A 57,671-nucleotide genomic window follows, 5' to 3' on the forward strand; every position below is an offset into this window, starting at 1 on the left:
GACGGTCAAGGTCGAGGGCGTCGTCACGGCGGATTACCGCACGGGCGGCTACAAGGGCATCGTCATCCAGACGCAGGGCTCGGGCGGCACGAACGACGCGACCCCCGGTGCATCCGACGGCGTGTTCGTGTTCCTCAACGCGCTCGCACCGACGCTCGCGATCGGCGACCTCGTCTCGGTGACGGGCTCGGTCAGCGAGTACTTCGGCCAGACGCAGCTCAACCCCGCCACGGCGACCGACGTCACCGTGGTCACCGCGGGCGTCGGCGTGCCTGCGGTGACGCCGCTGCCCGCCACGGTGCAGGGTGCGGATCGCGAGCAGTACGAGAACATGCTGGTCGCCCCCGAGGGCACCTACCGGCTCGCGTCCAGCCACCAGCTGTTCAACTTCGGCACGCTCTGGCTCAACGCCGGCGACGCGCTGAACGTGAAGAGCACCGAGACCACGCGTCCGGGTGCCGACGCCGCAGCGATCGCCGCGGCGAACCGCGCCAACCGCATCCTGCTGGACGACGGCTGGTCGATCCAGGTCTCCAACAGCGGTCACCCCGGTGAGCAGCCGTACTTCACGAAGGACACGGTCGTCCGAAACGGCGACATCGTCGACTTCAGCGACAACGGCTACGTGCTCCAGTGGGGCTTCGACGACTGGCGTCTGCAGCCGGTCGTGCCCATCGACGACTCCTCGCCCGCGAACCTCAAGGTCGGATTCGAGTCCTCGAACCCGCGGACCGAGAGTGCACCCGAGGTCGGCGGCGACGTGCAGGTCGCGTCCTTCAACGTCTACAACTACTTCACGACGTTGAAGAGCGAGAACGCCGACGCCCGTGGTGCGGCGAACGCGGCGCAGTTCGCGATCCAGAAGTCGAAGATCGTCGCGGCGATCAACGGCCTGGACGCCGACATCGTCTCGCTCATGGAGATCGAGAACTCCGTGAAGCTCGGCAAGCCCATCGACACGGCCCTCAAGGACCTGGTCGCCGGTCTCAACGCCGACGCGGGCAGCGACGTGTGGGGCTACGTGCCCACGCCCGCGGCGCTGAACGATGCGGCCACCACCGACTACATCACCAACGCGATCATCTACAAGAAGGACGCCGTGAAGCGCGTCGGCGACAGCATCACCGTCACCGACGAGACCGTGTGGGGCAACGCCCGTGAGCCGATCGCGCAGGCGTTCGACATCGACGGTCGCGTGGTCACCGTGGTCGCGAACCACCTGAAGTCCAAGTCGCCGCCCACTGGCGCGGGAGCGGAGCCGGCCGACGGCCAGGGCTTCTTCAACGCCGACCGTGTGAAGCAGGCCAACGCGATCCTCGCCTTCACAGACCAGATCGAGGAGACCACCGGAAGCGGCGACATGCTGCTGATCGGCGACTTCAACGCGTACGGCAAGGAAGACCCGATCGACGTGTTCACCTCGAACGGGTGGAGCGACCTCGTCGCCGACAAGGCCTCCGGCCAGTACACGTACACGTTCGACGGCGAGCTCGGCTCGCTCGATCACGTGATCGCGTCGCCGTCGCTCGCCTCGTCGATCACGGGTGCGGCGGTCTGGGGCATCAACTCGCCGGAGTGGAGCGACCGCGGCTACGCGTTCGGCGCCACCGAGCAGGGCACGCCCTACCGTTCCAGCGACCACGACCCGATCATCGTCGGCGTCTCGGCGGAGACCCCGCCGGTCAGCATCGACGTGGTCACGGTCAACGACTTCCACGGTCGGATCGAGGCCGACGGGGCCGCCGCGGGTGCTGCGGTCCTGGCCGGCGCGGTCAAGCAGTTCCGCGACGCGAACCCGAACACGATCTTCGCCGGTGCCGGCGACCTGATCGGTGCGTCGACGTTCACGTCGTTCATCAACGACGACAACCCGACGATCGACGCGCTCAACGCCGCCGGTCTCGATGTCAGCGCCGCCGGCAACCACGAGTTCGACCAGGGCTGGGAGGACCTGCGCGACCGCGTGCAGGACCGCGCGGACTGGGAGTACATCTCGTCGAACGTGTTCGTCACCGAGACGGGTCAGCCGGCACTCGCACCGGCGTGGGTCAAGGAGCTCGACGGTGTGCGAGTCGGATTCGTCGGCGCCGTGACCGAGGATCTCGACTCGCTCGTCTCACCCGAGGGCATCAAGGACCTCGAGGTGCGAAGCATCGTCGACTCCGTGAACGCCGTGGCCGACGACCTGCGCGACGGCGATGAGTCCAACGGCGAGGCGGATGTCGTCATCCTCCTCGTGCACGAGGGCGCATCGAGCGTCGAGCTGTCCAGCATCACCCCGGATTCGCCGCTCGGCGAGATCGTCTACGGGGTCGATGACGATGTCGATGCCATCGTGTCGGCGCACACGCACCTCGCGTACAACCACGTGATCGACGGCCGTCCGGTCGTCTCCGCGGGGCAGTACGGCGAGAACCTGGGTCTGATGAACCTCCAGGTCGACCCGAAGACGAAGGACCTGATCTCGATCACCAACGAGATCAAGCCCCTCACCGCTGCGGGCAAGCCGCTGTACCCGGCTGTTCCGGAGGTCGCCGACATCGTCGCCAAGGCGAAGGCCGAGGCCGACGTGCTGGGGGCGATCAAGGTCGGAGACATCACCGCCGACTTCAACCGGGCGCGGCAGACGAACGGGTCGGAGAACCGCGGTGGCGAGTCGACGATCGGCAACTTCGTCGCCGACGTGCAGAAGTGGTCCACGGGCGCCGATGTGGCGATCATGAACCCGGGTGGCATCCGTGCCAACCTCACGTACGCTTCGGCCGGAGCATCCGACCCCGACGGCAACGTCACCTACCGCGAGGCGGCGACGGTCCAGCCGTTCGCCAACACCTTGGTGACGCTGACGCTCACGGGTGCGCAGCTGAAGGGCGTGCTCGAGGAGCAGTGGCAGCCGGCGGGTTCGGCGCGTCCGTTCCTCAAGCTCGGCGTCTCGAAGGGGCTGGTCTACACGTACGACCCCGCCGCGGCGCAGGGTTCGCGGATCACCTCGCTCACGCTCAACGGCACGGCGATCGATCCGGCCGCGAACTACACGGTCGCCGCCAACTCGTTCCTCGCGGCGGGTGGAGACAACTTCTTCACCTTCAAGGAGGGCACGGGCAAGCGTGACACCGGCAAGATCGACCTGCAGTCGATGGTCGACTGGTTCGATGCGAACAAGACCGCCAGCCCCGACTACGCCCAGCGTGCGGTCGGCGTCAAGGTCAGCCCGGCCGATGCCGACGGTTACAGCGCCGGTGACCAGGTGACCGTGTCGCTCTCCTCGCTGGCGTTCAGCGCGGGCGAGCCGGCTCCGGGGGCGGTGACGCTGTCGCTCGGCGGCACGCAGCTCGCGACCGGCACCGTCGACCCGGCGGTCGTCGACACCACCGACGAGGGCGGGCGCGCCAGCCTGACCTTCACGGTTCCGTCCGGCGTGTTCGGCCCGCAGGTGCTGACGGTCGACGTCCCGGCGACGGGCACGACTGTGCACGTGCCGTTCACGATCGCGGGTGAGGCCGCCTTCGCAGGGACCATCACCCTCGGCTCGTCCAAGGTGACGGCGGGCAAGACGCTCAAGGTCACCGGTGAGGGGTACGTGCCCGGCGAGACGGTGAGCATCGAGCTGCGTCCGAAGAAGGGCAAGCCGGTCCAGGTCGGCACGGTCCAGGTGGGGGCGGACGGCACGTTCAGCACCCAGGTGACGGTGCCCAAGAGCGCGCCCTCCGGCAAGTACACGGTGGCGGCGTCGCAGGCGGATGGGGATGCGGCGACCGCCGTGGTCACCGTGAACCGTGCCGGTGGCATCATCGGCGCGATCCTCGACTGGCTCTGGAACCTCCTGATCGGATGGTTCTGATCCGGTAGCGGACGACACGGGCGAAGGCCGTCGGGAGCGATCCCGGCGGCCTTCGTCGTGCGCTCGCCCTCAGGCGGTGACCGCGACCGGCGCCCAGGCGAAGCCGTCGGGGTCGACCGCCGCACCAAGCACGCCGTTCACGGTGATCCGGTGCGAGCCGGTGCCTTCGGCGGGCACTCCGGCGTCCTTGGCGAGGGATGCGTGTCGGTACAGGCCGAGTCCGATCGAGCTTCCCGTCGTCTCGAACTGCACATAGCTGCGGCCGAAGCTCTTGCCGACCGGGATGCCGCGGTCCGCGTAGAACGTCTTTGAGGCGACCACATCGTCGGCGCCGAGGAGGAGGATGATCTCGTCGACGGCGCGACTCGGGGGAGCGGTGTCCTTCTTCGCAGAGGTGGCGACCTTCCAGATGGCGCCGTCCGGTGCCTGTACGGTGCCGCCGACGCCCCACAACGACTTCGACACCGGCTTGATGACGGTGGCTCCTCCCGCGACGGCCGCGTCGATGAGGGCGTGCACGTTCGCCGGCTGCGAGACGACCAGCGACAGCGTGTAGCCGCGGAAGCCGGACGAGGGGGCGTCCGCGGTGCGGAAGCGCAGGCGATCGCCGAGGTCGAAGGCCTGCGTGTAGAAGGAGCGGGCGGCGTCCGCGTCGGGGACGTCGAGGGTGACGGAATCGATCGTGGTGTTCATGACCACGACGCTACGGAGTGCGCGCGGCGGGTGCTTCTCGATTCCTGACCGATGCCGTCGCGCGAGGAGCTACGGGGTGAGGACCTCGACCTCGGCCTGCGCCAGGGCGCCGGCGAGGGGAGCGGCGGGGAGGACATCGGTGACGAGGTAGTGTGCACGATCCAGCGGGGCGACCTGTGCGAACAGCCGACGGTCGAACTTGGATGAGTCGGCGAGGATCGCGGTGCGCTCCGCCCGGTGGATCATCTCGGACATCATGGCGGCGTCGCCGAGGTTGGAGGTCGAGAAGCCGCCTTCGTCCACGGCACCGACCGCGATGAGGGCGAGATCGCAGCGGATGTCGACCTCGGGCCCGCCCGGGCTCATCGTGAACGCGACCGGGCCCGTCGTCGCCTGGGTGATCGCGCGCACCGCACCGCCGAACACGTAGAGGTCGCGGAAAGCGGAGGGGGCGATCTCGGCCGGGATGCGCAGGTTGTTGGTCGCGATGGTCAGATCCTTGTGATTGCGCAGGGCGCGGGCGAGCGCGAGCGTGGTCGTGCCGGCATTGAGCATCACCACCGCCCCGTCGTCGATGAGCGTCGCCGCGAGCCGGGCGATCTTCTCCTTCTCCTCGGTCTGCATCCGCAGCCGCACATCGAGCGCGCGGTCCTTCGGCTGTCCGCCGGCCGCATTGACGGCGCCTCCGTGCGTGCGGATGACGACGCCCTCGCGGTCGAGCTGGTCGAGGTCGCGGCGGATGGTGTCGATGGACACGCCGAAGTGCTCGGCGAGGTCGCCGACGGTGACCTCGCCCGCCTGCTCGACGTAGGCGGCGAGGTCCGCTTTGCGGCCGGCCGGGAGGCGTCGTCGGTGCGGGGTCTCAGATACAGCCATGCACACATCTTTAGCACAGGACCGGCACAAACCATGCATAGTTCGGCAGGAAACAGCAGAATGCGATCGCGGAAAGCCCGCACTTTGCGCGGTTCTGCTCCCGAAGAGGCGTTCACAGTCGATTCGCCCTCTTGACGCCTTGCAGATCTCTGCATAACATGGCTTAAAACCGCATGAACAAGCATTGAGGCGCGTTCTGCGGCACGATCTCAAAGAGGAGAAGTGATGAGCACAGTGGGACGTGGGCAGCGACGAACCCGAATGATCGTCGGCGCCGGCACCGCGGCGGTTACCCTTCTGGCCTTGGCGGGCTGCGCGCCCGGCACAGGGAGCGGAGACAGCGGCGGAGACGGCGGAGACGTCACGATCGAATTCGCCCAGTGGTGGGAACCGGAGCTGCCCGACGGCGAGTTCCGCGCACTCATCGACGGGTTCGAGAAGGAGAACCCCGGCATCACGGTCAAGCTCGTGAGCGGACCCTACGCATCGACCAAGGAGCAGCTCTTCGCCGGCGCGGCATCCGGAACCATGCCCGACGTGGTCGGCCTCGACGGCGCGTGGGTGAACGACTTCGCCTCGCAGGGAGTCATCGCCGACCTCACCGCGCTCATGAAGGAGTACGACTACGACGACAGCGAGCTGGCCAGCCAGATCCAGGTCGACGGCAGCACCTACATGATCCCGGTGGTCAACTTCGTGTACCCGATGTTCACGAACGACGACCTGCTCGCCCAGGCCGGGGTGACCACGCCTCCGACCAACCGCACCGAGTTCGCCGACGCCGCAGCCAAGGTGTCGGCGCTCGGCGGCGACGTCTCCGGGTGGGTCCTGCCGCTCTCGCTGGAATCGCCGAACGGCGTGCAGAACGACGTGATGTCGTGGGTCTGGGCGTCCGGCGGCTCGATGCTGAAGGACGGCAAGCCCGACCTCACCAACGACGACGTCACCTCTGCCGTCGAGTACATCGGCGGCCTGTGGGACGACGGCGTCATCGCCTCCGGTTCGTTCACGATGAAGGAGCAGGACAAGGTCGAGGAGTTCACCAACGGCCGCGTGGGCATGATGATCGACTCACTCGCGCACATCAACCTGATCCGCGAGACCAACCCCGACCTGAAGTTCTCGATCTCGGCGATCCCCGCCGAGGACGGCTACGACGGCGAGCGCGGCATCCCCTACGCCTCGTGGGGCATCGGCGTCGCGGCGAACTCCGAGCACAAGGAGGCCGCCTTCAAGCTGGTGTCGTACCTGATGAGCGAGCAGACCAACTCCGAGCTCTCGACCATGGCGAAGGCGTTCCCGGGCAACTCGAAGTCGGTCCCCGACTTCGTGGGCGACGACGAGCTGTTCCAGACGGCGTTCGACATCTACCAGGCGGGCTACCCGGCGAACGAGTTCACGGGCCTCCCGGTCGCGGAGGACCTCATGCGGCAGTTCGGCGAACAGCTGCAGGCCGCTCTCGACGGGCAGCAGTCGATCCCGGACGCGCTCAAGAAGGCGCAAGCCTCCTGGGAGGCGGAGTTCTGAGCTCCCGCTTCCCCGACTGAACGGGGTGCCGCACCGCGGTCGCGGTGCGGCACCCGACCAACCAAGGAGCCCGAGTCCTCATGAGTCTCAGAACGTCCGACGACACCGAGGTGATCGTCACCGGAGTCGCACCGTCGCGCCGACGGCGGCAGCTGCGCAAGACCACCGAGTCGTACGCCTTCCTCTCGCCGACGGTCATCCTGCTGTTCGTGCTGATGATCGTCCCCATCGTCATGGTGATGGGCTACTCGTTCCAGGACAACGTGATCCTGAACAAGTCGCCCGAGTTCGTCGGCATCGCCAACTACGTCGAGATCCTGTCCGATCCGCGCTTCTGGAAGGCGACGGGCAACACGATCCTGTTCACGGTCACCAGCGTCGCGGCCCACCTCGTGCTCGGTCTCGCCTTCGCGATGATGCTGAACAGCCCGCTCCTCGGCCGTTTCTCGCGGTCGCTGTTCCGGGCACTGTACGTGCTCCCGTGGCTGTTCACGGTCGCGGTCATCGCGGTGCTGTGGCGCATGCTCCTCGCCCCGAACGGCGTGGTCAACTTCCTGCTCAACACCGACATCGAGTGGCTGGCCTCGCCGCAGCTCGCGTTGGGCACCATCATCTTCATCAACATCTGGGCGGGATACCCGTTCTTCATGGTGAGCCTGCTCGCCGGGCTCCAGGGCGTGCCGGCCGAACTGCACGAGGCGGCGACGGTTGACGGCGCCGGCGCCGTGCAGCGCTTCTGGAACGTGACGATCCCGCAGCTGCGGCCGATCATCATCAGCCTGGTGCTGCTCGACCTCATCTGGACCTCGCAGCAGTTCGCCCTCATCTGGATGACCACGGGCGGTGGCCCGATCGACGTCACCGAGGTGCTCAGCACCTTCACCTACAAGCTGGCGTTCTCCAAGTACGACTTCTCGCTCGCTTCGACGTCCGCCGTCCTCGTGCTGCTGATGTCGATGGTGCTCGCGGTGTTCTATGTCCGCCACCAGAAAGCGAGGGACTGATCGTGGCTCTCTCCACCAGGACCCAGCGCCGCGTCGGCAAGACCGGCCTCATGATCGGCCTCCTCATCGGTGCGGTGTTCGCCGCAGGCCCGGTGCTGTGGATGCTGTCGAGCTCGTTCAAGTCGAACACGCAGATCTTCGAGCTCCCGCCGCGGCTCCTCACCGACACGTTCTCGTTCGACGCGTACGTCGCGATCTTCACGAACCCCGAGACGATGCGGTTCTTCCTGAACAGCTACGTCGTCGCCGGCTCCGTCACGATCCTCACGCTGATCGTCGCGATCCAGGCGGCGTACGCCTTCAGCCGCTTCGAGTTCCGCGGCAAGCGCATCCTCAACGTGGTGATCGTGAGCGTTCAGGCGGTGCCGCCCATCACGCTGCTGATCCCGTACTTCGGCCTCATGGTCGCACTCGGTCTCTACAACTCCTACGCGGGCCTCATCCTCACCTACATGGTGTTCACGCTGCCCTACGCGATCATCATGATGACCGGGTACTTCAACACCCTTCCGAAGGAGCTCGACGAGGCCGTGCGAGTCGACGGCGCGGGCTCCATGACGGCGCTGTGGCGCATCCTGGTGCCGATCTCGGTGCCGGGCATCGTGTCGGTCGGGATCTACACGTTCATGATCGCGTGGAACGAGTACCTGTTCGCGCTGACGCTCACCCGCACGATCGACATGCGCACGGTGCCCATCGGCATCCAGCTGCTCATGGGCCAGCACTCCTACGAGTGGAACCAGATCATGGCCATGAGCGTGCTCGGGTCCATCCCGGTGCTCATCCTCTTCCTCTTCTTCCAGCGCTACTTCATCAGCGGCCTCACGGCCGGCTCCGTGAAGAGCTGACCCGTCCCCGACCCGGGGCATCGACCACCACGAAAACAGGAGAAATCACGTGCTCTACACCGGCAAATCCATCCTCGATGTCGCGAACGCGAACAACTTCGCGATCCCGGCGTTCAACATCAGCGACTGGGCGATGTTCAACGGCGTCATGGATATCAGCGAGGAGAAGGCCGCTCCGGTCATCATCGCCATCCACCCCGACGAGGTCTCGCACATCACGACCGACCTGATCGCCGCGATGCACTCGCGAGCGCACCGCTCGAGCGTGCCCGTCGCGATCCACTGGGACCACGGCGGCAGCTATGAGCAGATGATCACGGCGATCAAGGCGGGCTTCACCTCGGTCATGATCGATGCCTCGCTGCTGCCGTTCGACGAGAACGTCGCCCTCACCCGCAAGGTCGTCGAGGCCGCGCATGCCGTGGGCATCCAGGTCGAGGGCGAGCTCGGCACCATCGGTGCGAACGACAGCTACGGGGAGTCGGGCGCGGCCGAGATCATCTACACGAACCCTGCCGACGCCGTGCGCTTCGTGGCGGAGACCGGGGTGGACAGCCTCGCGATCGCGATCGGCACCTCGCACGGTCTCTACCCGTCCGACAAGAACCCGGAGCTGCGGCACGACCTGCTGCAGGAGATCAAGGCGGCCGTGGGCATCCCGCTGGTGCTGCACGGCGGCTCGGCGAACCCCGACGCGGAACTGCGACGCGCGGTGGAGCTCGGCATCAACAAGATCAACATCTCCAGCGACATCAAGGTCTCGTACCACAACCGCATGCGCGAGATCCTCGGCACGGACGAGCGGCTGCGCGAGCCGAACGCCATCCAGCCGGAGCCGATCGCGGCGCTCAAGGCCACCGCGGCTGAGAAGATCGAGCTGTTCGGCGCCGACGGCAAGGCCGGACTGTACTGATCGGCCGGCAGCATCTCGAGGGTGAGGACGAGCGACGGATGAGTGAAGTCGTGGACAGGCAGCTCGTGCTCGGGCTGGGCGGAACGGTCGGCTACGAACTGCGCTGGGACTCCGCGGTGTTCGACCGGCTCGCGTTCGAGCATCGCGTGCGGCGGCACGAGCTGACCTCGACGGCGCCCATCGTCGACGAGAGGTCGCTTCTGATCGCCGTTCTCGCCCTCGTCGCCGCCGGTGCCGGGGCGGAGCGCTTCGTCGCCTCCTCCGAGGTGGTCGAGGCCTTCGCTGCGCACTTCACCCACGACGTCACCCTGGGTGGCACCGGCGTGCGAGCGGGGCTCGTCCTGGCCAGCCTGGGCATCCCGAGCGTGCAGCACCTGGTGAGCATCGACGACAACGTGCGCCGACTGCTGCCGGCGGGGGTGTCGTACGTCTGCTCGGCGGTGCGGGACACCCTCGATCCGCACCTGATCGTGCAGTACCCGGTCGGCGCACACGTGCGGCTCATGGACGCCGACATCCTCTCGCCCGCCGCGAACCGGCTGATCTTCGCGAACGACCCGCCCAACCGGGAGATGCTGCTGGCGCCGGAGCTGGGCGACGAGCTGGCCACCGCGTCCGCGTTCCTCGTCTCCGGGTTCAACACCATGCAGGACCACGACCTGCTGGAGCGGCGGCTCGACGAGCTGGGACGGGCGATGGATCGGCTTCCCGACGACGCCCTCGTGTTCTACGAGGACGCCGGGTTCTACATGCGCGCCTTCGCCGAGACCGTGCGTCGACGCCTGCTCGACCGCATCGACGTGTACAGCCTGAACGAGGACGAGCTGCAGGAGTATCTGGGGCGGACGGTCGCGCTGCTCGACCCGGCGGATGTCGTGCGCGCACTCGCCGAGATCCGCGCGCTCATCCCGGTCCCCGCCCTCGTGGTGCACACCCGGCACTGGGCGGTCGCGGTCGGACCCGAGGCGGCCCGGCACCGCGATGCGCTGGAGAGCGCGGTGCGGGTGGCCGCGACACGGTTCCGGCTCGGTGACGGCTTCACCGCGGCGCAGGCCGAGGAGACCGCGGACCTGCCGAGGCACGAAGGGGGAGGAGCGCTCGTCGCGGCCACCGAGCAGACGCTGCCGGGTGCGGTCGGCATTCCCGGTTTCCTCCTCGACGTCGCACAGCCCACCACCATCGGTCTCGGCGACACGTTCGTCGGCGGGTTCCTCGCCGCTCATGCCCGCGTCGCCGAGACTGCACCCGACGGAGGACGCCGATGAACCCGATCCCCCTGCCCTCGAACCGTCCGGCCGAGCGCTTCTATCGCGGCGGTGCCCGCATCTCGGCCTTCCGCGGCGAGGGGAATTCCGCTCCGCGCGAGCCCGAGGACTGGATCGGCTCGACCACGACGGTCCGCGGGGAGCAGACGCTCGGGCTCACCACGCTCCCGGACGGTCGCCTGCTGCGCGACGCGATCGCCGCGGACCCCGTTTCCTGGCTCGGTGCCGCCCATGCGGAGCGCTGGGGAGCGGACGCCCGGCTGCTGGTCAAGCTGCTCGACGCCGGGCAACGGCTGCCCGTGCACGCGCATCCACACGACGACTTCGCGCACGCACACCTGGGGCGGGCGCACGGCAAGGCCGAGGCCTGGTACATCCTCGAAGGCGGCACGGTGCATGTCGGGCTGCGGGAGGATGTGTCGATCGACGTGCTGGCCGACCGGGTCGCGCGGCAGGACGTGGAGGCGCTGCTCGCCCTGCTGCGCGAGGTGCCGGTGTCGCCCGGTGATGTGGTGTGGGTGCCGCCGGGGGAGCTGCACGCGATCGGGGCGGGCGTGCTGTTGCTCGAGCTGCAGCAGCCGGAGGACCTGTCGATCCTGCTGGAGTGGGAGGGCTTCGAGATCGACGGCGCGGCGGAGGGGCATCTCGGCCTGGGGTTCGACCTGGCGCTCACCGCGGTGAACACGACGGCGCGGAGCCGCGCGGAGCTCGCAGCCCTCGTACACGCGGCGCCTCCGTCCGGATCGGTGTTCCCCCGTGCGGCCGACCGCTACTTCCGCTTGGAGCGACGCCCGGTCCACGGTGCGGTCGTGGTCGAACCCGGCTTCGCGATCGTGGTCGTGTCCGACGGCGTCGCCGACATCGGCGGACGGGTGCTGCGCGCGGGTGCCACCGTGCTGGTCCCCGCCGCCGCCGGACGCATCGAGGTGAGCGGCGACGCCGAGCTGCTGATCGCCCGACCGCCCGCGCCGTGAGGCCGTCGGCGGCGGATCGAGCGCCGGATGGCGGCGGCTAGACTGGACGCATGCCCGAACCGAAAGTCGCCAGCTTTCCGGCGATCCGCGGTGCGCTGAAGTTCTACCAGATCGCGTCGATCATCACCGGAGTCATGCTGCTCCTGCTGTTGACCGAGATGGTGCTGAAGTACACGCCGATCCACCTCGAGCTCTTCATGGGAGGCTCCGGCGGACCGCTCTGGTTCGCCGGTGTGCTCGCCGGGCCCGACTGCCAGTGGTGGTCGCTCTTCGCCCCGATGACCAACTCCTGCGAGATGACCTCCCTGGGCGACGGGTTCAACCTGTCGCTGTTCATCCTCGTGGCGCACGGCTGGTTCTACGTCGTCTACCTCTTCGCGTGCTTCCGCATGTGGAGCCTCATGCGCTGGCGCTTCCCGCGGTTCATCCTGCTCGCGCTCGGCGGCGTCGTGCCGCTGCTGTCGTTCTTCATGGAGGCGGTCGTCGCCCGTGAAGTCAAGACCTATCTCGCCACCAGAGAGGCCGAAGAGGCCTCCGCCCCCGCCCCGGAAGGTGTCCGTTGACCGAACAGTCCGAGACCCAGCAGCGCCCTGCGCTCGTCGTCGACTTCGGCGCGCAGTACGCGCAGCTGATCGCCCGTCGCGTCCGCGAGGCCGGCGTCTACAGCGAGATCGTGCCCCACACGGCCACGGCCGCCGAGATCGCCGCCAAGAACCCGGTCGCCATCATCCTCTCCGGCGGACCGTCGTCGGTGTACGAGGAGGGCGCTCCCAAGCTCGACCCGGCGGTGTTCGACCTCGGCGTCCCGACGCTCGGCATCTGCTACGGCTTCCAGTACATGGCCCAGACCCTGGGCGGCGAGGTCGCGAACACCGGCCTGCGCGAGTACGGCGCGACGGATGCCGTCATCAGCGGCGACGGCGGCACCCTGCTCGGCGGACAGCCGGCGGAGCAGAACGTGTGGATGAGCCACGGCGACCAGGTCGCCAAGGCTCCCGAGGGCTTCGACGTGCTCGCCACCACCGAGGCCACCAAGGTCGCGGCGTTCGCGAACGAGGAGCGCGGCTTCTACGGCGTGCAGTGGCACCCCGAGGTCAAGCACTCCGACCACGGCCAGCGCGTTCTCGAGAACTTCCTCCACAAGGGCGCGGGTCTCGCGTCCGACTGGAACAGCGGGAACGTGATCGCCGAGCAGATCGAGCGCATCCGCGAGCAGGTGGGCGACGCCCGCGTCATCTCCGCACTGTCCGGCGGCGTCGACTCCGCGGTCTCCACGGCCCTCGTGCACAAGGCGATCGGCGACCAGCTCACCGCGGTCTTCGTCGACCACGGCCTCCTCCGCAAGGGCGAGCGCGAGCAGGTCGAGAAGGACTACGTCGAGTCGACGGGTGTGCGTCTGATCACGGTCGACGCGGCCGACACCTTCCTCGGTCACCTCCAGGGTGTGACCGACCCCGAGGAGAAGCGCAAGATCATCGGACGCGAGTTCATCCGCGCGTTCGAGAAGGTACAGCTCGACCTGGTCGCTGAGGCCAAGGCGTCGGGTGGCGCTCCGGTGAAGTTCCTCGTGCAGGGCACGCTCTACCCCGATGTCGTCGAGTCCGGCGGCGGTGCGGGCACCGCGAACATCAAGTCGCACCACAACGTCGGCGGTCTGCCCGACGACCTCGACTTCGAGCTGATCGAGCCGCTGCGTGCGCTGTTCAAGGACGAGGTGCGGGCGATCGGCCGCGAGCTCGGCATCCCCGAGGCGATCGTCGGACGGCAGCCGTTTCCGGGGCCCGGTCTCGGCATCCGGATCATCGGTGAGGTCACCGCTGACCGTCTCGAGATTCTGCGTGAGGCCGATGCCATCGCCCGCGAGGAGCTGACCAAGGCCGGCCTCGACCAGGAGATCTGGCAGTGCCCGGTCGTGCTGCTCGCCGATGTGCGCTCGGTGGGCGTGCAGGGCGACGGTCGCACGTACGGCCACCCGATCGTGCTGCGTCCGGTGTCGAGCGAGGACGCCATGACCGCCGACTGGACGCGTCTGCCGTACGACGTGCTGTCGAAGATCTCGAACCGCATCACGAACGGTGTCCGCGACGTCAACCGCGTCGTGCTCGACGTCACGTCGAAGCCGCCGGGGACGATCGAGTGGGAGTAGGGGGCGCGATGCCCCCCGTCTCGGCGCCGGTTCTGCCCGACGCCGAGTACCTGGTGCTGTCCAGCCGGTTGATCCCCGGATTGGACGGCGGGTACACGATCGCGACGCTCGCCCGCGCCCGCCAGCTGGCCGGTGCCGGAGTCGCAGGCGGAGCCGGTCCCCAGCTGCTCACGTTCGATCCCGGAACCGCCGCCGATCACGCGGCGCATCGGAGGACCTTCGCAGAGCAGGGAGCGCTCGTCGATCCGTCGCGTCTGCGCAATCTCTTCGATGAGGCGCAGGTGCCGGGTGGGGGAGCGGCAGAGTGGCTGCGCGCCGCCGCCGATCCCGAGGTGACCGCCGACCCCGCCGTGGAGTATCGCGTGCTGACGGATGCCGAGGGGCGCCCGTTCGCCGCGCTGCCGGTGATCCCGGGGAACCCCGACTGGCACCTCACCACGGAGCCCGTCCTCGTCTATGACGCCGCGGGCGATGTCGCCGGTGCGCTGCACGGCTTCCGCGGACTGTACCGGGCATGGCTGGACCACCTGACCGCGCCGCTGGGCGATCGACGGATTATCGTGATCTGCGAGTCCCGTCAGCTGGGTGAGCTCGTCGTCGACTGGGCCGATCCTCGGGTGCGTATCGTGCATCCGATCCACACGATCCATCTGGAGGCCCCGTACACCGCGGACGCGCCGATGAACGCGCTGTGGACGCGCTGGTTCGGCATCGCCGACCGCTTCGACGCCGTGATCTGGCCGACGACCACGCAGCGTGACGACGTGGTGGAGCGCTTCGGGGGAGCGGCCGACCATGTGGTGGTCCCCAACCCGATCGCCCCGGTCGAGCGGCGCGACGATCTGCGCGAAGAGGGCCTCGTGGTGGTGCTCGGGCGTCTCGCTCCCGGGAAGCGCATCGATCACGCGATCCGGGCGTTCCTCGCGGCAGATGTACCCGGCACCCGCATGGAGATCTGGGGCGGAGGGCCGGAGCAGGAACGTCTGCAGGCACTGATCGACGAGCTCGACGCCGGCGACCGCGTGCAGTTGGCCGGTTACACGGACGCGCCGGGCACCGTGCTCGACCGCGCCTCGCTCGTGGTGACGTCGACCGCCTTCGAGGGGCAGCCGCTCGGGATCGTCGAATCGCTCCTGCACGGTACGCCGGTGGTGTCGTACGACGCCCGCTACGGCATCCGCGATGTGCTGCAGCAGGGCGGCGGTGCGCTCGTGCCCAGCGGTGACGTCGATGCGCTGGGAGAAACCCTGCGCCGCGTGCTGGGCGACCCTGAACTTCTCGGTCGACTGCGCGCCGAAGCACCGGAGGTCGCCGCGGCATGGAGCCCGCAGCGCTCGCTCGATGCACTCACGGCCGTGCTCGCCGCGGCCGACGCGCGTCCCTCCCGCCGCAGCTGACGGCACGTCAGAAGTTTTTTCCTGGTCGATGTCGATCCGGGCCGTTCCCGTTCGACGCATCAAGTGAGAGGGTCGAGAGACGGCCCCTTCGACCAAGGAGAACATCATGAAGTTCATGCTCATCATGCGCGCGACCGACGAGGGCGTCGAGGCATACAAGGATCTCCCGTTCGAGCAGGTCATCGAGGCCATGGGCAAGTACAACGAGTCCATGATCAAGGCCGGAGTGCTCGTCGCGGGCGAGGGCCTGAGCGATGCCTCCGAGGGTTTCGTGGTCGACTTCAGCGCCGAGAAGCCGCTCATCACGGATGGCCCCTACGGTGAGACGAAGGAGCTGTTCAACGGGTTCTGGATCGTCGAGGTCTCTTCCCGCGAGGAGGCCGCGGAGTGGGCGAGCCGCGCCCCGCTCGGACCCGGGGCGTTCCTCGAGGTGCGCCGCGTGACCGGTGTCGAGGACTTCCCTGCCGACAACGAGTGGATCCAGAAGGAAGTCGGCTGGCGTGAGGAAGCAGAGCAGCGCGCCCAGCAGTGATGTCCACGTCCTCCGACGACGAGACGGCGCGCTCCGCACCCGCTGAGGGAGCGACGGAGCGCGCCGTCGCCGCGGTGTGGCGCATCGAGTCCGCGCGCATCGTCGGTGCCCTCACCCGCATGGTCGGCGACTTCAGCCTGGCCGAGGATCTCGCGCAGGAAGCCCTCGTCGACGCCCTCCGGCAGTGGCCGGTCGAGGGTGTGCCCCGCAACGCCGGGGCGTGGCTCACAGCGGTCGCGAAGCGCAAGGCCGTGGACCGGTGGCGGCGACGCGAACGGCTCGACGATCGCCTCGCCCTGCTCGCACACGACCTGGAGCGCGAGCAGGCCGACGCGCCGGACCTGCTGTGGGACCCGGATGCGGTCGACGACGATGTGCTGCGCCTGATCTTCATCGCCTGCCACCCCGTGCTGTCGAAGGAGGCGCAGGTCGCGTTGACCCTCCGCGTGGTCGGCGGGCTGTCGAGCGAGGAGATCGCACGGGCGTTCCTGGTGCCCACGGCCACGGTGCAGCAGCGCATCGTACGCGCCAAGAAGACGCTCGCTGCCGCCAACGCCCCGTTCGAGGTGCCCCCGCGTGAGGAGCGTGCGCAGCGGGTCGGGGCGATCCTCGGTGTGCTCTACCTGATCTTCAACGAGGCGCATGCTGCGAGCAGCGGCCCGGAGTGGATGCGGCCCGAGCTGAGCGACGAGGCTATCCGGCTCGGTCGGGTGCTCGCCGCGCTGATGCCGCGCGAGCCCGAGGTGCACGGCCTGCTCGCGCTGATGGAGCTCACGGCGGCCCGGTTCGGCGCCCGCGTCGACCGCAACGGCGACCCCGTGCTGCTCGCCGATCAGGACCGCCGTCGGTGGGATCGGGGCCGTATCACCCGCGGACGCGCGTCGCTGGCGACCGCCGATGCCCTCGGGCGCGGCCGTGGCGCGTACGGCCTGCAGGCCGCGATCGCGGAGTGCCACGCGGTGGCCGCCTCCGTCGACGACACGGACTGGGACCGGATCGTGCTGTTGTACGAGGCGCTCGGGCGGATCGCGCCTTCGCCGGTGGTCGAGCTCAACCGTGCGGCCGCTGTCGCGATGGCTACCGGCCCGGCGTCGGCGCTGCGCATCGTCGATCAGGTCGCCGAGAGCGGGGCATTGCGCGGCTACCATCTGCTGCCGGCCACGCGGGGCGAGCTGTTGCGGCGGCTGGGACGGGAAGACGAGGCGCGCAGTGAGTTCGTCGTCGCCGCGGGCCTCGCCGGCAACGATCGCGAACGCGCGCTGCTGCAGCGCAAGGCGTCCGGCGCGCCGGGCTGATTCCGGGATCCGTCGCCGGGGTACGCGAAGAGGCCCGCCTCCCTGGGGAGACGGGCCTCTTCGCGAAGCTCGCGAGCGGCGGTCAGTTGTTGCCGCGTGCGATGGCGATGATGCGCAGGATCTCGACGTAGAGCCAGACGACCGTGACCATGATGCCGAACGCGCCGAGCCAGCCGTACTTGCGGGGGGCGCCGTTGCGGACGCCCTGCTGGATCTGGTCGAAGTCGAGCACCAGCGAGTAGGCCGCCATGATCACGACGAGCACACCGATGATGAGACCCAGCGGGATGCCGAAGATCTCCTGGCTGAACAGGCCGAACGCGTTGGTGTTCACGCCCGTCCACATGAGGACCAGGTTCAGGAGCGAGAAGACCAGGTACCCGATCATCGCGATCATGAAGATCTTCGTGGCCTTCTTCGACGCGCGGATCTTGCCGCTCGCGAAGAGGGCCAGCGTCACACCGACGACCGAGATGGTGGCGAGCGTCGCCTGGAAGACGATGCCGGGCCAGCGCACCTCGAAGAAGGCCGAGATGCCGCCGATGAAGAGGCCCTCGAACGCCGCGTAGGCGAAGATCAGCGCCGGGCGCACCTTCTTGCGCGACGTGAAGGTGATGACCATGGCGAGCACGAAGCCGCCGAGCGCGCCGATCGCCCACGGCAGCACGTTGACGGCGCCGGGGTTGTACGGGTCGTAGCGGGGGACGTCGAGTCCGCCGAGCGTCAGCACCCAGCCGACGGCGGCTGTGACGAGCAGGATGGCGAACAGGCCGGCGGTCTTCCACACCGTGTCCTCGACCGACATGCGGTCGGTCTCGATGGCACCGGCGGGCGGGGCCGCGTACATGCCCTCGAGCTGTGCGTTGGTGGCGGCGTCCACGGAGGCGTGCTGGAACGAGGCGTTCTGCGCGCCCTGCGGGCTGCCCGGGTACGTCGCGGCATTACGCGGGTCCTGCTGCTGGAAAGCAGGGTTGTTGAAAGCAAAATTGCTCATTGGTGGGCCTCACTCCAAAAGGGGGTCGTGGGTCGCTTTCCTCTACGATACCGGCCCGGCCCGGCCCGCAGGGTGTTCTACGCTGAGAGCGTGCCCAGGAAATCCCCCCTCGTCATCGGGCATCGCGGTGCGCCCGGCTATCGGCCGGAGCACAGCCGCTCCTCCTACGAGCTCGCCCTCGCCATGGGGGTGGACGCCGTGGAGCCGGATGTGGTGGCCACGAAGGACGGAGTTCTCGTGGTCCGCCACGAGAACGAGATCTCCGGGACGACCGACGTCGCCGACCACCCCGAGTTCGCCGACCGCAAGACGACCAAGCGCGTGGACGGGCAGGCTCTGACCGGCTGGTTCACCGAGGACTTCACGTGGTCGGAGCTGTCGACGCTGCGCGGTCGCGAGCGCCTGCCGGAGGTACGGGTGTCGAGCGCGAGCTTCGACGGTGGGCAGGGCATCCTCCGGCTGCGCGATGTGCTCGACATCGTGCGGACGGGGTCGGTGGAGAACGGACGCGAGATCGGCGTCGTGCTCGAGGTCAAGCACGCCACGTACTTCGCGGGCATCGGTCTCGACCTCGCGCCGCTGATCGCGGCGGAACTGCGTGAGGCCGGGTGGGCTGCGGGCGAGCTGCCGCTGGTGATCGAGAGCTTCGAGCCCACCGTGCTCGGGCAGCTCCGCGAGCACGGGATCGCCGCGACCTACATCTACCTCATCGAGGCGAAGGGCCGCCCGTACGATCAGCTGGTGGCACACGGGAAGCACGCGCTCACGTATCCCGCCACCGTGACGCCGCAGGGCCTCGACGGGCTCGTCGGTCGCTTCGACGGGATCAGCGTCGACAAGAAGATGCTCCTCGCACCCGGCAACACGATCGTCGCGGATGCGCATGCACGGGGTCTGCAGGTGTTCACGTGGACGTGTCGACCGGAGAACGCATTCCTCTCCGCCCCCTACCGCGGCGAGGGCGGGCGCGGCGCCTACGGCGATTACGAGGCGGAGTGGTCGGTCATCGCGCGTCAGGGCGTCGACGGGGTCTTCGTCGACCACCCGGATCTGGGCGTCGCCTTCTTCCGCGCCTGAGTCGCGGATTCAGAGGGTGCGGTCGAACGCGCCTCGACGGGTCGACACGATCTCCTTGCCGAGCGGCATGAGCGAGACCGGGACCATCTTGAAGTCGGCGATGCCCATCGGGATGCCGATGATCGTGATGCACAGCAGGATGCCGGAGACGATGTGGCCGATCGCGAGCCACCAGCCGGCGAGGACCACCCACAGCACGTTGCCGAGGAACGAGCCGACGCCCGCCGTGGGCTTGCTGACGACCTCGCGCCCGAACGGCCAGATGGCGTAGGCGGCGATGCGGAAGGACGCGATCGCCCAGGGGATCGTGACGATCGGGATGCACAGCACGATGCCGGCGAGGACGTACCCGACGAACAAGGCCCAGCCGGCCAGGATGACCCAGATGATGTTGAGGATCGTGCGCATGATGCGATCATGTCACCCTCCTGACGCCATGCCTGAGCATCCGCCCCGAGGTCCCGGGCCGGACGGATCCGCGATGCCAGACTGACCGGATGACCGGAATCGTTGTGCAAGACGTCAGTAGAGCGTTCGGGGCGGTGCAGGCCGTGCGATCAGCCACCCTCCGCGCGGAACCCGGCCGGGTCACCGGCCTCGTGGGCCCGAACGGGGCGGGGAAGACCACGCTGTTGCTGATGCTCGCGTCCCTGCTCGCCCCCGACGCCGGGACGATCCGCATCGGCGGCGTCGATCCCGCCGAGGATCCCCTCGCCGCACGACGGGTGCTCGGGTGGATGCCGGATGCGCTCGGCGCCTGGCCCTCGCTCACGGCCCGCGAGACCATCGTGACGACGGCGCGGCTGTACGGGATCGAGAAGCCGGACGCCTCGGCACGCGCCCATCAGCTGCTCGCCCTCGTCGGGCTCACCGAACTGGCCGACTCTCCCGCCAAGGTGCTCTCGCGCGGGCAGAAGCAGAAGCTCGGACTCGCTCGCGCCCTCGTGCACGACCCCCAGGTGCTGCTGCTCGACGAGCCCGCCTCCGGCCTCGACCCGGAGGCGCGGGTGCAGCTGCGCGTGCTCCTGCGTCGTCTCGCCGCCGAGGGGCGCACGGTGCTGATCTCGAGCCACATCCTGTCCGAGCTGGAGGAAGTGGTCGACGATGCGGTGTTCCTCGTCGCGGGCGCCGTGGTCGATGCCGCTCCCGCGCAGGCGGCCGTGCGTGCGTGGCGGGTGCGTCTGGCCGGGGCGACGGCGGAGCGCATGAACGCCGACATCTGGCAGGTGGCGTCGAGCCTCGGTCTGTCGCCCGACGCTCTCGCGCAGGATCGCGGCGCCGTGCTCGTCGGTTTCACGAACGAAGACGCCGCCGCGCACTCGCTGCGGCTCCTGGTCGAAGCGGGCCTCCCGATCGCGGAGTTCGCTCCGGCGCAGAGCGCTCTCGAGCACACCTTCCTGCACCTGCAGCAGCCCTCGGCGCCGGGATCGCCCACACCACCGCCACCTGCGCCACCGGCATCCACCACCGGAACGGGGGCGGGAGCATGAGCATCGCCAACATCGGGATCATCGCCCGCCTCGAACTGACCCAGCGGCTGCGCAGCGTCGGCTGGTATATCCTCCTCGGCGTCTTCGCCCTCGTGCTGCTCGGGATCACCGGGCTCGCCTTCGCCGTGTACTCGTGGGGCGATGCGGTCGGCGCCGGTGTCTACTCGATCGTCGTCAACATCGTGCTGCTGCTCGTGGTGCTGGTCTCGCCGACCCTGAGCGGCAACGCGATCAACGGCGACCGGGAGGCCGCCACGCTCGCCGCGGTCCAGGTCACAGCCGCCTCCACGGGCGACATCATGATCGGCAAGCTGGTCGCCGCCGTCGCGACGGGAGGTGCGTTCCTCGCCGTCGCCCTGCCGTTCCTGGCGCTGTCGCTGCTCGGCGGGGGCGCGGATCCGCTGGTGCTGCTCGTCTCGCTGCTCGTGCTGGCGGCCGAGATCATCATCGTCGCCGCGATCGGCGTGGGGCTCAGCGGCCTCATCGCCCGTCCGCTGTTCTCGGTGGCGGCGACGTACCTCGTGGTCTCCGCGCTCGTGGTCGGCACGCTCATCGTGTTCGGCCTCGGCGGTATGGCGATCCGCAGCGAGGGGACCAGCTACTCGCGTCCGTACGACGTCGACGGCAGTCCGGACTGCACGCGCTGGGAGGTCAACAGCCGGCTCGAGGTGCCCCGCTACGACCTCGTGTGGTGGGTGCTGGCCGCGAACCCCTTCGTCGTGCTCGCGGATGCGACGCCGACGGAGTACTCGCCCGAAGGTTACCCGGTCGACATGTTCGGTCAGATCAAGTTCGGGCTGCGCAGCGCGCAGCAGTCGCCGCTCGAACAGCGCTGGGACGACTGCGGCACCAACGAGTACCGCACGCCCAAGGAAGTGATCGAGTCGTCGGTGCCCAGCTGGTTCGTGGGTCTCGGCGTTCAGGTCGTCATCGCCGGCTCGCTGTTCGCCGGCGCGTGGGCGCGTACCCGGACACCCGCGAAGCGTCTTCCTCCGGGAACACGCATCGCCTGACCCCGGCACCTGGGCACAGGCAGAACCTGACGCAGGAGGGTCGGGGCGGACACGGATCCGCCCCGACCCTCCTTCGCGCGCAACGGCCACCTCCCGTTCACCGTGCGTGCACCGGAGGGTCGCCCTGCGGCAACGCGGCATCGATGGTCTGGGCGGGTACCCGTCTGAGTCACCTCCCGGCGCGCCTATCTGTTCGAGGGCGGCCGGGCCGAGCCCACCCAGGAGTCCCCCATGCCCCGCCTGCAATCCGCAGCGGCGGTCGCGGCGGTCTGCGCTCTCAGCGCCGCCGCTCTGCTCGCCACACCCGCCGCCGCCCTCGGCGCCGATCCCGGGATCCGTCCCGCCGAGCCGATCTCCGCGTCCGCCCTCGGACTCGTGCTGAATGAGATCGTCTACGACGATGCCGTCACGGGCCTCGCCGATCAGGTCGAGATCTACAACGCAGGCACCGAGACGGTCGACCTGACGGGCTGGAAGATCGCCGACGAGAAACGCGACAGCTTCGGGGCAGCCCCCGCGGGCACGACGCTCGCCCCCGGAGCGTTCCTCGTGCTCGTGAAGGACGTCGACTTCCCGTTCGGGCTCGGCAAGGGCGACGAGGTCGTGCTGTTCGACCCGGACGGCACGGAAGTCGACTCCTACGCGTACGAGAACACGGCGCCGCTGTCGGTCTGGGCCCGCTGCCCCGACGGCACCGGAGACTGGGCGCATGCCACGGCGGCGACGCCCGGCGCCCCCAACGACTGCAGCGTGGCACCGGTCGCGGGCTCCATCCGCATCAACGAGGTCGACTCGCAGCCCGCCGACTGGGTGGAGTTCTACAACCCGGGCACCGCCGCACTGGACATCTCCGGCTACGAGATCCGCGACAACTCCGACGACCACCGGTGGCAGTTCCGCCCGGGGACCGAGATCGCCGCCGGCGCCTTCCTCGTGGTCGAAGAGGGGACCATCGGCATCGTCGACGGGGTCGAGACGGCGTTCCGCGACCCGATCGGCATCGGCAGCGCCGACCGGATCCGGCTCTACGACACGACGAGCACCCTGATCGACGACACGCTGCCCTGGCAGGGGCATGCCGCGATCGACGGCGACTTCGCCGCCGCGACGCTCGCCCGCTGCCCCGACGGTGTCGGCGCGTTCGTGCTCGCCCACCCGACTCCGGGTGCGACGAACTCCTGCGTGAAGCCCGATGTCGTGATCAACGAGATCGAGTCGAACGGCGACACCACCGACTGGGTCGAGGTCGTCAACACCGGCAGCGCCCCGGTCGACCTCTCCGGCTGGACCGTCATGGACAACGACCCGATCGGCCACGCGAACCAGGCCACGCCGCTCCCTGCCGGCACGATCCTGCAGCCCGGCGGCTACTACGTGTTCGACCAGCCGATCGACTTCGTCTTCGGCCTCGGCAACGGCGACACCGTGACGATCCGCGACGCGAACGGGAACACCGTCGACGAGCACGTCTACGCCGCGCACGCGGCGGGTGTGCTGGCACGCTGCGCGGACGGCGTCGGCGACTTCGTCGACATCGCGGTCTCGACCAAGGGCCTGCGCAACGCGTGCGGCAACCCGGTGCGCATCAACGAGGTCGAGTCCGACGGCGGCTCGCCGGACGACTGGGTGGAGCTCGTGAACCCGACGAGCACCGCGCTCGACGTGTCCGGAGTCGTCGTGAAGGACGACGACGACACCCACGCGTACGCGATTCCGGCGGGCACCACCATCGTCGCGGGCGGCTACCTCGTGATCGAGCGCGCCGAGCTCGGCTTCGGTCTGGGCGCGGGCGACGCCGTGCGGGTGTTCGACGGCGACCTGCTCGTGGACGAGACCACGTGGGGTGCCGGTCACGCCGCCACCACCTGGGGTCGCTGCCCCGATACCACGGGTGCGTTCGAGGCGACTGCGGAGTCGACGAAGGGTGCGGCGAACATCTGCGCCGGCGAGGTCGCGGTGTCGCCGTGGCCGGGCTCGGCCGATGTCCGCGTGGTCGACAGCATCCCGACGTTCCTCGAGGACAGCTCCGGGCTGGACGTGCAGGAGACGGCCGAAGGCGCCTTCCTCTGGGCGGTCGACAACGGTCAGGGCCGCATCTGGAAGCTCGCCGCCCACGCCGACGGCTCGGTCGAGAAGGTGGCCGGCTGGGAGGACGGCAAGCGCGTGCGATTCGAGCGCGATGCCGCGAACCCGGGCGCTGCAGGGCCTGATACCGAGGGCATCACGGTCGACGGCGACGGTTTCGTCTATGTCGCCTCGGAGCGCGACAACAGCGCCAAGGGCGTAAACCAGAACACCGTGCTGAAGGTCGATCCCGAAGCCGGGAGCGGTGATCTGGTCGCGCAGCAGGAGTGGGATCTGACGTCGCTGCTCCCCGCGGTGGGTGCGAACCTCGGCATGGAGGCCGTGCAGTGGGTGCCGGATTCGGCTCTCGCCGGAAAGCTCTTCGATGACAACACCCGCGCGGCGTACGATCCCGCGGACTACGCCGGTCACGGTGGCGGGCTGTTCTTCGTCGCGGTGGAGGACAACGGTCACGTCTACGCGTTCGCGCTCGGTGCGAACGGCTCGGCGACGCTCGTGTCGGAGATCGCCCCCGGACTCGCCGGCGTCATGGCGCTCGACTGGGACACCGTGCGGAACACGCTCTGGGCGGTGTGCGACGACGGCTGCCAGGGCCGTTCCGCGGAGATCACATTGAACGGCACCGCGCAGCCGGGTATCGCCCATTACGCGCGGCCGGCCGGCATGCCCGACATCAACAACGAGGGTTTCGCCACCGCCCCCGCCTCGCTGTCGGCCGACGGACAGCGCCCGGTGTGGTGGTTCGCCGACGGCTACGCCTCCCAGGCGCTGCGCACCGGGACGCTCCCCGGGGTCGCCGGCCCCGGTGGCGAGAACCCCGGTGGCGAGAACCCCGGAACCGGCACCCCGCCGCTCCCCGGCACGGCTCTGGTCGACGGCAACCGCAACGGCGTGACCGTGAACCCCGCGGTCGCGACCCGTGGTCAGCAGGTCACGGTCACGGTGGGCGCGGCGGCCGCCGACACCGATGTGGCGGTGTGGCTGTACTCCGATCCCGTGCGCATCGCCACGGGCACGCTGACGGCGGCGGGCGCCATCACGGTGACCGTCCCCGCGGATGCGCCGTTCGGTGCCCACCGGGTCGCGGTGTTCGACACCGACGGCACGCTCCTCGGATGGGTCGACCTGCGCATCGCGGCATCCGGCAGTGCTGGCACGGGCGGACTCGCTGCGACCGGAGCCGAGCTCCCGATCGCGGCGATCGCGCTCGCGCTGATGCTGCTCGCCGCGGGAGGCGTGGCGGTGCGGCGGCGCAGGCGCACGGTGTGACAGAGGAGGGGTGCGTCGCCGCATGGCGCGCACCCCTCCGACGGCTCATCGGCGCCGACCGCGGTGTCGGTGCCGACGCCTAGACTCGTAAGGCCATGACCGAAGCTCCTCTCATCGTCCCCGCCACCGCCGGTCCCCGTTCGCCGGGAGCCCCCGGGCAGGACGATCTCCTCGCCGGCCTGAACCCGCAGCAGCTCGAGGCCGTGACCTATCGCGGCCCCGCGCTGCTCATCGTCGCGGGAGCGGGGTCGGGCAAGACCAGCGTGCTCACCCGCCGCATCGCCTCCCTCCTGCGCGGGCGCGAGGCCTGGCCGAGTCAGATCCTCGCGATCACGTTCACGAACAAGGCCGCCGGCGAGATGCGCGAGCGCGTCGAGGGACTCATCGGCGACGCCGCCCGGGGCATGTGGATCTCGACGTTCCACTCGGCGTGCGTGCGCATCCTGCGCCGTGAGGCCGAGCAGTTCGGCTACACCAAGTCGTTCACGATCTACGACTCCGGTGACTCGCGGGCACTGCTCAAGCGCCTGGTGAAGGAGCACGAGGCCGACGCGTACGGCCTCACGCCGGCGTCGGTGCAGTCGCGCATCTCCAAGCTGAAGAACGAGCTTTCCGACGCCGAGTCCTATGCGCGTCAGGCCAACATGAGCGACCCGGCCGAGCGCGTCTTCGTCGAGGTCTTCGCCGATTACCAGCGGCAGCTGCAGAAGGCCAACGCCTTCGACTTCGACGACCTCATCGGCCAGACCGTCTACCTGTTCCGGGCCTTCCCGCAGGTCGCCGACACGTACCGCCGTCGGTTCCGGCACATCCTGGTCGACGAGTACCAGGACACGAACCACGCGCAGTACTCGCTGATCCACGAGCTCACGCGCCCCGTCTCGGGTGCCGCGGGCGCCGCTCCCGACCCGTATGCCTCGAACGGCATGATGATCTTCGAACCCGATCCGGCGCCGACGGCCGATGCGGGGGAGCCCGGAGCCTCGCTCACCGTGGTGGGCGACTCCGACCAGTCGATCTATGCCTTCCGCGGCGCCGACATCCGCAACATCAGCGAGTTCGAACGCGACTTCCCCGGTGCCCGCGTGGTGCTGCTCGAGCAGAACTACCGGTCGACGCAGAACATCCTCTCGGCCGCCAACGCCGTGATCGGCAACAACTTCGACCGCAAGGACAAGAAGCTCTGGAGCGACAAGGGCGACGGCGACCCCATCATCGGCTTCACGGGCTACTCGCAGCACGACGAGGCGCAGTTCGTGGCCGACGAGGTCGAGGCGCTGCACCGCGCGGGCATGCCGTACTCGGAGATGGCGGTCTTCTACCGCACCAACTCGCAGTCCCGTGCGCTGGAGGAGATCTTCATCCGTTCGGCGGTGCCCTACAAGATCATGGGCGGCACCAAGTTCTACGACCGCGCAGAGATCAAGGACGCACTGGCCTACCTGGTGGCGGTCGCGAACCCCGCCGACGAGATGTCGGTGCGACGCATCCTGAACAAGCCTCGACGCGGCATCGGCGATGTGACCGAGACGGCCATCGCGCGGTTCGCCGAAGAGCACGGCATCAGTTTCCGTGACGCGCTGTCGATGCCGGGACAGCTCGGCGTCGGACCGAAGATCCAGACGGCGATCGGCCAGCTCGATGCGGTGCTCACCGAGGCGACCGCCATCCTGCTCCCGGCGAGCGGCGAGCTGCCGCCGCCGACCGCGGTGGCCGACGGGCTGAGCCTGCTGCTGGGCAAGAGCGGCTACCTGGATGCCCTGCGTGCGAGCCGCGACCCGCAGGACGAAGCGCGCGTCGAGAACCTCGACGAGTTCGTGGCGGTCGCCCGGGACTTCGCGCGGAACAACCCGGAGGGCACGATCGTCGACTTCCTCACCGAGGTCGCGCTGGTGTCGGATGCCGACGACCTCGACGACGAGTCCGGCTCGGTCTCGCTGATGACCATGCACACCGCGAAGGGTCTGGAGTACGACGCCGTGTTCGTCACGGGTGTCGAGGAAGACCTCATCCCGCACCGGATCTCGGCCGGGGAGCCCGGCGGTCCGCAGGAGGAGCGACGACTCTTCTATGTCGGCATCACCCGTGCGCGCAAGCGTCTGCATCTGTCCCTCGCGATGACGAGGGCGCAGTTCGGCGAGGTGACCGTGGCGATGCCCAGCCGCTTCCTGCAGGAGATCCCGGCGAACCTGATCGACTGGCGGCAGTCGCCCGGAGACGTGAACTCGCGCGGAGGCATGCAGTCGCGTGCGCTGAACGCGCGGCGCCAGGGCGGGTTCGGTGGCTCGGGCGGCGACCGGTTCGCCCCCAAGGCGCTCCCGGGACGCGATACCCTCAAGCCGCTGTCGACCGCCATGGACAAGTTCCCCAATCGCGTCACGGCGAAGATGCGCGACAACGGCGACCTCGAGCTGGCCGCCGGAGACCGCATCCGGCACGTCGACTTCGGCGAGGGCCGAGTGGATGCCGTGACCGGCGAAGGGGCGAAGCGCATCGCCCACGTGCGGTTCGATTCGGCGGGGCAGAAGAAGCTTCTCATCAAGGTCGCACCGATCGAGAAGATCTAGTCCGTCCAGGAGCGTGCGCCCTCGGCGAACGCGGGGCACGAGGCGGGTTAGGCTGGCTCATATGGCCCTCTTCTCTCGCCGCAAGAAGTCCGGTGACGACGCTGTCGCCCCCCTCGTCGAAGCCGTCGACACCGACGCCACCACCGACGCGAGCCCCGTCGACACCGTCGAGACCGACGACGCGCAGACCGAGGCGAGTGCGGCCGCAGCCCCGACGATCGGCATCTCGGTGCAGGCGTTCCGTGGCGTCGGAGCCCAGGCCGGTCCCGAGGTGGCACCGCCCGCCGCCGACCCCGGGCCCGAGGCCATCGATCCCGAGCCCCTCCCGGAGCCGCCCCGCGTGCAGGCCCCACCGGCAGCTCCCGAGGAGCGTCGGCTTCCGCTGGCTCCCGCGCTGCCGCCGGAGCAGACCGAGACCGTCGTCGGTATGAAGGACAACGTGCTGCTGCGCGAGGCGCTCACCGAGATCGAGGCGGGCGCGACGAACGACCAGCTGCTCGGGGTGATGCGGCAGGCGCTGCAGGGCCACCTGTACATCCGCGTGAACGGCGACGCCCGCGCGCAGATCAGCGAGGGCAAGGCGCTGTCGGTCGCGGTCGTCCGCGACAACGACGACCGTCAGTTCATGCTCGCATTCAGCTCGGCCCGTGCGGTGCGCGACTCCGTGCAGCTCGAGGCCGATCCTGCCGCCACGTCGGCGGTCGCCCAGCCGGTCACGTCGGTGCTGCAGCAGGTGGTGGCCGGTGATTTCGCCGGCCTGATCGTCGACAACGCCTCGGCCCCGCATCGCGTCGTGTTCCCGACGGAGCTGCTGCAGAAGACGCTCGATCAGGCCGATGTGGAGATGACGGTCAAGAGCATCCTCGCCGCCCCGCGCGAGCAGGACTCCGCGACCAAGGTCGGCGAGGCGCTGGCGACGAAGCGGATGTGGGTGGCCGTGAACGAAGGCTCCGGCACGGGTCAGGTCGGCATCGCCGAGGCGCAGACGACGGACGGACGCCGCTTCCTGCAGCTGTTCTCGCACCCGCTCGAGGTCATCGCGCTGGGTCGAGGCGACCGTCCGCTCCCGTTCGAGCCGCAGCAGCTCGCGAAGGTCCTCACCACGCACGCCGAGATGGCCGGTGTCATCGTCGACTCCGCCGGGCCGACGATGGTCGTCGAGCGGGATGCGCTCGCGCCGGTCCTTGCGCTCCCGGTCGACACCGAGGACTGACGAGCGGGCGACGCCGCGGGGTTCCGTCTGTCGAGACGGCGCTCTAGGGTCGGAGCATGGCCTCCGAACGCGTGACCCTGACCGTCGCCGACTCCGACGGAGAGCGTGAGGTCGCGCTCTCCAGCCCCAACCGCGTGGTGTGGCCGGACCTCGGTATCACCAAGGCCGAGCTGGCCGAGTACGTTCAGCTCGTCTCCGTGCCGTTCCTGGCCGCGAACGGCAATCGCCCGGTCTCGCTCGAACGGTTCCGTGACGGCATCGGGCCGTCGGGTGGCGCACGGGCGGAGGGCTTCTTCTCGAAGAATCCGCCCAAGGGCACGCCGGACTTCGTCGATGCCGTGACGGTCACGTACAACAGCGGGCGTCAGCATCCGCAGCTCGTGCTGAACCGCCCGAGCGCGATCGTCTGGGCGGTGCAGATGAACACGATCGTGTTCCACCCCTGGGCGTCTTTGGCCACTGACGCGGACAATCCGGTGGAGCTGCGCATCGACCTCGATCCGCAGCCGGGCACGGACTTCGCAGACGCCGTGACCGCCGCACACACCCTGCGCGAGGTCTTGCGTGAGGCGGGACTCGAGGCGTTCGCGAAGACCAGCGGCAACCGTGGCCTGCACGTGTTCGCGCCGATCGAGCCGACGCACGAGTTCCTGGATGTGCGGCACGCCGTGATCGCCGCGGGCCGTGAACTGGAGCGGCGGATGCCGGAGCAGGTGACGACCAACTGGTGGAAGGAGGAGCGCGGCGAGCGGATCTTCGTCGACTTCAACCAGGCCAACCGTGATCGCACGATGGCGGGTGCGTACAGTCCGCGTGCGCTGCCGGGGGCGACGGTGTCGACGCCGGTCGGGTGGGAGGAGCTGGACGGCCTGGACCCGCGGGCGTTCACCGTGCGCAGCATCCCGCAGCGGCTGCAGGACGCCGGCGATCCGTGGGCGGCGATGCAGGAGTCGCCGGGGCGCATCGACACACTCCTCCAGTGGTGGGAGCGTGACAAGGCGAACGGGCTGGGCGAGCTGCCGTTCCCGCCGGAGTTCCCGAAGATGCCGGGCGAGCCTCCGCGGGTGCAGCCCAGCAAGAAGGTGGCCGCGCACTGGGACGAAGACGGCACCCCCGCCGCGAAGGACTGAGCTCGCTCAGCTCAGGACGTCGGCGAGGTCGTAGCCGGCGACGGTGTCGAGCTGCTCGTACGTGCAGGAGCGGGCGTCGCGGTCGGGCCGCCAGCGCTCGAACTGCACGGTGTGGCGGAAGCGGGCGCCCTCGAGCTGGTCGTAGCGGACCTCCAGCACGCGTTCCGGACGCAGCCGCACGAACGACACGTCCTTCGATCCGCTGAACCGCGAACGCTCGCCTTCGGCGGTGACCGCATCGCCGGACTCGTCGCGTTCCACGAGCGGTGCCAGTTCGTCGACGAGCTCCCGGCGTCGCACATCGCTCCATGCCGCGACTCCGCCGACCTGGCGCAGCACCCCGTCGTCGCCGTAGAGTCCGACGAGCAGCGAGCCGACACCCGAACCGGACTTGTGGATGCGGTAGCCGAGCGCGACGACGTCGGCCGTCCGGGCGTGCTTGATCTTGAACAGCGTGCGCTTGCCCGGCGCGTACGGCTGATCGAGCGGCTTCGCCACCACGCCGTCGAGCCCGGCACCCTCGAACTCGGCCAGCCAGCGCACGGCGGCCTCGCGGTCGCGCGTGGTGCGCGTGAGGTGCAGCGGGTGCTCGACCGCGTCCATGAACGCTTCGAGTCGTTCCCGACGCGTCGCGAAGGGCTCCGCGCGCAGGTCGTCGTCGCCGACCGCGAGGAGGTCGAACGCGATGAACATCGCCGGGGTCTCCGCGGCGAGCCGGGCCACGCGGGAAGCCGCCGGGTGGATGCGCTGGCTCAGCGCCTCCCAGTCGAGCCGCTGCGCACCTCGAGCGCCCGTGGCGACGACGATCTCGCCGTCCAGCAGGCACGGTTCCGGCAGCAGCTCGGGGATCGCGTCGACCAGCTCCGGGAAGTACCGCGTGAGGGGTTTGGCCCCGCGGGAGCCGATCTCCACCGTCTCGCCGTCCCAGGCGATGAGCCCGCGGAATCCGTCCCATTTCGGTTCGTACAGCAGTCCGCCCGCCGTCTTGGCCGGGTCGGGCACCGCCGGAACCGCTTTCGCGAGCATCGGCGCGGGGATGTCGTAGCGCATGCCTCCATCCTGTCCTCGGAGCGCCCGCGCCGGAACCCCGTGCCGTGTTCACGACTCAGGAGAATCGTGGGATGGCGTCGGCCGCCGGGACGGAGCGCCTCAGCCGAACAGATCGTCGAGCGTCGCGGGTGCTCCGGCGTCGTGGAGGGCCGTCCGGGCGGCATGCCAGCCGGCCATGCCGTTCACGGAGGGGCCGGGCGGGGTGGAGGCGGAGGCGAGGTAGACACCGCGCATCGGGGTCCGCCACGGCGCAGAGGAGAGGGCGGGCCGGCGCAGCGCCTGACGCATGTCGAACACCCCTCCCGAGATGTCGCCGCCGAGCTCGGCGGGGTTGATGGCCTCGCGCGATGAGGCCGGCACCGCGTGATGCGCGAGGACGAGGTCACGGAATCCCGGCGCGAAGCGTTCGACCTGGGCGGTGATGAGCGCGGTCGGATCGAGGTCGGATCCTGCAGGCACGTGGATGTACGCCCACAGCACGGCCTTGCCCGCGGGCGCACGGGAATCGTCGTGCGTCGACGGCTGCACGGCGAGCACGTACGGGCGTTCGTGCACGCGCCCCCGAGCGACGGCGTTCTCGCTCGCCCACACCTCCGCGCGGGTGCCGCCGAGGTGCACGGTCGCGGCCTGACGCACGTCGGCGCCGGCCCAGGGGATCGGACCATCCAGGGCGAAGTCGACCTTCGCCGCGCCGGGACCGTAGCGGTACGACCGGATCGCCCTGGCGTACCCGGCGGGAACATCGGGGTGCGTGAGCGCGAGCCGCGGAGAGGTGTTCAGCATCAACAGGTCACCGCGAGCAGGGTCGCCCCAGTCGAGGCCGCCGAGGTCGGTCACGCGCGAGTCGGTCTCGACGACGCCGCCGTGCGCTTCCAGGTCTGCGACGAGGGCGTCGGCGATGCGCTGGGCGCCACCGCGGGGATAGGGCCACCCGCCGGCGTGTCCGAGTGCGCCGAGCAGCAGCCCGGTGGCGGAACCCGCGAGAGACGGCAGCGGGGCGTTGGCGTGCGCGAGGGCCCCCGAGAGCAGCGCCGCGGCCTTCTCCGTGCGGAAGCTCCGACGGGCGAGGGAGGTGCCCTGGTCGAGCATCCGCAGTGAGTAGCGGATCGCCGTGAGCGGATCGCGGGGAACGCGCAGCAGCTGGTTCCCGGTGAAGTCCGTGAGTCCGTCGATGCGGCGGGCGAGCGGACGCAGGCGCGAGAGCCAGGCGTCGCCGTCGGCTCCGAGCGCTGCCGCCGTGCGGTCGATGTCCCGCCAGGCGATCGCGGCCCGGCCGTCGTCGAGCGGGTGGGCGTAGGAGATGTCCGGATGGATCCACTCGATCCGCTGGGCGAGCCCGAACGCCCGGAAGAATGGGGAGGCGAGTGCCGTGGGGTGCACGGTGGAGCACACGTCGTGCCGGAAGCCCGGGAGCGTCGATTCCGCCGTGCGCACGCCGCCGCCGACGGTCGAGGCGGCTTCGAGCACGCGCACCTCGTACCCTGCGCGAGCGAGCGACACGGCCGCGGCGAGCCCGTTCGGGCCGGAGCCGATGATCGTCGCGCGCGTCATGGGGTCAGTCTCGCACGGGTCGTGGCGCTGCGGCGGTCGGACGCAGGGCTCGGGGCGTGCGATCCTGGAGGGGATGAAAGAAGTTCAGGGGCCGACCCCCGCAGGCACCTCCCGTCCATACCGTTCGCTCCCGGAAGCGCTGCGCGCGCACCGCATCGACCCGTCGAACCACGCGTTCATCACGGCCATCGTCGAGTCGATCGGGATCAGCTCCTACATCGACCGCGGTCGCTACATCGAGGCGATCCGTCGCGGCGACGGTGCACCTCTGCACATCGGTCGCACGTACACCAACGGCTTCACGGAGGACGAGCGGATCGTCGTGGGCTCGGCGCCGCTGCGGCTGCAGCCGAGCGAGGGGCGTGCGCCGTTCTTCTACGTGAGCCACCCGAGCGAGCTGCTCCCCATCGCTCCCGCACGTCCCGCCAAGCGCACCACGACTCCTCGGGTCTCCGCGCCGCGGGCCGAGAAGGCTCCGAAGCCGGTCGAGGAGCGCGACTACGGTGTATGCGACGTGTGCTTCATGGTGAAGACGCCGTCGGGCGGCTGCGGCTGCAGCTGACCCGGAGACCGCGACGCGAGTCGGGTCATGTCGGCAGCTGGGAGGCGCGGTATCGGCCCGGAGTCATCCCGACGAGCGGTGTGAACTGTTCGATGAACTGGCTGGTCGTTGCCCATCCGCAGGCCGCGGCCGTGTCGGTCACGGACGTGCCGTCGGAGAGCAGGACCAGCGCCCGGTGCACGCGCAGCTGGAGACGCCACTGCCGGTAGCCCATGCCGGTCTCCTGTTGGAAAAGGCGGCTCAGCGTGCGTTCGGCGGTGCCGGTGCGCGCGCTGAGTTCCCCGAGCGCGACAGGGGTGGCGAGGTCGTCCTCGACGATGCGCGCCGCGTGACGAAGACGTGCGTCCTGCGGTTCCGGAAGGTGCAGCGGCTGCTCGGGTGCCGTGATCGCCTCGTCGACGATGACGCGTCGGAGGTGGTCGAGCGCGTCGTCGCTGCGCGACCGACCGGATGTCATCGCCAGCACGGCCTCGCGTGCCAGCGGTGTCGCGACCAGTACCGCGGGAGCATCGGGGAGCAGGGTGGCGAGTTCGTCGGTGAGGTGGACGATGCGCATGTCCGTGCGTCCGTGCGCGCGATGACGGTGCTCGGCGCCGGCGGGCACCCATGCCATGCGGGTCGAGGGTGCGATCCACGCTCCCTCGTCGGTGAGCAGCGACAGCACTCCGGACGCGGCGTGCACCAGGTGTCCGAGCGGATGCGCGTGCCGCGGGGAGGTCTCGGCATGGGCGAAGCGGTAGGCGCCCTCCATCGGCAGACCGGCGAGAGAGTCGAAGTCGACGAGGTGCAGGTCGACGAGTCGGGCGGATTGGCGGGTATTCGACATCAATCTGTAGTTTACGTGTTTCCTGACACGCGTCGGCGGTGCTGAACTCGGATCATGACCACGATGCAGGAGCCGTTCGACACCGCCCCGACCCCGCTGGGCCCGCCGTCCGTCCGTCGGGGTGCCGTCTTCGCCGGCATCTACGTGGGCGCCGGGCTTCTGCTGATCGCCCTCAACCTGCGCATGGGTGTCGCATCCGTGGGCCCGGCACTCCCGTCGATCGAACGAGACCTCGGCATCCCCGCCGCCGCGGCGGGACTGCTCACGACGATCCCCGTGTTCGCGTTCGGCGCGTTCGCCTTCCTCACCCCGGCCTTGACCAGGTGGATCGGTCTGCACCGACTGCTCGCCGTCACGATGGTCGTCGTGGCGCTCGGCATCGGCATCCGGCTGCTGCCCTCACCCGTCGCACTGTTCGGCGGGACGATCCTGGTGGGCGCCGGCATCGCCGTGGCGAACGTCTGCATGCCGGCCGTGATCAAGCAGGACTTCGCGCATCGCCTCGGACTCATGATGGGGCTGTACTCCACGGCGCTCTTCCTCGGGGCCGCGGCGGCGGCCGCTCTCACGGTGCCGTTCCTGTCGGTCTTCGACGGGTCGTGGCGGGGTGGGCTGGCGGTCTGGGCGATCCCCGCCGTGCTCGCGCTGCTGATCTGGCTTCCCCGCGCGATACGCGTCTCGCCGGAGCCTGCGCGGGCCGCGGGCGCTGCGGCCGATGCGATCCCGGAGCCCCGCGACGAGCCGCGCCTCTCGACGCTGCTGCGCGATCCGGTCGCGTGGGCGGTCACAGGATTCATGGGGTTGCAGAGCCTGAGCTACTACGCGGCCCTCACCTGGATTCCGACGATGCTGCAGGACGCCGGGGTTCCCCTCGCCGATGCAGGCCTGCTGCTGTCGTACTCGAGCTTCCCCGGGATCGCGGCTGCGCTCCTCGTGCCCTCGATGCTCCGCCACATCCGACCGACATGGCTCCCCGTGCTGCTCTCCGGTCTCCTCTGCGCGGCGGGACTCATCGGCCTCCTCGTCGCACCCGGCGGGGCAGCGCCGTGGTTGTGGATGACGCTGCTCGGGTTCGGCCAGGGTGCCGCCATCGCCCTGTCGCTGACGTACATCGTGCTCCGCGCTCCCGACGCGCGCCATACGGCGCACCTGTCGACGATGGCGCAGGGCATCGGCTACCTGCTCGCGGGGCTCGGTCCGATCGGTCTCGGCATGCTGCACGCCGCGGTCGGCGGATGGGGTGTGCCGGTCGCGGCGCTCATCCTCGTGCTCGGGGTGCAGGTCGTCGCCGGTTCCGCAGCCAGCCGGGAGCGTCACGTGCGCTCGGGTGCGCGGTGACCCGACGCCGCCGACTGTGCGTCAGGCGAAGGCGCTCATCCCGGTGATGTCGCGCCCGAGCAGCAGCGCCTGCACGCTCTCGGTGCCCTCGTAGGTGTGGATCGCCTCGATGTCGGCCAGGTGCTGCATCACGCCGTTCTCGAGCAGGATGCCGTTGCCGCCGAGCAGATCGCGGGCGGTCGACGCGATCCGCCGGGCGGCGCGCGTGTTGTGGAACTTCGCGAGCGAGGCCTGGGTCGGACGCAGCTCGCCCGCCGTCTCGAGGTCGGCCATGCGGCGGCAGTACAGCTGCATGGCGGTGAGGTCCTCGAGCATGTGGGTCAGGCGCTCCTGCACCATCTGGAACTTCGCGAGCGGCTTGCCGAACTGCACGCGCTGTGTCGCATAAGCGAGCGCGGCCTCGTAGCAGGCGGTGGCATGGCCGAGCGCCGACCAGGCGACGCCGGATCGGGTCGCGTACAGCACGGTCGATGCGTCCTTGAAGCTCTTCGTCCCCGGCAGCACGGCGTCGAGGGGGACGCGCACGTCGTCCAGGACGATGTGCGCCTGGTGGATCGCGCGCAGCGAGGCCTTGCCGCGGATCACGCTGCCCGTGTATCCCGGGGTGCTCTGCTCGACGAGGAAGCAGCGGACGGCGCCGTGCTCCTCGGCGCTCTCGTCGTCGACGCGTGCCCACACGAAGGTGATGCCGCCGGATGCGCCGTTGCCGATCCACTTCTTGGTGCCGCGGATGACCCAGTCGTCGCCGTCGCGGCGCGCGACCGTCTCGAGCGATACCGAGTCCGAGCCGTGGTCGGGCTCTGTGAGCGCGAACGATCCGAGCACCGAGGCGTCGGCGAGCGCGACGAGCCACTTCTCCTGCTGGGCGGGTGAACCGAACAGGGCGAGGGTGCGCAGGGCGAGGCCGCCCTGCACCGCGAGGATCGTGCCGAGCGAGCCGTCACCCCGGGAGATCTCCATGTTCACCAGGCCTGCGGCGAGCGGGGACATGCGGGTGAGCGACGGGTGCGAGATGCCGTCGACGACGAGGTCCATCTCGCCCATCCGATGAGCGGCGTCCAGCGGATACTCCGCGCGGTCCCAGGCGTCGGCCATCTGCGGGGCGACCTCGTCGACGTAGCGCTTCGCGCGATCCCAGGCCTCGCGATCGGCAGACGGGATGTCGGCGAAGACGGCGTAGTAGTCGCTGTCCTGGCGTGCGGTGACGTCGTATGACGAGACGCGCTCGCCGGGGAAGGGGGAGGCTGCAGTGCTCATGGGACTCCTTTGTGGACCTGAGTATCGTACTCCTCGATACTCGGTTCCACGACCAGGACTCTCGGTCGACCAGGACTCCCAGTCGAGCAGAGCCTCAGTCGAGTTGCGACTGCAGGCGGCGCGTGACCTCCGCGATCGGCATCGCACGGGGGAACACGGCGACCACCACGTCATCGGGAGCGACGGCCGCGGGATCCTCGGCCACCCCGAAACGGCGACGCGCATCGGCCAGCGCCGTCTGCAGCGCGGACAGCGGCACCTTCTTCCGACCGCGCAGGAGCTGGCGCAGCACGTGGTTGTGCACGGCCGTGACCAGGGCGGCGAACCCGACGGCATCCAGCGGGTCGACTCCGGGGAGCGCCCCGCGCAGGTACTCGTCGAACAGTCGCTCGTAGCGGAACACGGTGATGATCTCGCGTTCGCGCAGCACGGGCACCTGGCGCACGATCTGGTAGCGGCGCCGGGCGAGCTCCGGGTCGTGCGCGAAGTGGCTGAACACGGATTCGGATGCCGCGCACACCGCGCCCCACGGGTCGTCGTGCCCCTCGTCGAGGAAGTCCCTGAGCTGCTCGAGGAGCACTTCGTGGTCGGCGAAGACGACATCCTCCTTGCCGCCGAACTGCCGGAAGAAGGTCGACCGGGAGACGCCCGCGGCCTTGGCGATCTGCTCCACCGAGGTCTGATCGAACCCCTGGGCGCTGAAGAGCTCGAGCGCCGCGGCGACGACGCCGGTGCGCAGTTCTGCGGATTCGTGCATGGCGAAAGCCTAGACCTCGCCCCGTCGTGACGCCGTCATACTGAGGAGCGTGAGCGATGCGAGGACGGCCGGCTGGTTCGAGACGCGGCGGCGCGGCACCCTGCGCTGGTGGGACGGATCGCGCTGGAGCGAGCGCATCCTGGTGCGTGGGCGGGAGACGACCCTCGCCGCCGAGAGCGCGACTGTGCGACGGCAGCTGCTCATGACGGAGCTCGCGCTCTCGGCGGTTCTCGTCGGCGCGATCCTCATCGCCCTGTGGGGATCCCTGCCCGTAGTCGTGGTGCGACCGGTGATCGTCGCGACCGGTGCAGCCCTCGTGATCGTGCCGCTCGTCATCGCCCGGCAACTCCGTCTGGCAGCTGTGCCCGCGCGCCGATCCGGCATGCCGGCACGGCGCTGAGCCGGAGGGGCCGGGCCGCAGGAGCGCCCAGCCCGAGGTAGTAGGCTGGGGGACTGGTCGATGTCTCGACATCGAGAGAATTACCAGACAGCAGCCCAGTGAAGGAACCACAGTGGATCTGTACGAGTACCAGGCACGAGACGTTTTCGAGAAGTACGGAGTGCCGGTTCTCGCCGGCATCGTCGCGGACACTCCGGAAGAGGTGAGGGCGGCGGCCGAGAAGATCGGTGGCGTCGTCGTCGTCAAGGCTCAGGTGAAGACCGGAGGCCGTGGGAAGGCGGGCGGCGTCAAGGTCGCCAAGACCCCCGACGAGGCGTACGAGGCGGCGAAGGCCATCCTCGGTCTCGACATCAAGGGCCACATCGTCAAGCGCGTCATGGTCGCGCAGGGTGCGCGCATCGCCGAGGAGTTCTACTTCTCCGTGCTGCTCGACCGCGCCAACCGCTCCTACCTGAGCCTGTGCTCGGTCGAGGGCGGCATGGAGATCGAAGAGCTGGCCGTCGAGCGCCCCGAGGCGCTCGCGCGCGTCGAGGTCAACCCGCTGACGGGCATCGACAAGGCGAAGGCCGTCGAGATCGCGCGCGCCGCGAACTTCCCGGAAGACCTCGTCGACAAGGTCTCCGACGTGTTCGTGAAGCTCTTCGACGTCTACAAGGGCGAGGACGCGACGCTGGTCGAGGTCAACCCGCTGGTCCGCACCGAAGAGGGCGACATCATCGCGCTCGACGGCAAGGTCACGCTCGACGACAACGCCTCCGAGATCCGTCACCCCGAGCACGAGGCGCTCGAGGACAAGGACGCGGCCGACCCGCTCGAGGCCAAGGCCAAGGCGTCCGGCCTGAACTACGTCAAGCTCGACGGCGAGGTCGGCATCATCGGCAACGGCGCAGGACTCGTCATGTCGACGCTCGACGTGGTCGCCTACGCGGGCGAGAACCACAACGGCGTCAAGCCGGCGAACTTCCTCGACATCGGCGGCGGTGCCTCGGCCGAGGTCATGGCCGCGGGCCTCGACGTCATCCTCGGCGACCCGCAGGTCAAGAGCGTGTTCGTCAACGTGTTCGGCGGCATCACGGCGTGCGACGCCGTCGCCAACGGCATCAAGGGTGCCCTCGAGACCCTGGGCGCCACGGCTTCCAAGCCGCTCGTGGTCCGCCTCGACGGCAACCGCGTCGACGAGGGTCGCGCGATCCTCGCCGAGTACGCGCACCCGCTTGTGACCCTGGCCGCCACCATGGACGAGGGCGCCGACAAGGCCGCCGAGCTCGCCAACGCCTGAGACTGAAGGACGAGAAGAATGTCGATCTACCTCAACAAGGACTCCAAGGTCATCGTCCAGGGCATCACGGGCGGTGAGGGCACCAAGCACACCGCCCTCATGCTGAAGGCCGGCACCCAGGTCGTCGGTGGCGTGAACGCCCGCAAGGCCGGCACCACGGTCTCGCACACGGACAAGGACGGCAACGCCGTCGAGCTGCCCGTCTTCGCCTCGGTCGCCGAGGCCATGAAGGAGACCGGCGCCGACGTGTCGATCGCCTTCGTCCCGGGCGCCTTCACGAAGGACGCGATGATCGAGGCCATCGATGCCGAGATCCCGCTGCTCGTCGTGATCACCGAGGGCGTCCCCGTGGGCGACTCGGCCGAGGCGTGGGCCTACGCGCAGAGCAAGGGCAACAAGACCCGCATCATCGGGCCGAACTGCCCCGGCATCATCACCCCGGGCGAGGCGCTCGTCGGCATCACGCCGGCGAACATCACGGGCAAGGGGCCGATCGGCCTCGTGTCGAAGTCGGGCACCCTGACGTACCAGATGATGTTCGAGCTGCGCGACCTGGGCTTCTCCACCGCCATCGGCATCGGCGGCGACCCGGTCATCGGCACCACGCACATCGACGCGCTCGCCGCGTTCGAGGCAGACCCCGAGACCAAGGCGATCGTGATGATCGGCGAGATCGGCGGCGACGCAGAGGAGCGTGCGGCCGACTACATCAAGGCGCACGTCACCAAGCCGGTCGTCGGCTACGTCGCGGGCTTCACGGCTCCCGAGGGCAAGACCATGGGTCACGCCGGTGCGATCGTGTCCGGCTCGGCCGGTACCGCTCAGGCGAAGAAGGAGGCCCTCGAGGCCGCCGGCGTCAAGGTCGGCAAGACGCCGTCCGAGACGGCCGACCTGATGCGCGCGATCATCGAAGCGCTCTGATCTGAGCTACGCTTGATCTGAAGGCCCCGGACTCCACTCCGGGGCCTTCTTTCATGCCTGGCGCCTTCACGCCGGACGGGATGCGCGCCTCACGGTTGCGGTGTCACCGCGTCCAGGAGGGTGTCGAGCGCGCGATGCGCGTGGCGTCGCGCGGCGGCGTCGTCCGGGCGGGCGGCGAGCCACAGGGCGAGCTCGTTCATCGCGCCGGAGAGAGCGGATGCGAGGGGGTCGACGAGCGCGGGGGCGATCCCGGCCTCGCGGAGGCCCGTGCGCAGCTCCTGCTCCGGTCCCTCCGCATCGAGTCGACGCCACTGCTCCCAGCCGAGGGCAGCGGGGCCGTCGATCAGCAGGATGCGCGACGCCACCCCATGGGTGATGGCGTCGAGGAAAGCGTGGCTGCCGTCGCGGAGGGCGGTGTCGTCGCTGCTGTCGGCCGTGGCCGCGATGATCGCCTCCGCGATCTGGTGCTGCTGGGCCGCCGCGACGGCCGCGAACAGGCGTGGCTTCGAGTCGTAGTGGTGGTAGACGGCTCCACGCGTGACGCCCGCGGCATGCGCGATCTCGTCGATGGATGCGGCGGCGTAGCCGTGTTCGGCGAAGTGGGCGGTGGCCGTCTCGAGAACGCGGCGCGCGGTCTCGGCGGCGTCGGCGGCGGACGCTCGAGGCATGAGGTTCCTTTACGTGTGGTGTGTATGTATTCTAGATCCCAAGTTACAAACATGCTGTATGTAAAGGAGTTGCCATGCAGATCACCAGCTTCTACCCGGTACTGATGGTGGACGACGTCGCCCAGGCGGCACGGTTCTACCGCGAAGAGCTCGGCTTCGAGACGACGTTCGAATCCGACTGGTACGTCAGCCTGCGCTTCGCGGGCGGCGAGCTGGCGATCCTCGACGCGGCGCACGAGACCATCCCCGACGGCTTCCGCGAGCCCGTGCGCGGGCTGCTGCTCAACATCGAGGTGGCGGACGCGACCGCCGCGCACGCGCGTCTCGTGGGGGAGCGCGGCCTCCCGGAGCGACTGGCTCTGCGCGACGAGGACTTCGGCCAGCGGCACTTCATCATCGAGGCGCCCGGTGGAGTGCTCATCGACGTGATCGAACCGATCGAACCTTCGGCGGAGTTCGCAGACGCCTACCTCTGACGCGGCGCGTCGGGCGCCGTGTCGTCGACGAGTCGGGCCCACATCGCCGCCACATGTCGGGCATCGGTGCCGCAGCATCCGCCCAGAACCTCCAGCGCCGGCAGTCGCTCCACCAGCGCGACGGTCCGCACGGCGAGGTCATGGGGGTCCCCTTCGTCCAGCTCCGGTGCCTCGTCGAGTTCCGCGTGCGACAGCCGGGAGGCGTTCGGACGGATCCCGACGATGCGCCCGGCCGTGTCGGCATCGACGGCCCCGTCGAGATGATCGGGGTGCGCGCAGTTCAGGAAGTAGCCGTCCGGCGGGGCCTCGGCATCCACCCTGCGCACCGTCTCGGCGAGGGTGATCCCCGATGCCAGGAGGCCGTCGACATCGACGGTGAAGGAGATCTCGACGGGGATCCCGACCGCTCGGGCTGCACGCACGACTCCGATCGCCTCCGCGGCATCCGTGAGCGTGTAGGCGATGACCGCATCGGCGCCGGCCTCCGCCAGGGAGCGCACTTGAGCACGGTGATACGAGAGGGCGTCGTCTGTACCCGTCCTGGCGTCCCACGCTCCCGGTCGATATCCGTCGCCGCGAGGTCCGAGCGTCCCGATCAGGCGGGTCGCGGAGAGGTCCCGGTAGTCGGCGGCGACCTCGCGCAGGGTCGCGACGGCGACCGCGTTCACCCGGTCGAGGTCGCCGGCGTCGTAACCGAGGCGGTCACCCCAGTCCGCACTCGCGCGCCACGTCGCCGATTCGAGCCGCAGGCCCGTGTCGTGAGCGCGTGCGATATCCGCGTAGCCCCGGTAGTAGTGGCGCAGGAGCTCCCGTCCGCGCTCGTCGTCCAGCAGCACGAAGGCCGCGAAATCGGGCAGGTCGATGCCGTGGTGGAAGATCAGGTCGGTCTCGAGCCCGCCGTCGGTGACGAAACGGACTCCCACCGCGGGCGATGGGAACATGATTGACCTCCTCGGGAGGATGGCTCCGGTCTACCAGAGCAGCACCCCCGACGCCATGGCTTGTGCGCGCGTGACCGGGAGGACGCGAAGAGGGGCGGATGCCGCAGCATCCGCCCCTCTTCTGATTCCACTCGGTGTCAGATCCCGACGCCGAAGAGCGCCTCGATCGGACCGCGCGCGAAGAAGATCAGGAAGCCGGCGCCGACCACCCACAGCAGCGGGCTGATCGTCTTGGCCTTGCCCGAGAACGCGTGGATGAGCACCCAGCTCACGAAGCCCGCACCGATGCCGTTCGCGATCGAGTACGTCAGCGGCATCACCGAGACCGTGAGGAAGACCGGCAGCAGCACCCGGAAGTCGGTGAAGTCGATGTAGCGGATCTGCGCCATCATCATCGCACCGACGATGATCAGCGCAGCTGCGGCGATCTCGGTGGGGACGATCGAGGTCAGCGGCGTGAGGAACATCGCGATCAGGAACACGACGCCGGTGACGACGTTGGCCAGCCCCGTGCGTGCCCCCTCGCCGATGCCGGCACCGGACTCGATGAAGACCGTGCTCGACGACGACGAGGTCGCGCCACCGGCGATCGCGCCGACACCCTCGACGACGAGCGCCGACTTGATGCGCGGGAAGTCGCCGTTGTCGTCCGCGAGGTTCGCCTCCTTGGCGAGGCCCGTCATGGTGCCCATCGCGTCGAAGAAGTTCGTGAACAGCAGCGTGAAGACGATCATCACGAGCGCGACGAGGCTGACCTTGCCCAGGTCGAAGCCGAAGTCGACCGCGCCGATCAGGCTGAGGTCCGGGATGCCGACGGGCGAGCCGTCGAGGGCGGGAACGGTGAGCCCCCAGCCACCCGGGTTGACCACGTTGCCCTCGTCATCGAAGCCGCGGGCACCGATGTGCCAGATCGCCTCGACGATCACGGCGAGCACGGTGCCGCCGATCAGGCCGATCAGCATGCCGCCCTTGATCTTCAGCGCGACGAGGATGCCGGTGAGCAGGAGCGTGATCACGAAGAGCAGGCTCGGCACGGTCGCGACCGAGCCGTTCACTCCGAGTCCGACCGGCGGCGACGAGGCGCCCGTCGCGGTGACGAAGCCCGAGTTGACGAAGCCGATGAAGGCGATGAACAGGCCGATGCCGACCGTGATCGCGATCTTCAGCTGGAACGGCACCGCATCGAAGATCGCCTTGCGCAGTCCGGTGGCCGCGAGCAGCACGATCACGACACCGTTGATCATGACGAGTGCCATCGCCTCTGGCCAGGTGACCTGTCCGACGACCGAGAACGCCACGAACGCGTTGATGCCCAATCCGGCAGCGAAGCCGAACGGCAGGCGCGTGACCAGACCGAACAGGATCGTCATCACACCGGCAGTCAGAGCAGTGGCCGCGCCGACCGCGTTGAAGTCGAGCATGTTGCCGGCGACATCCGGCTTGCCGGACAGGATGATCGGGTTGAGGATCACGATGTAGGCCATCGTGACGAACGTCACCAGACCCCCTCGGATCTCGGTGCCGATCGTCGATCCGCGCTTGCTGATCTCGAAGAAGCGGTCCAGGGCACCGGTGGGTTCGGTGGACGCGGGGGCGGGCGGGGCAGTTGTCATCGGGAAACCTCCGCAGAAACGCTATCGTGTCGCCGGGCTCACGCGCGCCCCCGGGGCTTCGTCGGCAACTCGTCGTAGTCTCGAAACGCTATGCAACGCCTCCTCGTCGCGCTTCTCGCCGCCTTCGACGCTGCCATCGCCGCCGCGGTGGGGCTGGTCGTGCTCCTGGCGCCGCTGACCCTGCTGTGGACGCTCGCGTTCGGCGTCACGGCCGACTGGGGGGCGCTCTGGCCGCTCACCGGCACGCTGTGGGAGTTCGGCCACGGAGTGCCGCTCGATGTCACGATCCCCGACGCGCTCCTGGTGGCCCTCGGGATCCCCTCTCAGGCCGCGGCATTCGGCGTCTCGATCACTCCGCTGGCGTTCCTGTTCTTCACGCTGTTCTTCGCCGCCCGCTCCGGCGGCAGGGCGGCAAATGCGGGGGCGTGGCTGCTCGGGGTGCTGTCGGGATCGGTCGTGTTCGCCGTGATCGCCACCGGCGTCGCGCTGACTTCGCACCTGGACGACGTGACGACGTCGTTGCCTCTCGCCATCATCCTGCCCGCGGTCGTGTACTTCGTCGGCGCGCTGTGCGGTGCGGTGCGCGTGGCGTGGGAGGAGGGCGACGGCGGTCTGCTCGACCGCCTCCACGACTGGGTGGACACGCGCGAGGACTGGGCGCCGGTGCCGGCCGCGGTCGTACGGGGCACGGCGTTCTCGCTCGTCGGGGTCGTGGGGGCGGCAGCCGCGGGGCTCGCGATCATCACCCTGTTTCGCGGCGGCGAGGTCGTGGCTCTGTTCCAGGCCGCGCGCGTCGATGCGCTCGGCGCCACGGTGATGACCCTTGCGCAGCTCGCCTACCTGCCCACGCTGATCGTGTGGGCGGCATCCTGGCTCGCCGGTCCCGGCTTCGCCGTCGGTGCCGGTACCGCGGTATCGCCCGCGGGCACGCAGCTCGGCGTCGTCCCCGGCATCCCCGTGTTCGGTCTGCTGCCGGAGAACAGCTCGATCTGGATGATGATCGTGGTGCTCGTCCCCATCGCGGCCGGCGCCTTCGCCGGGTGGGCGGTCCGCTCCCGGCTGGTGTGGGAGGGCACGCCCCTCGGATTGCTGCAGCGTGCCGTGATCGCCCTCGGCATCGCCGGTGCGAGCGCCGTCGTGGGTGGGCTCGCGGCCGCGTTCGCGAACGGCTCGATGGGTCCAGGGCGGCTCGCCGTGGTCGGGCCCGCCGCGTACCCGTTCGCGCTGGCGCTCGGCATCGAGGTGCTGCTCGGCGCGGCGATCCTGCTGCTTTCTCCGCGTCACCGCGACGAGCTCGCGGAGGAGCGGACCGATCGCTGGATCGCTGAGATGTCGGAGCTGGATGCGGTGCCCGATTCGATCGGCGGCGCGGCCGGTGCCCCGAGTTCAGGGGCGTCGAGCGTCGACGACACCGCACCGATCGACGACCTCCGTGGCTTCCCCGCGTCGCGGCACGACCCGGCGGATCGGCGCGACTGACCGCCTCCCGACCGGGCGCGGACGCCGGACGGAAGGCGCCTGCGCGCCCCGGTAGACTGGGCGCGTGCTCACGGTCGCCGTTCTCATCTCGGGCGCCGGCTCGAACCTTCGCGCCCTCCTCGAGGCCGCTCGTCATCCCGATTTCCCGGCCCGAGTGGTCGTCGTCGGTGCGGATCGCGAAGCCGACGGGCTCGCCCACGCCGAGGAGTTCGGCATCCCCAGCTTCACCGTGCCGTGGCACGAGCACGACAGTCGCGCGGCCTGGGGTCAGGAGCTCTCCCGCCAGCTCGCGGTGTGGAAGCCGGACCTCGTCGTGCTGAGCGGCCTGATGCGCCTGCTCCCGCCGTCGGTGGTCGCCGAGTACTCGCCGCGACTGATCAACACGCACCCGGCCTTCCTGCCGGAGTTCCCCGGTGCCCACGGCGTCCGCGACGCGCTCGCCGTCGGCGCCTCCCAGACCGGAGCGAGCGTGATCGTCGTCGACGACGGCGTCGACACCGGGCCGATCCTCGCGCAGGAGCGTGTGCCGATCCTCTCCGACGACACCGAGCACAGCCTGCACGAGCGCATCAAGCCGGTCGAACGCCGACTCCTCATCGACGTCGTCCGTCGCATCGCGACCGGCGACCTCCCTCTGACACCCGCTTCCTGACCCTCCACCCCGACGCCCCCGCACGAAGGAGCCCATCATGGCCGGCCCCCGCCACGACCCCACGCTCTACCGCGATCGCGACACCGTGCCGATCCGGCGCGCGCTCGTCTCGGTGAGCGACAAGACCGACCTGCTCGTCCTGGCCGCGGCGCTCGCCGATGCCGACATCGAGATCGTCTCCACCGGCTCGACGGCCTCCACGATCCGCGAGGCCGGCTTCGCGGTCACCGATGTGGCCGCCGTCACGGGCGTCGCCGAGATGCTCGACGGTCGCGTCAAGACGCTGCACCCGAAGATCCACGGCGGTCTGCTCGCCGACCTGCGCCTCGAGGACCACGAACGTCAGCTCGCCGAGCTCGACATCACGCCGTTCGAGCTCGTGGTCGTCAACCTGTACCCGTTCGTGGAGACGGTCGCCTCCGGTGCCGTCGGAGACGACGTGGTCGAGCAGATCGACATCGGCGGTCCCGCCATGGTCCGCGCCGCGGCGAAGAACCACGCCAACGTCGCGATCGTCGTCTCCCCGCAGTCGTACCCCGGCATCCTCTCCGCCATCGCCGCGGGCGGCACCTCGCTGTCGCAGCGTCGAGAGCTCGCCGCGAGGGCGTTCGCGCACACGGCCGCGTACGACACCGCGGTCGCCTCCTGGTTCGCCGAGGGCACGCTGCAGGACGAGGGCGACCTGCCCGCGCACCTCACGATCCAGGCCGAGCGCCTCGCGACGCTGCGCTACGGCGAGAACTCGCACCAGCGCGGCGCGATCTACACGCGCGCGGGCGGCCACGGCATCGCGCAGGCACGGCAGCTGCAGGGCAAGGAGATGTCGTACAACAACTACGTCGACGCGGATGCCGCGCTGCGCGCCGCCTACGACATGGTCAAGCCCGCTGTCGCGATCATCAAGCACGCCAACCCGTGCGGCATCGCGACCACGGCGCCGAATGCGCTCGACCCGATCGCCAGCGCCCACCTGCGCGCGCACGAGTGCGACCCGGTGTCGGCCTACGGCGGAGTGATTGCCGCGAACGGCACCGTCACGCTGAAGATGGCGGAGAACCTCAAGGACATCTTCACCGAGGTCATCGTCGCGCCGTCGTTCGAGCCGGCCGCGCTCGAGGTGTTCAAGGCAAAGAAGAACCTGCGTCTGCTGCAGCTGCCCGAGGACTGGCAGCAGGAGCGCATGGACGTGCGGCTCGTCTCCGGCGGGCTGCTCCTGCAGGACGCCGACCGCTTCCCGGACGACATCGTCTCGGTCGCGAAGAACTGGGAGCTCGTCTCGGGTGAACGCCCGAGCGACGCGGAGATGGAGAACCTGATCTTCGCGTGGAAGGCCTGCCGCGCGGTGAAGTCGAATGCGATCGTGCTCGCGAAGGACAACGCCACGGTCGGTGTCGGCATGGGCCAGGTCAACCGCGTCGACTCGTGCCGCCTCGCGGTCGAGCGTGCGGGTGACCGTGCGGCCGGGTCCGTCGCGTCGTCGGATGCGTTCTTCCCCTTCGCGGACGGCGCCCAGGTGCTGATCGATGCGGGCGTCACGGCGATCGTGCAGCCGGGCGGCTCGGTGCGCGACGAGGAGGTCGTGGATGCGGCCCGCAAGGCCGGCGTCACGATGTTCTTCACGGGGGAGCGGCACTTCTTCCACTGAGCTTCCGATCCTCCACCGGCGCTCCGCGGCTTGGTCCGCCGAGCGCCGGTGGGCGACACGCCTATATACTGGCCGCTCACTGGGGCGATGGGGCGACGGTATGAAGGCGCAGAAAGCGATCTCGAGCGAGAGCATGTCGGTCCGCCCGTGGCTTCGCCCGACGGCCTACTGGCTTCCGGAGCACTTCGTCGATTCGGCGTGGCTCACGCATGGGGCGTTCGCGGCCTGGCTCATCGATGTTCTCCGCCCAAGGGACGTCGTAGAACTGGGCACGCACAACGGGTTCTCGTGCTTCGCCTTCGCCGAAGCGGCGAAGCGGCTGGGACACCGCATCTCCATCCACGCTCTGGACAGCTGGGAGGGCGACGATCACGCGGGCTTCTACGGCGACTCCACGTATCACGCGGTGCGATCGATCGCGGGGCGTGACTACGAGGAGTCGATCGAGCTGCACCGCGGCTACTTCTCCGAGCTGCGCCCGAACTTCCCTGCCGCATGCGTCGACCTCCTCCACATCGACGGGCGGCATGGCTACGAGGACGTTCGCGAGGACTACGAGCAGTGGCGGGACACGGTTCGCGACGGAGGAGTGATCCTCTTCCACGACATCGCCGAGCGACGCGACGACTTCGGCGTCTGGCGCCTGTGGGAAGAGGTCGCCGAGCCGGGACGCGCGTTCGCTTTCGAGCACGGGCATGGGCTCGGTGTGCTCGCGGTGGGCGATGTCGTTCACGAGCCGCTCCGCGTACTGTTCGAGGCTGAACCCGCTGACGCCGACCGGATCCGCGACGACTTCGCTCGTCTGGGCGCGGTGATCGCTGAAGTGGCACGCATCCCGCATCTCAAGGCGGAAGTCGCCTCACTGCATGAGGTCGTGGAGATGCTGCAGGCCGAGCGCCTGCGTCTCTCCGACGCCGTCGTGGAACGGGACGCTGCCCTCGCGTCGCTGCGTGAAAGCACGAGCTGGAAGATCACAGGACCGCTGCGCGCGGCCGGCCGGGTGATTCGACGAGATCGCTGATCGCGAGGTCCAACGGTACGGACAGTCATGTCCGATTTCCGCCAGTCGATGTCGGGGGCGCGTGACAGAGTAGAGGCATGAGCCTCCCCGTGACCGACTTCGACGAGCGATACCGTGCGATCAGCGCGCGCGACACCCGCTTCGACGGCCAGTTCGTCACAGCGGTCCGCTCCACCGGCATCTACTGCCGCCCGAGCTGCCCCGCGCGCACGCCGAAGCCGCAGAACGTGACGTTCTATCCGACGAGCGCCGCCGCCCACGAGGCCGGATACCGCGCGTGCAAGCGGTGCCTGCCCGAGGCCGCTCCTGGATCACCGGCGTGGGACGTCCGCGGCGACACCGCGGCACGCGCGATGCGCCTCATCGCCGACGGTGTCGTGGAGCGCGAGGGGGTGCCGGGTCTTGCCGCCCGGCTCGGCTACTCCAGCCGGCATCTCGTACGACTGCTCACGACCGAGCTCGGTGCAGGGCCGCTCGCCCTGGCCAGGGCGCATCGGGCGCACACGGCGCGGATGCTGCTGGTGGGCACGGACATGCCGATCTCCGACGTGGCCTTCTCCGCAGGCTTCGCCAGCATCCGTCAGTGCAACGACACGATCCGCGAGGTGTTCGGACTCACGCCGGGCGAACTCCGCGCGCGCCGTCGCCTGCCGGCCTCCGCGGTACCGGGAGCGATCGACCTCGTGCTGCCGTATCGCGGCCCGCTGGATGCGAGCGGCATCTTCGCGTGGATGGCGGCACGCGCCGTTCCCGGCGTCGAGGAGAGCACTCCGACGTCGTTCTCCCGACACCTGCGCATGGCCGGTGGACCGGCGTGGTTCGAGGTGCGGCAGGACGAGCTCGCGCGGTTGCACCTCCGGGTGCGGGTCGCTCGTCTGGGTGATCTGGCGCCGCTGGTCTCGACCGTGCGCCGCATCTTCGACCTCGATGCCGACCCGTTGGCGGTCGACGAGGCACTGTCGGCGCATCCGCAGCTCGCCCCGCTCGTCGCCCGCACCCCGGGGATCCGCGTTCCGGGCTCGGCCGATCCTCACGAGATGCTCATCCGCGCCATGGTGGGGCAGCAGATCACCGTGGTCGCCGCCCGCACCGCCCTCACCGCGCTCACCGAGGCGCTGGGGCAGCGCACCGAGAACGGGCTGCTGTTCCCCACGATGTCGGCGATCGCCGAGCACGGCGCGGAGGTGCTCCGCGGCCCGGCCGCTCGCCTCCGTGCCATCACGGGGGCGGCAGCGGCCCTCGCCGACGGATCCTTGCGGCTCACGATCGGCGATGACGGGGTCGAGCAGCGGGCGGCGTTGCTCGCGATGCCCGGCATCGGCCCGTGGACGGCCGACTACGTGCGCATGCGCGTGCTCGGCGATCCGGATGTGCTGCTGCCGGGAGACGTCGCACTGCGTGCCGGCGCTGCCGCCTCGGGCCTCCCCGGAGACGCGCGCGAGCTCACCGCCTGGGCCGAGCGCACCGCGCCCTGGCGCAGCTATCTGAGCGCGCACCTCTGGCGCGCCGCACCCGTGCGGCCGTCGAAGCCACTGCGCACGACGACCGTTCCGAGCGGAACCCCGCTCGACCACCCGACCGCGAAGGAGAACTCATGACCGCCATCATCCAGACCATCGACACCGCCGACGGGGCGTTCACGATCCTCGCCGACGAGAGGCAGCGCGTGCTGTCCTCCGGGTGGACCTCCGATGTCGAGGCGATCCTCGACCGACTGTCCGCGGCGATGCGCCCCGAGACGTTCCGCGAGGGCGAGACCGATGCCGCGGCGGCCGCGCTCGCCTACTACGCGGGCGACCTCTCCGCCATCGACGCCGTGGCCGTGAAGCAGTCGGGAACCGCGCTGCAGCTGGCCGGCTGGTCGGCGCTGCGCGCGATCGAACCAGGGCAGCCCCTCACCTACACGAGTTTCGCGACCAGGCTCGACAACCCGCGTGCGGTGCGCGCGGCGGCATCCATCTGCGCTCGCAACGCGCCCGCGCTGTTCGTGCCGTGTCACCGGGTGCTGCGGACCGACGGCACTCTCGGCGGCTTCGCCTGGGGCATCGGCGTGAAGGAGAGCCTGCTCGCACGCGAGGCGAACGTCGGTTGAGTCGCGGCACCAGTCCTGCTCCGGAGGATCGTCCGTGCCGACGAACACGCGCCCGGTCGCACCCCTCTAGGCTCGACCCGTGACCACCGAAGAATCACTCGCGCTGCACCGCCGCGCCGTCGTCGCCGACGCGCACAACGATCTGCTCTGCGCGGTGGCGAGCCGCCCCGCGGATCAGTGGTCCGAGTTCTTCCGTGCGCAGTGGCTTCCGCAACTGCAGGACGGCGGCGTCGATCTGCAGATCCTCCCGGTGTTCATCGACGACGTCTACCGGCCCGAGGGTGCGCTGCGCCGCACACTCCGCATGATCGAGGCCGCGCATCGTCTCGCCGAGGGCAATGCGGACGTGGTTGGTCTGTGCCTCGACGGCGACGACATCGATCGTGTGATCGGCGAAGGCCGCATCGCCCTGGTGCTGGCGCTCGAGGGGATGCCGGGCATCGCCGACGACATCGAGCTGCTCGAGACGGTGCATCGCCTCGGGGTGCGCGTCGGCTCGGTCGCCCATTTCGGGCGCAGCGCCTTCGCGGACGGCAGCGGTGAGGACGCGGCGGGCAGCAGGCTCACCCGCACCGGTGTGCAGGCGTTGGCCGAGATGGAGCGCATCGGGATGGTCTTCGACATCAGCCACCTCGGTGCAGGTGGTGTCGATCACGTGCTGGAGCTGGCTACACGTCCGGTCATGGCGACGCACTCGTCGGCGCGGGCGCTGTTCGACCACCACCGCAACCTCACGGACGCGCAGATCGCGGGGGTCGCCCAGAGCGGGGGAGTCGTGTGCGTCAACTTCTTCGCCCCCTACCTGCACCCGAGCGACTACACGATCGACACCCTGATCGACCACTTCGAGCGGGTGGCGTCGATCGCCGGCGTCGAGCATGTGGGGATGGGGCCGGACTTCGTCCGCGAGGTTCTGGAGGACACCACGGCGCCGTGCTGCGTGCAGACCACGATCGAGGGCGTTCCGGCCGACCGTTTCCTCCCGGGGCTCGACGGCCCGGCCGGCCTTCCACTGGTGACCGAGGCGCTGCTGCGCCGCGGCTGGTCGGAGACGGACATCCTCGCCGTGCTCGGCGGCAATCTGCAGCGGTTCCTCCTGTCCGAGCTCGGCGGTACCCTCGGGGCGTGAGCCGATGGACGAGCCAGGTCGGCTCGGATCGAGACACGCCGGCATCGAATCGGGAATGCGTCTTGCGTTCAGCTGGTTCACAGCAATAGGCTGGTGGGCTGTCGCGCCAACCGGACGACATCGCCGAGCCCTGAGGAGGACACCATGACATCGATCGCCACCGCGCGGATCGCAGCTCTCGGCTCGACCACGGCGCGTCCGCTCTTCTAGAGCCACCCCGCCCCTTCTTCTCCGGATGCCGGACTCTGTGAGTCCGCTCTCGCATCCGTCCCCTTCCGCACTCGCTCCCCATACGAAACTCATCTGAGAGACATGTCTTCCTCGCCTTCCGCGCAGAACCCCTCGCCCTCGTCCACCCTTTCCACTCCGGCCGCACTGTGGCGTCTGAAGCCCTTCGTCAAGCCCGTCATCTGGCGGCTCGCCGGCGGTGCCGCCAGCGCGCTCATCGCGGCCGTCATCGCCCTGATGATCCCGATCGTCCTCGAGCAGATCATCAGCGGACCTGTCCGCTCCGGCGACCTCAGCGCGATCGTCTGGGGCGCCCTCGCCGTGTTCGCGCTCGCCCTCGGCGAGGCGCTGATGGTCTGGCTGCGCCGCCAGTTCGTGCTCAACCCCTCGACCGAGGTCGAGTACAAGATGCGCACCGAGCTGTACTCGCGGCTGCAGACCCTGCCGGTGTCGTTCCACGACCGTTGGGGTTCCGGCCAGCTGCTCAGCCGCATGATGCAGGACATCGGCCTGATCCGCCGCTGGCTCGCGTTCGGCCTCGTGCTGCTCGTGGTCAACGTCCTCACGATCATCATCGGTTCGGTGCTGCTGTTCCGCTGGCACTGGCTGCTGGGCACGATCTTCCTGGTGACCGCGATCCCGCTGTGGATCCGCGGCTACCTGTTCGAGAAGCGCTACGGCGCGCTCACCCGCCGCAGCCAGGATCAGGCCGGCGACCTCGCGACGAGCGTCGAGGAGAGCGTGCATGGCATCCGTGTGCTCAAGGCGTTCGGCCGCGGCAAGCACGCGCTCAGCCGGTTCAGCCGTCAGGCCGAGACGCTGCGCGAGACCGAGATGAGCAAGGCCGGCGCGATCGCGTCGATCTGGTTCTGGCTCGACCTGATGCCGCAGATCGCGTTCGGGCTGAGCCTGATCTCCGGCATCTGGCTGATCTCACAGGGGCAGATCGACGAAGCCGAGCTTTTCGCGTTCTTCGCGATGGCCGTCGTGCTGCGCTGGCCGATCGAGTCGATCGGCTTCCTGTTCTCGTTCATGCTCGACGCCCGCACGGCGACCGACCGCGTGTTCGACATCTTCTCCGAGACGAACACCATCACCGACCCGGAGCACCCGGTGCACATCGAGAACCCGCGCGGCGAGCTCGCGTTCGTGGGGGCGCACTTCCGCTATCAGGATGCGGGCTCGCACGAGCGCGATCTGCTCGACGGCATCGATCTGGTGCTGCGTCCTGGCGAGACCATGGCACTGGTCGGCCTCACGGGAAGCGGCAAGACCACGCTCACCACGCTGCCCACGCGTCTGTACGACGTGACGGGCGGCAAGGTCACCCTCGACGGTGTCGACGTGCGCGACCTCCCGCTGTCGGAGCTGCGTCAGCACATCGCGATGGCGTTCGAGGATGCGACGCTGTTCTCGGCGACCGTCCGTGAGAACGTGCTGCTGGGCCGGGCCGATCTCGACGTGCACAGCGAGGAGGGCGAGCGCGTGCTGCGCGAGGCTCTCGACGTCGCACAGGCGTCATTCGTGGATTCGCTCCCCGAGGGCGTCGAGACGGTGATCGGCGAGGAGGGGCTCAGCCTCTCCGGCGGTCAGCGTCAGCGCCTCGCCCTGGCTCGTGCGGTCGCGGCGAAGCCGAAGGTGCTCGTGCTCGACGACCCGCTGTCGGCGCTCGACGTCGACACCGAGGCCCTTGTGGAGGAGGCGCTCCGACACGTGCTCGCCGACACCACGGCGATGATCGTGGCGCACCGTCCCTCGACGGTCGCCCTCGCTGATCGCGTCGCCCTGCTCGAAGCAGGGAAGGTGACCGCGGTGGGAACCCACTCCGAGCTGTTGAAGACGAGTCGCCACTACCGCCACGTCATCTCCAGCCTCGAGGCCGAGGAAGCGGCGCGCACCGGGGCGATCCCGATCATCCGCGACGAAGAGCTCGAGGTCGACGAAGAGGTCCGTGAGGGCCTCGGGAGGAAGGCCGCCGACGAAGACCCGATCATCGAGAAGGAGGTGCAGCGATGAGCTCCGCCATCACCGGAACCCAGAACGAGGACCGTTCCCAGTACACCCGTGAGGAGAGCAGGGCGATCCGTCGTCGGTCGCTGCGACTGCTCGGCTCGCTGGTCAGCCCGCTGAAGCCGCAGATCGTGCTGGCCGCCGCGGTGCTGATCGTGTCGACCGCACTGCAGGTCGCGGGTCCGATCCTCATCAGCATCGGTCTCGACCGCGCGCTGCCGGCGGTCCTGAAGGATGCGGACTGGATGCCGACGTTCATGATCGGCGGGATCTACCTGCTGGCGGGTGCGCTCGCCGCCATCCTGATCGCGTGGTACGTCATCATCGCGGCCAAGCTCACGCAGGCCGTGCTGCTCGACCTGCGCAAGCGCATCTTCCTGCACACCCAGCGCCTGAGCCTGGAGTTCCACGAGTCGTACACGTCGGGGCGCATCATCTCGCGTCAGACCAGTGACCTCGACTCGATCAAGGAACTCCTCGACGGCGGTCTGAACGAGCTCGTCTCGGGCGTGCTGTTCGGCCTGTTCACCTTCATCGCCCTGTGCGTGTGGGACTGGCAGTCCGGACTGATCCTCGCGCTCGGCGGCGTGCCGCTGTTCTTCCTGATGCGGTGGTTCTACTCCCGCTCGCAGCTGGTGTACCGCGAGTCGCGGGTCATCAGTGCGAAGGTCATCGTGCAGTTCGTCGAGACCATGACGGGCATCCGTGCGGTGAAGGCGTTCCGCAAGGAGCCGCGCAACGACAAGGCGTTCCAGGAGGTCGCGGGCGAGTACCGCGACGTCAACCGTCGTTCGATGCTGCTGTTCGGCACGTTCGAGCCCGGGCTCATGGGCGTGGCCGCGCTCGTGCTCGGCATCGTCGTGCTGTGGGGCGGCATCCGGGTGTCGGAGGGCGCGCTGACCGTGGGTGTGCTGCTGTCGGCGGTGCTGTACGTGCGCAACTTCTTCGCTCCGATGCAGGAGATCGCGATGTTCCTGAACTCCTACCAGTCGGCGACCGCCGCGCTGGAGAAGGTGTCGGGCGTGCTCGAAGAGGTGCCGACCGTTCCGGACCCCGAGAAGCCGGTCGACCTGTGGGAGTCCCGCGGGCACGTCCGGTTCGACGAGGTGACCTTCGGCTACAACGGCGAGAAGACGATCCTCCCGAACTTCTCGCTCGACATCCCGGCCGGCGAGACGATCGCGCTGGTGGGGACTACCGGTGCGGGCAAGTCCACACTGGCGAAGCTCATCTCGCGCTTCTACGACCCGTCGAAGGGGAGCGTCACGCTGGACGGCGTCGACCTGCGCTCGCTGCACCCGAAGGATCTCCGTCGCGCGATCGTCATGGTCACGCAGGAGGCGTACCTGTTCAGCGGGACCGTCGCCGACAACATCGCGCTGGGCAAGCCGGACGCGACGCTCGACGAGATCAAGGCGGCCGCGCGGGCGGTCGGCGCGGATGGGTTCATCGAGTCGCTGCCCGACGGCTACGGCACCGATGTGAACAAGCGCGGCGGCCGGGTGTCGGCCGGTCAGCGGCAGCTCATCTCGTTCGCCCGGGCGTTCCTCGCCGACCCCGCGGTGCTGATCCTCGACGAGGCGACGGCATCGCTGGACATCCCGTCGGAGCGTCTCATCCAGGACGCGCTGCAGACGCTGCTCAAGGACCGCACGGCGATCATCATCGCGCACCGCCTGTCGACGGTCGCGATTGCCGATCGCGTGCTGGTGATGGAGCACGGGCGCATCATCGAGGACGACACGCCTGCGGCCCTCATTGGGGGCACCGGCAAGTTCGCCCAGCTGCACGCGGCATGGCAGGAGACGCTGGTCTGATCGCACAGCGCGCCACGGGGCCCGGCATCCTTCGCGGATGCCGGGCCTTTGCGCGTGCGCGGACGGTGAGCGGGCGACCGATGCTGGGTAGCATCGAGTTATGGACCCCCTGCTGCTCGTCGCCGAGTGGTGGTGGATCGCGCCGACGGCGGTCGTCGCGGGAACGGCGGGTGTGATGGGGATACGACGGCACAACAGCACGGCGAACGGACGTCGGCTCGCGGTCGATGCCGCGCGCCACGATCTCCGAGCCGCGCAGCAGATCGCAGCGGAGCGACGTATCGCGTGGAAGGTCGCGCGCGCGGATCTCGCGAGGGTGACCGCCGAGCGAGCCGCGCAGCGTGCCACGGCGGAGCAGGTCGCGGGCGCGCGACGGATGCTGCGCGAGCGGGAGCGCGATGCCAGAGCCGCTTCGGCCGATGTGCGGGCCCGTCAGGTGCGGTTGAACGCCGCGCGGGCCGCGATCCCCTCGGCTTCGGAGCCGCGCCCCGTCGAGCGGCTGAACGCCCTGCACGATGCGGTGACGGTCCGCTGGATGCGGTACGAGACCGACCCCGCCCTGCAGATCGCGTACCCCGCGATGACGGACGTCAAGAATCCGACGACCGCGGCGTACTTCCGCGCCGCAGGGCACGCGACGGATATGCGTCGGGCCGCGGTGGGGCGCATCACCCCGGCGGAGTTCGCCGCCTACCGTGATGCGGTCGCCGAGCTCGAGCGCGCGTTCGAGGCGGCCGAGCACGCGGCGAAGGTGCAGGCGGGCGAGGCCCCGACCACGCCTGCCTGGCAGGATGCCGCGCAGGACATGCTCAGTCGCTCCGCGGAGGCGATCGATCGAGCGGCCGGGGCTGCCGCTGCCGCGCTCTCGTCGTGGGCGAGCCGCAAGAAGCCGGACGACCGCGACGACAAGCGCTGAGTCCGCGCGAACCGCCTGTCAGGCCGACACGGTCCGGGTGCGGATGAGGTCGCGGTACCAGTGCCCGGAGTCCTTGACGGTGCGCTCCAGCGTGTCGAAGTCGACGCGCACGATGCCGAACCGCTTGGCGTAGCCGTATCCCCATTCGAAGTTGTCGAGCAGCGACCACACGAAGTAGCCGCGCAGGTCGACACCACGCTCCATGGCACGGTGCGCGGCCGTGAAGTGCCGGCGCAGGTAGTCGGTACGCAGCGGGTCGGGCACGGATCCGTCCGGGGCGACCTCGTCGTCGAAGGCGGCGCCGTTCTCCGTGACCATGAGCGCCTGCTCCGGGAACTGCTCCGAGAGCGACACCAGCAGCTCCTCGAGGCCCTCCGGCGCGATGTTCCATCCCATCGCCGTATAGGGGCCCGGTTGCTCCACGAACTCGACCAGCCGGTCGCTCCCGGGCCACGCCGTGCCGCCCTCCGTGCCCTTGTGCCCGTCGTGCTGCTGTTGCGGTGTGATGCCGTCCCAGAGCCGCACCGTCGCTGTCGAGTAGTAGTTCACCCCGAGCACGTCGATCGGCTGCCGGATCGTGGCGAGGTCGCCCTCCTGTACGAAGGCCCAGTCGGTCACCGACGCCGTGTCGGCGAGCAGATCCGCGGGGTACTCGCCGCGCAGCATCGGTCCGGTGAACGCCCGGTTGGCGAGTGCGTCGATCCGCCTCATCGCCTCGGCGGCTCCGTCGGCTTCTCCGCGGAGCACGTGGAAGTTCAGGGTGACCGAGTAGTCGGGGTCGCCCGTGGACGTCGCGCGCAGCGCCTGCACCGCACGGCCGTGCGCCAGGTTGAGGTGATGCACGGCCGACAGCGCCGCCGCCGGCTCATGGCGGCCCGGCGCGTGCCCACCCTG

The 57,671-nt window shown here is 69.5% G+C and carries 48 protein-coding genes (2 of these 48 only partly in view); 35 read left to right on the plus strand and 13 right to left on the minus strand.

Going from position 1 to position 57,671, the window contains the following annotated elements; genetic code table 11:
- Positions 1–3,841, plus strand: partial view of an ExeM/NucH family extracellular endonuclease gene (locus WFM69_RS10775; protein WP_337004464.1) — the 3' portion only. Its footprint begins 761 nt before the window's first position; only the last 3,841 of its 4,602 coding nucleotides appear in the window; its start codon lies beyond the left edge, outside the window; it ends in the stop codon at positions 3,839–3,841.
- 69 nt (positions 3,842–3,910) lie between these two features.
- Here WFM69_RS10775 and WFM69_RS10780 read toward each other — a convergent pair whose 3' ends face one another.
- Together WFM69_RS10780 and WFM69_RS10785 are read right to left on the minus strand one after the other, a co-directional pair.
- Positions 3,911–4,534 (minus strand): glyoxalase, encoded by a 624-nt coding sequence (locus WFM69_RS10780; RefSeq protein ID WP_337004466.1) that lies wholly within the window; start codon positions 4,532–4,534, stop codon positions 3,911–3,913.
- A gap of 69 nt (positions 4,535–4,603) precedes the next feature.
- Positions 4,604–5,410, minus strand: coding sequence for a DeoR/GlpR family DNA-binding transcription regulator (locus WFM69_RS10785; protein ID WP_337004468.1), 807 nt, complete (start codon positions 5,408–5,410; stop codon positions 4,604–4,606).
- A 225-nt stretch (positions 5,411–5,635) separates the two neighbouring features.
- On the opposite strand from WFM69_RS10785, the gene WFM69_RS10790 reads away from it, so the two are divergent.
- The 11 genes from WFM69_RS10790 to WFM69_RS10840 all read left to right on the plus strand — a co-directional run bounded on the left by WFM69_RS10790 (position 5,636) and on the right by WFM69_RS10840 (position 17,311).
- Entirely contained in the window at positions 5,636–6,937 is a 1,302-nt protein-coding gene (locus tag WFM69_RS10790; protein WP_337004470.1) for an ABC transporter substrate-binding protein, read from the plus strand.
- A gap of 80 nt (positions 6,938–7,017) precedes the next feature.
- Positions 7,018–7,941, plus strand: a complete 924-nt coding sequence (locus WFM69_RS10795; protein ID WP_337004472.1) for a carbohydrate ABC transporter permease — start codon at positions 7,018–7,020, stop codon at positions 7,939–7,941.
- 2 nt (positions 7,942–7,943) lie between these two features.
- Positions 7,944–8,789 carry a carbohydrate ABC transporter permease gene (locus WFM69_RS10800; RefSeq protein WP_337004474.1) on the plus strand — a complete coding sequence of 282 codons (846 nt, stop codon included), beginning with the start codon at positions 7,944–7,946 and terminating at the stop codon, positions 8,787–8,789.
- A 49-nt stretch (positions 8,790–8,838) separates the two neighbouring features.
- Positions 8,839–9,702 (plus strand): ketose-bisphosphate aldolase, encoded by an 864-nt coding sequence (locus WFM69_RS10805; RefSeq protein ID WP_337004476.1) that lies wholly within the window; start codon positions 8,839–8,841, stop codon positions 9,700–9,702.
- Between the two features lie 38 nt (positions 9,703–9,740).
- Positions 9,741–10,967 (plus strand): ADP-dependent glucokinase/phosphofructokinase, encoded by a 1,227-nt coding sequence (locus tag WFM69_RS10810; RefSeq protein WP_337004478.1) that lies wholly within the window; start codon positions 9,741–9,743, stop codon positions 10,965–10,967.
- Positions 10,964–11,941 carry a class I mannose-6-phosphate isomerase gene (locus tag WFM69_RS10815; RefSeq protein ID WP_337004480.1) on the plus strand — a complete coding sequence of 326 codons (978 nt, stop codon included), beginning with the start codon at positions 10,964–10,966 and terminating at the stop codon, positions 11,939–11,941. Before WFM69_RS10810 ends, WFM69_RS10815 begins: the two co-directional genes overlap by 4 nt.
- A gap of 50 nt (positions 11,942–11,991) precedes the next feature.
- On the plus strand, positions 11,992–12,504 hold the full coding sequence (locus WFM69_RS10820; protein ID WP_337004482.1) for a DUF3817 domain-containing protein: 513 nt from the start codon (positions 11,992–11,994) through the stop codon (positions 12,502–12,504).
- Positions 12,501–14,087 carry a glutamine-hydrolyzing GMP synthase gene (guaA, locus tag WFM69_RS10825; protein ID WP_337004484.1) on the plus strand — a complete coding sequence of 529 codons (1,587 nt, stop codon included), beginning with the start codon at positions 12,501–12,503 and terminating at the stop codon, positions 14,085–14,087. Before WFM69_RS10820 ends, guaA begins: the two co-directional genes overlap by 4 nt.
- 8 nt (positions 14,088–14,095) lie before the next feature.
- Complete coding sequence (locus WFM69_RS10830; protein WP_337004486.1) at positions 14,096–15,484, plus strand: glycosyltransferase; 1,389 nt, start codon at positions 14,096–14,098, stop codon at positions 15,482–15,484.
- Positions 15,485–15,590: 106 nt separating this feature from the next.
- Complete coding sequence (locus WFM69_RS10835; RefSeq protein ID WP_337004488.1) at positions 15,591–16,016, plus strand: YciI family protein; 426 nt, start codon at positions 15,591–15,593, stop codon at positions 16,014–16,016.
- Positions 16,016–17,311 (plus strand): RNA polymerase sigma factor, encoded by a 1,296-nt coding sequence (locus WFM69_RS10840; RefSeq protein WP_337004490.1) that lies wholly within the window; start codon positions 16,016–16,018, stop codon positions 17,309–17,311. Before WFM69_RS10835 ends, WFM69_RS10840 begins: the two co-directional genes overlap by 1 nt.
- A gap of 82 nt (positions 17,312–17,393) precedes the next feature.
- On the opposite strand, the gene WFM69_RS10845 is transcribed toward WFM69_RS10840, so the two are convergent.
- Positions 17,394–18,305: a Bax inhibitor-1/YccA family protein gene (locus WFM69_RS10845; RefSeq protein ID WP_337004492.1), complete on the minus strand. Its 912-nt coding sequence runs from the start codon at positions 18,303–18,305 to the stop codon at positions 17,394–17,396.
- 90 nt (positions 18,306–18,395) lie between these two features.
- Between WFM69_RS10845 and WFM69_RS10850 the strand changes: the two genes are divergently transcribed.
- Positions 18,396–19,382, plus strand: a complete 987-nt coding sequence (locus WFM69_RS10850; protein WP_337004494.1) for a glycerophosphodiester phosphodiesterase family protein — start codon at positions 18,396–18,398, stop codon at positions 19,380–19,382.
- Positions 19,383–19,391: 9 nt separating this feature from the next.
- Here the strand turns inward: WFM69_RS10850 and WFM69_RS10855 are convergent, their stop codons facing one another.
- Positions 19,392–19,790, minus strand: a complete 399-nt coding sequence (locus tag WFM69_RS10855) for a YccF domain-containing protein (protein ID WP_337004496.1) — start codon at positions 19,788–19,790, stop codon at positions 19,392–19,394.
- Between the two features lie 89 nt (positions 19,791–19,879).
- On the opposite strand from WFM69_RS10855, the gene WFM69_RS10860 reads away from it, so the two are divergent.
- The 6 genes from WFM69_RS10860 to ligD all read left to right on the plus strand — a co-directional run bounded on the left by WFM69_RS10860 (position 19,880) and on the right by ligD (position 30,149).
- Positions 19,880–20,872: an ABC transporter ATP-binding protein gene (locus WFM69_RS10860; RefSeq protein ID WP_337004498.1), complete on the plus strand. Its 993-nt coding sequence runs from the start codon at positions 19,880–19,882 to the stop codon at positions 20,870–20,872.
- Positions 20,869–21,885, plus strand: coding sequence for an ABC transporter permease (locus tag WFM69_RS10865; protein ID WP_337004501.1), 1,017 nt, complete (start codon positions 20,869–20,871; stop codon positions 21,883–21,885). Before WFM69_RS10860 ends, WFM69_RS10865 begins: the two co-directional genes overlap by 4 nt.
- Before the next feature lie 231 nt (positions 21,886–22,116).
- Positions 22,117–25,239 (plus strand): lamin tail domain-containing protein, encoded by a 3,123-nt coding sequence (locus WFM69_RS10870; RefSeq protein ID WP_337004503.1) that lies wholly within the window; start codon positions 22,117–22,119, stop codon positions 25,237–25,239.
- Positions 25,240–25,334: 95 nt separating this feature from the next.
- Positions 25,335–27,806 carry an ATP-dependent helicase gene (locus WFM69_RS10875; protein ID WP_337004505.1) on the plus strand — a complete coding sequence of 824 codons (2,472 nt, stop codon included), beginning with the start codon at positions 25,335–25,337 and terminating at the stop codon, positions 27,804–27,806.
- A 61-nt stretch (positions 27,807–27,867) separates the two neighbouring features.
- Positions 27,868–29,019 carry an SseB family protein gene (locus WFM69_RS10880; protein WP_337004507.1) on the plus strand — a complete coding sequence of 384 codons (1,152 nt, stop codon included), beginning with the start codon at positions 27,868–27,870 and terminating at the stop codon, positions 29,017–29,019.
- A 56-nt stretch (positions 29,020–29,075) separates the two neighbouring features.
- On the plus strand, positions 29,076–30,149 hold the full coding sequence (gene ligD / locus WFM69_RS10885; RefSeq protein ID WP_337004509.1) for a non-homologous end-joining DNA ligase: 1,074 nt from the start codon (positions 29,076–29,078) through the stop codon (positions 30,147–30,149).
- Between the two features lie 6 nt (positions 30,150–30,155).
- Here ligD and WFM69_RS10890 read toward each other — a convergent pair whose 3' ends face one another.
- Entirely contained in the window at positions 30,156–31,199 is a 1,044-nt protein-coding gene (locus tag WFM69_RS10890; protein WP_337004511.1) for an ATP-dependent DNA ligase, read from the minus strand.
- 99 nt (positions 31,200–31,298) lie between these two features.
- Complete coding sequence (locus tag WFM69_RS10895; protein ID WP_337004513.1) at positions 31,299–32,750, minus strand: phytoene desaturase family protein; 1,452 nt, start codon at positions 32,748–32,750, stop codon at positions 31,299–31,301.
- A gap of 73 nt (positions 32,751–32,823) precedes the next feature.
- Between WFM69_RS10895 and WFM69_RS10900 the strand changes: the two genes are divergently transcribed.
- Positions 32,824–33,312 (plus strand): hypothetical protein, encoded by a 489-nt coding sequence (locus WFM69_RS10900; protein ID WP_337004515.1) that lies wholly within the window; start codon positions 32,824–32,826, stop codon positions 33,310–33,312.
- Between the two features lie 25 nt (positions 33,313–33,337).
- Here WFM69_RS10900 and WFM69_RS10905 read toward each other — a convergent pair whose 3' ends face one another.
- Positions 33,338–34,138 carry an AraC family transcriptional regulator gene (locus WFM69_RS10905; protein WP_337004517.1) on the minus strand — a complete coding sequence of 267 codons (801 nt, stop codon included), beginning with the start codon at positions 34,136–34,138 and terminating at the stop codon, positions 33,338–33,340.
- Between the two features lie 54 nt (positions 34,139–34,192).
- Here WFM69_RS10905 and WFM69_RS10910 point away from each other — a divergent pair, with 54 nt between their 5' ends.
- The gene (locus WFM69_RS10910) at positions 34,193–35,476 is read left to right on the plus strand and encodes a CynX/NimT family MFS transporter (RefSeq protein ID WP_337004519.1); all 1,284 of its coding nucleotides are present in this window, start codon (positions 34,193–34,195) and stop codon (positions 35,474–35,476) included.
- A 21-nt stretch (positions 35,477–35,497) separates the two neighbouring features.
- Here WFM69_RS10910 and WFM69_RS10915 read toward each other — a convergent pair whose 3' ends face one another.
- Together WFM69_RS10915 and WFM69_RS10920 are read right to left on the minus strand one after the other, a co-directional pair.
- Positions 35,498–36,733: an acyl-CoA dehydrogenase family protein gene (locus tag WFM69_RS10915; protein WP_337004521.1), complete on the minus strand. Its 1,236-nt coding sequence runs from the start codon at positions 36,731–36,733 to the stop codon at positions 35,498–35,500.
- A 94-nt stretch (positions 36,734–36,827) separates the two neighbouring features.
- The gene (locus WFM69_RS10920; protein ID WP_337004523.1) at positions 36,828–37,490 is read right to left on the minus strand and encodes a TetR/AcrR family transcriptional regulator; all 663 of its coding nucleotides are present in this window, start codon (positions 37,488–37,490) and stop codon (positions 36,828–36,830) included.
- 49 nt (positions 37,491–37,539) lie between these two features.
- Here WFM69_RS10920 and WFM69_RS10925 point away from each other — a divergent pair, with 49 nt between their 5' ends.
- The 3 genes from WFM69_RS10925 (at position 37,540) to sucD (ending at position 40,090) form a co-directional block, all read left to right on the plus strand.
- Positions 37,540–37,890 (plus strand): DUF2510 domain-containing protein, encoded by a 351-nt coding sequence (locus WFM69_RS10925; protein WP_337004525.1) that lies wholly within the window; start codon positions 37,540–37,542, stop codon positions 37,888–37,890.
- A 112-nt stretch (positions 37,891–38,002) separates the two neighbouring features.
- On the plus strand, positions 38,003–39,169 hold the full coding sequence (gene sucC / locus WFM69_RS10930; RefSeq protein WP_337004527.1) for an ADP-forming succinate--CoA ligase subunit beta: 1,167 nt from the start codon (positions 38,003–38,005) through the stop codon (positions 39,167–39,169).
- Positions 39,170–39,187: 18 nt separating this feature from the next.
- A complete protein-coding gene (gene sucD, locus WFM69_RS10935) occupies positions 39,188–40,090 on the plus strand; it encodes a succinate--CoA ligase subunit alpha (protein ID WP_307295266.1) in 903 nt (300 codons plus the stop codon).
- 89 nt (positions 40,091–40,179) lie between these two features.
- Here sucD and WFM69_RS10940 read toward each other — a convergent pair whose 3' ends face one another.
- Positions 40,180–40,758 carry a TetR/AcrR family transcriptional regulator gene (locus WFM69_RS10940; RefSeq protein WP_337004531.1) on the minus strand — a complete coding sequence of 193 codons (579 nt, stop codon included), beginning with the start codon at positions 40,756–40,758 and terminating at the stop codon, positions 40,180–40,182.
- Between the two features lie 74 nt (positions 40,759–40,832).
- Between WFM69_RS10940 and WFM69_RS10945 the strand changes: the two genes are divergently transcribed.
- Positions 40,833–41,234 (plus strand): VOC family protein, encoded by a 402-nt coding sequence (locus WFM69_RS10945; protein ID WP_337004533.1) that lies wholly within the window; start codon positions 40,833–40,835, stop codon positions 41,232–41,234.
- On the opposite strand, the gene WFM69_RS10950 is transcribed toward WFM69_RS10945, so the two are convergent.
- Complete coding sequence (locus WFM69_RS10950; protein WP_337004535.1) at positions 41,225–42,175, minus strand: homocysteine S-methyltransferase family protein; 951 nt, start codon at positions 42,173–42,175, stop codon at positions 41,225–41,227. The two genes, WFM69_RS10945 and WFM69_RS10950, sit on opposite strands and share 10 nt — an antisense overlap.
- A 137-nt stretch (positions 42,176–42,312) precedes the next feature.
- A complete protein-coding gene (locus WFM69_RS10955; RefSeq protein WP_337004537.1) occupies positions 42,313–43,788 on the minus strand; it encodes an NCS2 family permease in 1,476 nt (491 codons plus the stop codon).
- 90 nt (positions 43,789–43,878) lie between these two features.
- On the opposite strand from WFM69_RS10955, the gene WFM69_RS10960 reads away from it, so the two are divergent.
- The 10 genes from WFM69_RS10960 to WFM69_RS11005 all read left to right on the plus strand — a co-directional run bounded on the left by WFM69_RS10960 (position 43,879) and on the right by WFM69_RS11005 (position 56,777).
- Positions 43,879–45,267 carry a cell division protein PerM gene (locus tag WFM69_RS10960; protein WP_337004539.1) on the plus strand — a complete coding sequence of 463 codons (1,389 nt, stop codon included), beginning with the start codon at positions 43,879–43,881 and terminating at the stop codon, positions 45,265–45,267.
- Positions 45,268–45,331: 64 nt separating this feature from the next.
- Complete coding sequence (purN, locus tag WFM69_RS10965; protein ID WP_337004541.1) at positions 45,332–45,919, plus strand: phosphoribosylglycinamide formyltransferase; 588 nt, start codon at positions 45,332–45,334, stop codon at positions 45,917–45,919.
- A 37-nt stretch (positions 45,920–45,956) separates the two neighbouring features.
- A complete protein-coding gene (gene purH, locus WFM69_RS10970; protein ID WP_337004543.1) occupies positions 45,957–47,564 on the plus strand; it encodes a bifunctional phosphoribosylaminoimidazolecarboxamide formyltransferase/IMP cyclohydrolase in 1,608 nt (535 codons plus the stop codon).
- 100 nt (positions 47,565–47,664) lie between these two features.
- Positions 47,665–48,585 (plus strand): class I SAM-dependent methyltransferase, encoded by a 921-nt coding sequence (locus tag WFM69_RS10975; protein WP_337004545.1) that lies wholly within the window; start codon positions 47,665–47,667, stop codon positions 48,583–48,585.
- 77 nt (positions 48,586–48,662) lie between these two features.
- Positions 48,663–50,183, plus strand: a complete 1,521-nt coding sequence (locus WFM69_RS10980; protein WP_337004547.1) for a DNA-3-methyladenine glycosylase 2 family protein — start codon at positions 48,663–48,665, stop codon at positions 50,181–50,183.
- Positions 50,180–50,677, plus strand: coding sequence for a methylated-DNA--[protein]-cysteine S-methyltransferase (locus WFM69_RS10985; RefSeq protein WP_337004549.1), 498 nt, complete (start codon positions 50,180–50,182; stop codon positions 50,675–50,677). The genes WFM69_RS10980 and WFM69_RS10985 overlap by 4 nt, the downstream gene beginning before the upstream one ends.
- A gap of 79 nt (positions 50,678–50,756) precedes the next feature.
- Positions 50,757–51,806: a dipeptidase gene (locus WFM69_RS10990; RefSeq protein WP_337004551.1), complete on the plus strand. Its 1,050-nt coding sequence runs from the start codon at positions 50,757–50,759 to the stop codon at positions 51,804–51,806.
- Positions 51,807–52,118: 312 nt separating this feature from the next.
- Positions 52,119–54,050 carry an ABC transporter ATP-binding protein gene (locus tag WFM69_RS10995; protein WP_337004553.1) on the plus strand — a complete coding sequence of 644 codons (1,932 nt, stop codon included), beginning with the start codon at positions 52,119–52,121 and terminating at the stop codon, positions 54,048–54,050.
- A complete protein-coding gene (locus WFM69_RS11000; RefSeq protein ID WP_337004555.1) occupies positions 54,047–55,861 on the plus strand; it encodes an ABC transporter ATP-binding protein in 1,815 nt (604 codons plus the stop codon). The genes WFM69_RS10995 and WFM69_RS11000 overlap by 4 nt, the downstream gene beginning before the upstream one ends.
- Before the next feature lie 100 nt (positions 55,862–55,961).
- The gene (locus WFM69_RS11005) at positions 55,962–56,777 is read left to right on the plus strand and encodes a hypothetical protein (protein ID WP_337004557.1); all 816 of its coding nucleotides are present in this window, start codon (positions 55,962–55,964) and stop codon (positions 56,775–56,777) included.
- A gap of 18 nt (positions 56,778–56,795) precedes the next feature.
- Here the strand turns inward: WFM69_RS11005 and WFM69_RS11010 are convergent, their stop codons facing one another.
- Positions 56,796–57,671: the 3' portion of a GH1 family beta-glucosidase gene (locus WFM69_RS11010; RefSeq protein ID WP_337004559.1), read on the minus strand. The gene runs 561 nt beyond the window's last position; 876 of the gene's 1,437 nt are visible here — the last part of the coding sequence; its start codon lies beyond the right edge, outside the window — the gene reads right to left on this strand; the stop codon is at positions 56,796–56,798.

The organism is Microbacterium sp. LB12 (assembly GCF_037150835.1).
Taxonomy (GTDB): domain Bacteria; phylum Actinomycetota; class Actinomycetes; order Actinomycetales; family Microbacteriaceae; genus Microbacterium.

Coding starts and splice junctions, on each gene's coding strand:
- WFM69_RS10780 (WP_337004466.1), bottom strand. CDS start 4,534: ATGAACACCACGATCGATTCCGTCACCCTCGACGTCCCCGACGCGGAC.
- WFM69_RS10785 (WP_337004468.1), bottom strand. CDS start 5,410: ATGGCTGTATCTGAGACCCCGCACCGACGACGCCTCCCGGCCGGCCGC.
- WFM69_RS10790 (WP_337004470.1), top strand. CDS start 5,636: ATGAGCACAGTGGGACGTGGGCAGCGACGAACCCGAATGATCGTCGGC.
- WFM69_RS10795 (WP_337004472.1), top strand. CDS start 7,018: ATGAGTCTCAGAACGTCCGACGACACCGAGGTGATCGTCACCGGAGTC.
- WFM69_RS10810 (WP_337004478.1), top strand. CDS start 9,741: ATGAGTGAAGTCGTGGACAGGCAGCTCGTGCTCGGGCTGGGCGGAACG.
- WFM69_RS10815 (WP_337004480.1), top strand. CDS start 10,964: ATGAACCCGATCCCCCTGCCCTCGAACCGTCCGGCCGAGCGCTTCTAT.
- WFM69_RS10820 (WP_337004482.1), top strand. CDS start 11,992: ATGCCCGAACCGAAAGTCGCCAGCTTTCCGGCGATCCGCGGTGCGCTG.
- WFM69_RS10830 (WP_337004486.1), top strand. CDS start 14,096: ATGCCCCCCGTCTCGGCGCCGGTTCTGCCCGACGCCGAGTACCTGGTG.
- WFM69_RS10835 (WP_337004488.1), top strand. CDS start 15,591: ATGAAGTTCATGCTCATCATGCGCGCGACCGACGAGGGCGTCGAGGCA.
- WFM69_RS10840 (WP_337004490.1), top strand. CDS start 16,016: ATGTCCACGTCCTCCGACGACGAGACGGCGCGCTCCGCACCCGCTGAG.
- WFM69_RS10845 (WP_337004492.1), bottom strand. CDS start 18,305: ATGAGCAATTTTGCTTTCAACAACCCTGCTTTCCAGCAGCAGGACCCG.
- WFM69_RS10855 (WP_337004496.1), bottom strand. CDS start 19,790: ATGCGCACGATCCTCAACATCATCTGGGTCATCCTGGCCGGCTGGGCC.
- WFM69_RS10860 (WP_337004498.1), top strand. CDS start 19,880: ATGACCGGAATCGTTGTGCAAGACGTCAGTAGAGCGTTCGGGGCGGTG.
- WFM69_RS10865 (WP_337004501.1), top strand. CDS start 20,869: ATGAGCATCGCCAACATCGGGATCATCGCCCGCCTCGAACTGACCCAG.
- WFM69_RS10870 (WP_337004503.1), top strand. CDS start 22,117: ATGCCCCGCCTGCAATCCGCAGCGGCGGTCGCGGCGGTCTGCGCTCTC.
- WFM69_RS10875 (WP_337004505.1), top strand. CDS start 25,335: ATGACCGAAGCTCCTCTCATCGTCCCCGCCACCGCCGGTCCCCGTTCG.
- WFM69_RS10880 (WP_337004507.1), top strand. CDS start 27,868: ATGGCCCTCTTCTCTCGCCGCAAGAAGTCCGGTGACGACGCTGTCGCC.
- ligD (WP_337004509.1), top strand. CDS start 29,076: ATGGCCTCCGAACGCGTGACCCTGACCGTCGCCGACTCCGACGGAGAG.
- WFM69_RS10890 (WP_337004511.1), bottom strand. CDS start 31,199: ATGCGCTACGACATCCCCGCGCCGATGCTCGCGAAAGCGGTTCCGGCG.
- WFM69_RS10895 (WP_337004513.1), bottom strand. CDS start 32,750: ATGACGCGCGCGACGATCATCGGCTCCGGCCCGAACGGGCTCGCCGCG.
- WFM69_RS10900 (WP_337004515.1), top strand. CDS start 32,824: ATGAAAGAAGTTCAGGGGCCGACCCCCGCAGGCACCTCCCGTCCATAC.
- WFM69_RS10905 (WP_337004517.1), bottom strand. CDS start 34,138: ATGTCGAATACCCGCCAATCCGCCCGACTCGTCGACCTGCACCTCGTC.
- WFM69_RS10910 (WP_337004519.1), top strand. CDS start 34,193: ATGACCACGATGCAGGAGCCGTTCGACACCGCCCCGACCCCGCTGGGC.
- WFM69_RS10915 (WP_337004521.1), bottom strand. CDS start 36,733: ATGAGCACTGCAGCCTCCCCCTTCCCCGGCGAGCGCGTCTCGTCATAC.
- WFM69_RS10920 (WP_337004523.1), bottom strand. CDS start 37,490: ATGCACGAATCCGCAGAACTGCGCACCGGCGTCGTCGCCGCGGCGCTC.
- sucD (WP_307295266.1), top strand. CDS start 39,188: ATGTCGATCTACCTCAACAAGGACTCCAAGGTCATCGTCCAGGGCATC.
- WFM69_RS10940 (WP_337004531.1), bottom strand. CDS start 40,758: ATGCCTCGAGCGTCCGCCGCCGACGCCGCCGAGACCGCGCGCCGCGTT.
- WFM69_RS10945 (WP_337004533.1), top strand. CDS start 40,833: ATGCAGATCACCAGCTTCTACCCGGTACTGATGGTGGACGACGTCGCC.
- WFM69_RS10950 (WP_337004535.1), bottom strand. CDS start 42,175: ATGTTCCCATCGCCCGCGGTGGGAGTCCGTTTCGTCACCGACGGCGGG.
- WFM69_RS10955 (WP_337004537.1), bottom strand. CDS start 43,788: ATGACAACTGCCCCGCCCGCCCCCGCGTCCACCGAACCCACCGGTGCC.
- WFM69_RS10960 (WP_337004539.1), top strand. CDS start 43,879: ATGCAACGCCTCCTCGTCGCGCTTCTCGCCGCCTTCGACGCTGCCATC.
- purH (WP_337004543.1), top strand. CDS start 45,957: ATGGCCGGCCCCCGCCACGACCCCACGCTCTACCGCGATCGCGACACC.
- WFM69_RS10975 (WP_337004545.1), top strand. CDS start 47,665: ATGAAGGCGCAGAAAGCGATCTCGAGCGAGAGCATGTCGGTCCGCCCG.
- WFM69_RS10980 (WP_337004547.1), top strand. CDS start 48,663: ATGAGCCTCCCCGTGACCGACTTCGACGAGCGATACCGTGCGATCAGC.
- WFM69_RS10985 (WP_337004549.1), top strand. CDS start 50,180: ATGACCGCCATCATCCAGACCATCGACACCGCCGACGGGGCGTTCACG.
- WFM69_RS10995 (WP_337004553.1), top strand. CDS start 52,119: ATGTCTTCCTCGCCTTCCGCGCAGAACCCCTCGCCCTCGTCCACCCTT.
- WFM69_RS11000 (WP_337004555.1), top strand. CDS start 54,047: ATGAGCTCCGCCATCACCGGAACCCAGAACGAGGACCGTTCCCAGTAC.
- WFM69_RS11005 (WP_337004557.1), top strand. CDS start 55,962: ATGGACCCCCTGCTGCTCGTCGCCGAGTGGTGGTGGATCGCGCCGACG.